We start from the raw sequence: 57,671 nt of genomic DNA on the forward strand, positions 1-57,671 counted from the left end.
ATTAAAAAAATCAGTAAGTGGACACTAACCGATGAGAAAAGGGCTGACTTGAATGGGGAAAATTACGTTTTTCAGATCGGTTCATAAATAACCGCATGTAAAAATATTTTCCTTGATCTTTGACAGTTTTTGTTTGTTAAAAATAGATTGGTCAAAATGGAATCTAGAGCACTTTTTTCTACAGAAATTGACAAAAAAAGCGGCGCTCATGTGCTACCGCTTTCCCATAAATTTCATATCGAGTTTTGCTCAATCACGAACAACTCCGCGATCCAAAAAATCAATATTTAGTAGTGTGAACGATGTAGTTTACATCCACATTACGACCGAGCTTGTAGCTGTCGTTAAGAGGGTTGTAGTGCAAACCTGTGATGCCCATTTCGGTTAGGTCAGTTTGATCAATCATCTTCATCATTTCTGCTGGTTTGATGAACTTCTCATGATCGTGTGTGCCTTCCGGAACGATTCTCAGCAGTTTCTCTGCGCCGACAATAGCAAACAGGTAAGATTTCATGTTGCGGTTTAAAGTTGAGAAGAAGACATGGCCGCCTGGTTTCACGAGCGCTGCACAAGAGCGAATCACAGACAGTGGGTCAGGAACGTGCTCTAGCATCTCCATACAAGTCACTACATCATAAGTACCTGCATTTTCTGCTGCGTGGTCTTCGATAGTGCTTTGGATATAAGTCAGCTTAGTGCCTGTCTCGAGAGCATGAAGACGTGCCACTTCTAATGGCTCTTTGCCCATATCAAGACCGGTAACGATGGCGCCTTCTTTTGCCATGCTTTCCGCAAGGATGCCACCACCACAGCCAACATCGAGCACTTTTTTGCCAAATAGGCCGTCAGCTTTCTCTAGGACATAGTTCAAGCGAAGCGGGTTAATTTGATGAAGTGGTTTGAACTCGCCTTCTAAATCCCACCAACGAGAAGCCATCTCTTCGAATTTCTTAATTTCACTTGGGTCGACGTTTTGTGCTTTTGTCATGATAGTTATATCGCTTCGCTAATAGTCCTTTGGAAGGCGTGATTATACTCCAATGGTACGATACGTTAAAACTGCTTCTTTTCTCACAATCGCTACAGGAGAGATTTTTGAGCGGTGTTGGTGGAAATATAGTCAGTTTTCATAAAGATATGGGATGAATGTGCAAATTCTCTTCATTTAACTCATAACGAAGCTCACAACCTGATAAAACGAGTGGGAAAGTGATGCCCCGTTGATGAATTGTGTGTTATATTTTTGCACCTTACACGTATCGTAATTACGATCAGATAATAGAGGGATAATGGCTCTATGAGCGATTTAGCTAAAGAGATCACGCCCGTAAACATTGAAGATGAGCTTAGAGGTTCATACCTAGACTACGCGATGTCAGTAATCGTGGGTCGTGCTCTTCCAGATGTGCGTGATGGCCTAAAACCAGTACACCGCCGCGTTTTATTCGCGATGAACGTACTAGGCAACGATTGGAACAAACCATATAAAAAATCAGCCCGTGTTGTCGGCGACGTAATCGGTAAATATCACCCACACGGTGATAGTGCTGTGTACGACACAATCGTACGTATGGCTCAGCCGTTCTCACTTCGTTACATGCTGGTCGATGGTCAAGGTAACTTTGGCTCGATCGATGGCGACTCTGCTGCGGCAATGCGTTATACCGAAGTACGTATGGCGAAAATTGCCCACGAACTTCTGGCTGACCTAGATAAAGAAACCGTGGACTACGTACCTAACTACGATGGTACGGAGCAAATCCCAGCGGTTCTTCCAACTAAAATTCCTAACCTATTGGTAAACGGTGCTTCTGGTATCGCGGTAGGTATGGCAACCAACATCCCACCGCACAACCTTGGCGAAGTGATCGATGGCTGTCTTGCATTCATCAATAATGAAGAAATCACGATTGATGAACTAATGGATTACATTCCTGGTCCTGATTTCCCAACGGCAGCGCTAATCAGCGGTCGTAAAGGCATCGTAGACGCGTACAAAACTGGTCGCGGCAAGATCTACATGCGTTCAAAAGCGGAAATCGAAGTGGAGAAGAATGGTAAAGAAACCATCATCGTCACTGAAATCCCTTACCAGGTAAACAAAGCTCGCTTGATCGAAAAGATCGCTGAGCTAGTTAAAGATAAGAAAGTAGAAGGCATCAGTGCGCTACGTGACGAGTCTGATAAAGACGGTATGCGTATCGTAATTGAATGTAAGCGCGACGCTGTGGGTGAAGTGGTTCTAAACAACCTTTACGCACAAACTCAGCTTCAAACGACTTTCGGTATCAACATGGTTGCGCTAAACAACGGCCAGCCACAGCTATTCAACCTAAAAGACATGTTGAAGTGCTTCGTTGACCACCGTCGTGAAGTTGTCACTCGTCGTACTATCTTCGAACTACGCAAAGCGCGTGAACGTGCTCATATCCTTGAAGCACTGTCTCTTGCTCTTGCAAACATCGATGAAGTTATCGAGCTAATCAAAAACGCACCAACACCAGCAGAAGCAAAAGTTGGCTTGGTATCGCGTGGTTGGGATCTTGGTAACGTAGCATCAATGCTTGAGCGTGCTGGTACTGATGCAGCTCGTCCTGAATGGCTAGAAGATCAATACGGTATCCGTGATGGTCTGTACTACCTAACTGAGACTCAAGCGCAAGCTATTCTAGAACTTCGTCTACACCGTCTAACCGGTCTAGAGCACGAGAAGATTCTTGATGAATACAAAGCACTTCTAGATGAAATCGCAGAGCTAATGCACATCCTTGCAAGCACTGAGCGTCTAATGGAAGTGATCCGCGAAGAGCTTGAAGCAGTTCGCGATGGTTACGGAGATGCTCGTCGTACCGAAATCACAGCAGCTACCCATGACATCGACATGGAAGAGCTGATTGCTCGTGAAGACGTAGTAGTAACTCTGTCTCACGAAGGTTACGTTAAGTACCAAATTCTAAGCGACTACGAAGCTCAGCGCCGTGGTGGTAAAGGTAAGAGTGCAACGAAGATGAAAGATGAAGACTTCATCGAACGTCTACTTGTTGCAAATACTCACGATAACATTCTGTGTTTCTCTACTCGTGGTAAGACTTACCGTCTGAAAGTTTACCAATTGCCTCATGCAACTCGTACTGCACGTGGTAAGCCAATCGTAAACATCCTTCCTCTAGAGGAAGGTGAGCGTATCACTGCAATTCTTCCTGTTGATGAGTTCTCACCAGAGAAATTTATCTTCATGGCGACAGGTGATGGTACGGTTAAGAAGACCCCACTGAACCAGTTTGCAAACGTACGTTCAAACGGCCTAATCGCTGTGAACCTACGTGATGATGACTCACTAATTGGTGTTGATATCACAAACGGCGATAGCGACATCATGCTGTTCTCTAAAGCAGGTAAAGTGGTTCGCTTCAGCGAAGACAAAGTACGTGCAATGGGTCGTACAGCGGCAGGTGTTCGCGGCATGAAACTCGCAGACGAAGACCAAGTTGTTTCTCTAATCGTTCCGTCTAACGAAGGCGATATCCTAACGGTTACACAAAACGGCTACGGTAAGCGTACTGAACTAGCGGAATACCCAACGAAAGGTCGTGCAACTCAGGGCGTTGTGTCTATCAAGGTTTCTGAGCGTAACGGTCCAGTTGTTGGCGCGGTACAAGTAGAAGAAGGCGACGAGATGATGATGATCACCGACGCTGGTACTCTAGTACGTACACGTGTAGCGGAAGTGAGCCAAGTTGGTCGTAACACCCAAGGTGTGACACTTATCCGTACAGCTGAAGACGAATCAGTAGTTGGTCTACAACGCATCGACGAAGTTGAAGAAGTTGAATTGCCAGAAGGCGAAGAAGCAGAAGCAACAGAGGCGAACGCAGAAGGTCAAGCTCCTGAAGCGCCAGCAGCAGACGATACAGCTGAAGGTTCAGAAAAAGAGTAAGCTTCTTCCTAATCGCTAAATTTGAAAGCCGAGCATAACGCTCGGCTTTTTTGTATCTGTATCAACGCAATGAAAGTCGGAAACCAGTACACTGGCGTTATCTTTATTCATAGGTTGCTTTATGTCTGTTTGGTTTTTCGTTGCCATCTCCTTGATGGGCTTGTTCATCGTCCTCTTATCACTGAGTGCATCAAAAGTTAAACCTGCCCAATGGTTTGGCTTTTGTCTATTAGTGCTTGTTATAACCAGTGCGAGTTTCTTATTGCTGCGTCAAACTCCGCCTCAACCGATGCAAGCAGAAATGTCACGTATGATGACTGCTCGTGACATCATGCAAGAGATTCAAGACCAGTTGCGAGAGGACCCAAACAACGCTGAATTGTGGTTCCAACTCGGGCAGGGCTACCTATTAGAGCGTGAATTTGACGGTGCGTTGATTTGTTTTGACTACGCGATCCAACTGACTGAACCTGTTAGTGCCACGCAACTTGCCGCAAAGGCGACCACTTTATACTACATCCATCAACAATCTATGACGCAAGAAGTCAGCCTGCTTCTGGAACAAGCTCTACAGATAGAACCGCATAATGAAGCAGCTTTGTCTTTGATCGCAAATGACCATTTTCTGTCATTCCGCTTTCAGGAAGCCATTGATACTTGGGTACTATTATTAGATTCTAATGATCCAAATTTAGATAGAGTGCAAATCATTAACTCTATCAACAAAGCAAAAGAGCTGTTGTAAGCGTACAATTTAATAAGCAGTAGAGGGAAAGGTGGGCAACGAATGAAAAATAAGGCACTAAGCATATTGGTTTTGCTGTGCGGCTCTGTATTAGCGGGTTGTAGCTCTTCCGATCATTCTGGTTCTTCCTCTTCGGTTTATTATTCTTCGGGTTATTACGATCCGTGGTGGTACGATCATGACGACTACTGGATTTATTACTATCCGGGTTGTTGCGACAACGATGACGAATACAAAGAGAAACTGGAAGAGTGGTGGAATGGTTTAGATGAAGACCAACAGCAATCCATCAAAGACAAAGTCGAGGATTGGAAGGACGATGATATGTCCGCCAATATCGATAACATGAAACGCCAACTTGATGATCATTGGCAATCACTGCCTGAAGAGCAAAAGCAAGAGATTCAAACTAAGTGGGAGAATCGTCCAGAACGTATTGAGCCAGCGGCTTTACAAGACAAAGCGGTGAAAGAAAAGCTGCAACAAAGAAAAGCACTGCCTGAGACTCAAATCCAACGTCCTGCTGCAAGACCTAATGTGCAAATGCCTAAAACGCGGCCAAATATTCAGCCTAGACCGAGGCTGCCTCGTCGCTAGTTTATTTTTCTCTATCTCTTTATTAAAAGAAAAGGGCGCCTTCTGCGCCCTTTGTTTTATCTGTGTAACCTTAATGCAATCGATACTGATCAGTATGTAGCTTCACGTTCGGCCGCGGCTTTATCCCAGTCAGGAACGACAGTCTCTAGGAAGTGTTTCTTATCTGTGTTCATTTTTTCCATATCCATACCAAGTGCTTCTTGTGCTTTCGCTTTGGTCGAGATATCTGGAATTTGTACTGGTTCAGTAATGCCTTTGGTTGCCAGTAAACGAACCAACTTGGTACGAGCGTCAGCGGCGCGATCAACTGCAGTACCTAGTACTTCAAGCGCTACCTCAGGAGCATGCATGTGGACACCGTGAGAAGCAATTGCGTAGTCCCAACGCCATTGTGCGTGGCGAATATCTTTTAGGATAGGTTCCATCTCTGCTTCTGTAGCGCCCGCTTTCCACGCTGCGCCTGCTTCAAAATGCGCTGCTACGATTTGCTTCTCGGCGGTTAGCTTCATGTTCAGTACTTGCGCTTTGCGAGTCGACACGATGCTTTGTAGCTGCTCTTTAGTTTGGGTATGGCATTGTGCACAAGTGTCTTCGAAGCGGTCAAATGGGTTACCCACTTTGTGGTCTGTGTACACCGTGCCGTCTTCTTTGGTCACTTTAGGCATATGACAGTCCACACACACCACTTTGTTTTTACCATGGATGCCATCACGCCACGTTTCGTAACCTGGGTGTTGTGCTTTGAGCATCGGAGCTTTAGATACTGCATGCGTCCAATCTTTGAAATTCAACGCGTCGTAATATTTCTCCATGTCATTGACGGTGGTGCCCATATCCCATGGGAATTTGACCGCTTTAGTCGGGCCGGTGAAGTAGTATTCAACGTGACATTGAGCGCAGACCGATGCTTGCTTATCTAGGCGAGATTGTTCATCAAAGTTTTTACCAATAGTATCAAAAGCACGCTCGACATAAGGGCGAGTTACCGCTAGTGCAGGTTCACCATTCTTAAATTCTTCTGAGCGTGTGTCGTGACAGTCGGAGCAACCGATAGGGTTGACGATTTCTGACCCCAAGCGTGCCCATTTACCTTCGAAATAACCGTCTTCACCACGTTCATCAATTACGCGAGCAACGTCAGGGCTTTTGCAGCTCCAACATGCCATTGGCATAGGGCCAGATTTTTCATCAGTCGGTGCGCCAGTGCGTAAGGTTTGGCGAACATCGTCAAGTGCGTAAAAGTGACCGCGCGCTTTGTTATAGTCTTTAGCAAAGCCGTAGCCTGCCCACAAGATCACCATGTTTGGATCTTCACTTAGGGCATCTTCAATGTGTTCGCTTTCAGAGGTTGCTTTCCAAGAGTGGTATTGATCAGGGTGGTTCTGTTCAAAGACGTCATTTCGAGGGTCGACGAGGCCTTTATCTTCTGCTGCCAACGGAGCGCCGACCAAAAATAATTGGCTGGCGAATAAGGTCGCAACCGCGATTGGTGCGCTCATCCAGTGTTTTATGCTCACGGTGTTATCTCCATATTCGTTTTTATTAGCAGCGTTGTGAGGAGCTATTCCAAATAAGAACTGGAGATCTGTATTTAATATTATTGTTTATTCCAATGGATGAAATAGTGAGCAGAACTTGTCTTGTTTTAGATCAATTTACACCAGTGATCTCAATCATGTTTAAGTTTTTATACCTCTAAAGGGGTAGTGGTTAATGTCTTTGATAGCAAGATGTTAGGATTTAACCATTTCAAAAATAGGGTGATTTAGTTCGCTTTTTAAGCAGTTGTTTCTACCTCTTATGAATAATAGAGGTATTATAAATATAGGTTTAGCGTTGTGGCTTTCCGAAATAAGAATTGATGTCATTTGAAGATTTGGAAAAATATCTTCAGAGGAAATTAATTGTCGCTCAAATAAATAATTGAGAATAGTTATCAATTATTGTCGAGCTAAGGAAAGAAAAATATGGGCAATATAAAATTGACCATAGAGACAATGCTGAAATTTCTCTTCGTCTTTACCATCTATGGTTTCTCCATCGCCGCCCATGCGACTTCTTCAGAGCCGATTGAAGGTGCTCAAGCTGAGCGTCATCAAGTCGAGTTAATCCGAGACAGAGACTACAAATGTCTCCAATGTCATAAGGATGCCAAAGAGACTCTGAACCTTTCGCATGATCCGCAAGCGTTACTCAGCAAAGGTAAGCAGCTTAATTGCACCAACTGCCACAGTAACATCGGTCCTGATCACCGTGAAGGTGCACCGGATGTGATTAAGTTTTCTGCCGCGCAATCGAAAGAGGTACACGACAAAGTGTTCCTTGATCCAAGCATGATTCTTAAAGCCAACAGCCAGTGTGTGGATTGCCATGCCCCTGCCAAGCTCAGAGAAAAACACTGGACGCATGATGTTCATGCAAAGAATCTTACTTGCTCAAATTGTCATGATGTTCATGCTGCAAAAACCAAAGCCCTCTCTTACGACAGAAAACAGTTGATCAAGCAGTGTGTAGATTGTCACTCTGAGTTTGCCATCGAACCTGAACTTGCAAAAGAAGAGGAGAGATAGCATGAAATGTTCTAGAAGAAACTTCCTCGCCGGCAGCGGCGCGTTGATATTGACCACAGGCGTTGCAAGCACTTCCGTTGTTAGCTCCTCTCTTTATGCCAGTGATAATGAGCAAGTGAAGCGTATGGGAATGGTTCACGATGAGAACGCCTGCATTGGCTGTACTGCTTGTACCGATGCTTGCCGTGAAGTGAATAACGTTCCTGAAGGCGTTACCCGTCTTAAAATTCATCGTAGTGAACCGATTGGCGAATTCCCAGATGTGGAATACCAGTTTACTCGCGAATCCTGTCAGCACTGTGACAACCCACCATGTGTGTACGTTTGCCCAACAGGTGCAGCATACAAAGATGAAGCGACAGGCATCGTCGATGTACACAAAGAGAAATGTGTCGGATGTGGTTATTGCTTAGCTGCTTGCCCTTACCAAGTGCGTTTCTTTAATCCGGTCGATCACTCTGCGGATAAATGTAACTTCTGCCTTGATACAAACCTAGCGCAAGGTAAGCAGCCAGCTTGCGTCGAATCTTGCCCAACAAAAGCACTCATCTTTGGTGATTTAAATGACCCAACTAGCGAGGTGAGCAAAGCTATCGAAAGTCATGTTGTCTATCGCGATAAATCGCATTTAGGTACGCAACCTAAACTGTACAAAATTCCGCATAGCAAAGGGGAGGTGTCATCATGAACAGCTTCGAAAGTGCATTCCACTTTGACTCGTTAGTCTGGGATTGGATCATCGCGATTTACTTATTCCTTGCTGGGATGTCAGCAGGTGCGGTGATGATTTCTATCTATCTAAAACGCAAAGTGATTGAAGGTGATCCTGCAAACAACGGCATCATGAAAGCGATGGCTTGGCTCGCACCATTTGGCATCATTGCTGGGTTGGTAATTTTGATTTTCCATTTAACCAAGCCTTTGGAGTTTTGGAAGATCATGATCTACTACAACCCAACGTCGGTAATGTCGATGGGCGTGATCTTGTTCCAAGTGTACATGCTAGTGCTGTTTGTTTGGATCGGCGTTATCTTCCGCCATCAAATCATCAGCTTCTGTGAAGGGAAGTTACCAAGCAAGCTGCTGGATTTTGCCGATGGTATTTTGATTAAGGCGGGAAAAGCCAACAACGCCATTGAATTGTTTTTGGGCTTCTTAGCCATCGTGCTTGCGGCATACACTGGCTTTCTATTGTCTGCGTTGAAGACTTACCCAATGCTAAACAATCCAGTACTGCCAATCTTGTTCCTGTTCTCTAGTTTGTCCTCGGGCGCAGCAGCATGCTTGATGTTTGGCATATTGGTGTTTAAAGAGTCGACCAGCAGCCCAAGTGTGTATTGGGTGCACGGATTTGAACGCCCAGTAGTGTTGTTTGAGCTGTTTGTCTTAGTGACATTCTTTACTGGACTGATCTTCAGCGGTGGTCAGAACGAAGTCGCGGCTTGGAATGCTATTTCGAGTGGGTTCTGGGCTCAATGGTTCTGGGTTGGAGTAGTGTTCATCGGCATGATTACGCCTTTGACTCTCAATTGGTTAACGCCTTCAGAAGTGCGCCACAAAGGCAGTTACGTTTTTGTGGTCACGACGTTGAGCTTGGTTGGCGTACTTATGCTGCGTACTTTCATTCTCTATGCCGGTCAAATGACCATAGTGTAAGGGGGAAAAATGGAGGCTGAGCTAGGGTTCTTCTTACTGATATTAGTGGCTGTAACATCGACTTGTGCATCGCTGCTGCATTGGATACGTCGTGCTATAGGTAAGAAGGCAACGTTGCTGCATCAAGTCGCGATGTCCCACATCATTAGCTTAGCTTCCATCATTTGTTTAACACTTTTGATCGTCTGCTTCGTGCAAGACAACTTCGCGTTGGAATATGTTGTTACGCATTCCAACAGTCAACTTCCCGTGGCGTTCAAAATTGCGGCCGCTTGGGGTGGGCACCAAGGCTCCATGTTGTTTTGGGTCGTCACCCTGAGTTTATGGGCTTCGTTTATTGCATTTAAGTCACCGCTCAACGCCCAATATACTTGTGACTGTTTAGGAATCATGAACGTTCTGATTGGGACGTTTGCATGGTTCACGTTAATGACCTCTAACCCGTTCGAATATGCCCAAGTATTGGCGTCGGAAGGGCGAGATCTAAACCCAATGCTGCAAGATGTTGGGCTTATCATTCATCCACCATTGCTTTACCTAGGTTATGTCGGTTACGCAGCAATATTAGCTTTTGCATTAGCGGCGCTATTGGGTAAACAACCGATGAGCGATTGGTATGTGGTTGCTCGTAGCGCAGCGTTTTTTGCATGGGGAACGCTCACGTTGGGTATCTTGGTCGGATCATGGTGGGCGTACAATGAGCTAGGGTGGGGCGGCTGGTGGTTTTGGGATCCTGTCGAGAACGCTTCTCTACTCCCTTGGCTTACTGGTACTGCTTTGTTGCACAGCGGTGTTGTCGCAACACGCAACAGAGGCGCAATTTGGAGCACTTATGCTCTGGCGTTTGCTACGTTCAGCCTAAGCATTTTAGGGACATTTGTGGTGCGCTCAGGCGTGTTGACTTCGGTACATGCTTTTGCGGTGGACCCAACTAAAGGTTTGGTACTGCTTGGTGTATTGAGCTTGCTTGTCATCATCACTTTTGGCGTATTGATTTTGCGAGGAGAGCAACTCCCTCGCTTCAAACTTCAATCTCTAGCGAGCAGAGCTTACACTGCTTACATCGCCAAAGGGCTGCTGGTTATTGCGACTGCCATCGTTTTTCTTGGCACTTTTTATCCGATGGTTTATCAATTGCTCGGCTTAGGGAACATTTCGGTTGGCGCGCCTTATTTTAATAGTCTGGTCTTCCCATTAAGCATACTGGCTCTGATTGCCTTAGCTTTCATGCCGGTGCTGAAATGGACAAAAGGCACAGTTCCGAGTGTAAGCGCTGATATCGCGATCAGTATTGCGTTATCTCTAGTCTCTGGGATCGGGTTTATGTTCTCAGTGAATGCACTGCATTTCGAAGTATTGCTAACCATGACATTGGCTATCTGGGTGATTGTGGCACATCTGGTTATGCTGTTTCGCTGCTCCAATAAGCGTAAACTCATGCCAATCGTGATGGCACATATCGGTTTTGCACTGGCGGTGAGTGGGGCTGTATTCAACAGTCACTACTCCTATGAATACAATTTACGTGTCGAACCCGGCAGTTCCCAACAAAGGGCGGGGATCACTATCGATTATCATGGTATCGAATGGCTAGTGGGGCCAAACTACACCGCGGAACAAGGACAGATCACCTTGCGCTTGGAAGATGGCCGCATGCTCAATTTCAGCCCGCAAAAGCGTCATTACCCTGTGCGAGTGATGAATATGACCGAGCCCGCGATTCGTTCACTATGGCATGGCGATTATTACGTAACATTGGGTGACAAAGTCGACACTCATGCTTATGCGATTAAAGTTCAGTACCGAGCAGGTATTTGGTGGATATGGTCTGGTGGGTTATTAGCAGTGTTTGGTGCGCTATTAACAGGCCTAAAGAAAAGGAGAGAGGTTATCAATGCGGTCGAGAAATACGCTTAAACTCGCAGGTCTCGTTATGGCTGTTGCCGTGTTTGCAGTAGTTACCGCGGTGGCTTTGTCTGAGCGACCACATGTTGAATTGTCCCCACAACGAAATTTAGAGACACCTAATTTTCGCTCTACTTCTCTGATCTCTGATGACATGGTTTCTGAGCAGTTGTTCAAAAGCAACGGATATAAATTATTGAATGTTTGGGCATCTTGGTGTGGGGTATGCAAGCGAGAGCACGAAGAGTTATTGCAGTTAGCAGAACTCGGTGTGCCTATTATTGGGCTGAATTATAGAGATCAAAAACAAGCTGCTCGTGAATGTTTGAGCTCTAAACGAAATCCATATATTGAAGTAATTAGTGACCCTAATGGAAAGCTCGCTGTGGAGCTAGGTGTTATAGGAACGCCGGAAACTTACTTGATTGATCAAAATGGTCGTATATTGATCAAATATCGTGGAGAGCTAACGGCAGATAAATGGAACGATATATTTTCAGGATATTTGAATGTTTCGATTTAATAGTCTTCTTCTCACATTAATCTTATTTACACTATTTTCTTCTTTCACGAGAAGTGCGGGTTTAGAACAGAATGTTGATCTGTTTGAGTTTCATTCTGTTGAAGTGCAACAGCGCGCAACCGCATTAGCCAAGACATTACGCTGTCCGCAATGCCAAAACCAAAACCTTGTAGAGTCCAATGCACAAGCGGCCAAAGACCTTAGATTGAAGGTGTACACCATGGCCAATCAAGGCAGTTCAAATCAAGAAATAAAAGACTACCTAGTCGCTCGTTATGGGAATATTGTTCTGTATCGACCGCCATTTAATTATACCACCGCGTTATTGTGGATCTTTCCTGCTCTATTTTTGATCCTTTTTGTCTTATATTCGATCCGAATGGTTAAGCGCAATTAATGTGACCATTATTCCACTATTAAAAATAAATTGTGCACATAACAAGCAGAGTGTTATCATTTTCTCGAATTTATGAAGGCTCCAGTGAATAGCAGACCATAAAAATTGAGCTGGAGGAGTAATAAAAGATTGAATAGGTGTACGCAGTGGATTCAGTTATATCGCAATTAAAAAAGGACTTTTATTCGCAGATTCGTGCATTGCAGTCACCGAAGCTGCCACAAGTCACTTCTACACTCGCCGTTTTAACCGACGAAGAGATTCAAGAACTTGAAGCGGTTTGGATTGAGCTCGCCGTATGGAAGCGCAGCCAAACGCACTAAAATCAATTGTTCAACTAATGCTTTCGAAACCCCAGGCAAATTTGTCTGGGGTTTTTTTATTGTAGTTAATCATAAATGTTATATTATAACATTTGTAAAGTCGGCTAGCGGGAAGTGTCCGAACAGGATTTCCCAGCTTGTCATGAATAAGAATAGGGTTCTTTGTGATCTCAACATTGAAAAATGCGGTATCAATCCCCATAGTTGAAGAGCAAATGAGAGCAATCCCATGAATGCGATAACGAAAATGCATCAAGCAATAAATCGAGTGAGTGTAGATATGGCGGAAGTACGTGCCAGAGTAGATTTTAAAGTCGGGGCTAAAAGTAACATTGATGCCGAAATCCTGTCTTTCCATGGTCTGAAGACAGATAAAGAGCATGTTGCGATTATCTTCAAACAAGCAGACCAAACTCAGGACATGCCATTAGTTCGCATGCATTCTGAGTGTTTGACTGGCGATGTGTTCCACTCTTCACGCTGTGACTGTGGTGAGCAACTAGAAGAGACCATTAATCGTATGGGCGAATCAGGTGGCATCATCCTTTACCTTCGCCAAGAAGGGCGTGGTATTGGTCTATACAACAAGATTGATGCTTACCGCTTGCAAAGCCAAGGCATGAACACCTACGAAGCGAATAATCATTTGGGTTTCGATGATGACCTGCGTGACTTCACAGAAGCAGCACAAATGCTAGAAGCATTGGGTGTTAGTAAGATTCGTTTGGTAACGAATAATCCTAAGAAGATCCGTGAGTTATCGGAATACGGAATCGAAATTTCAGAAGTTGTCAACACTTCTGCACACATCAAAGATGGCAATGAAAATTACCTGAAGGCGAAAGTTTCTCACGGGAAACATCACCTAAAGGTTTAATCCTAAAGATAAAACTGACAATAAAACATTCTAACGGCCTCGTTTTTATGAGGCTTTTTTTGTATCTGGAGTTGCAAATAAATTGTAAATTTGTATTATCTCGGGATTAGAAGTGCAAATAAGAATAATTAGCACTACCAATACGATAATTAAAATGCTCAACAAGGATGCTTCAGATGAATGCAAAAACAGTTTTAGTCCAATCTATTGCTGCATCACTCCTCATTGCCAGTGGTTCTACCGTTGCTGCTACAGTAACTAAACAACAAGTTGTCGAACATTACGCGGACGTTGCCCATGCTGTGTTTGCTGATTCAGTAACAACAGCGAAAGCGCTGGATGTAAAAATCGACGAATTCCTAAAAGCACCATCAGCGAAAAAGCTTGAAGAAGTAAAACAAGCTTGGCTCGATTCTCGCGTTCCTTACCAACAGTCTGAAGTTTTCCGTTTTGGTAACGCGATTGTTGACGATTGGGAAGGTCAGTTAAACGCGTGGCCACTTGATGAAGGTCTGATCGACTACGTAGCGGCGGATTACCAATACGAACTGGGTAACGAAGGTGCGGCTGCAAACATCATCGCAAACACTAGCCTACAGATTGGTGCTTCTAAACTGGACGTTTCAAAAATCACACCAGAATTGCTAGCAGACCTAAACGAAGTAGGCGGCTCTGAGGCAAACGTTGCATCAGGTTACCACGCGATTGAATTCTTGCTTTGGGGCCAAGACCTAAACGGCACTAACGCGGGTGCAGGTCAACGTGCTTACACTGATTTCGTTGTCGGTTCTGAGTGTACGAATGGTCATTGCGATCGTCGTGGTGAGTACCTAAAAGCGGCCGCTGATCTACTGGTTCAAGACCTAGAGTGGATGGAAAAGCAGTGGTCTGCAGAAGTGAAAGGCAACTACCGTGAAGAGCTACTGAACGAATCTGCTGATAATGGTATTCGTAAGATGCTGTTCGGCATGGGTTCTCTTTCTCTAGGTGAGCTAGCGGGTGAGCGTATGAAGGTGGCACTAGAAGCGAACTCGACTGAAGACGAGCACGATTGTTTCTCAGATAACACGCACAACTCTCACTACTACAATGAGCAAGGCATCTACAACGTTTACACAGGTACATACAAAGGTGTAAACGGCAAAGAGCTATCTGGTCCAAGTATTGCTGATCTTGTTGCTCAAAAAGACAAGAAAGCCGCGACCGAAATTCAAAAGCAGTTTGATACAACACGTAGCCAAGTTGGTGAGCTAGTGACTTCTGCAGAGAAGAACAACCTGCACTTTGACCAACTAATTGCGGCGGGTAACGCACAAGGCAACGCGCTAGTTAACGACACCATCATGTCGTTGGTAGCACAAACCAGTGCGATTGAGCGAGCGGCAAACATTGTCGGCATCGACAGCCTAAGCCCTGATACCGCTGACCACGAGTTTTAATAAGAAAACCATAATAAATAAGGGCTCTTTGTGAGCCCTTTTGCCGTTTGAGCTCGTTGTTATCACCCTTGTTGTATATGTAGAGCAATGATATGAAGCCATACCTAATTTCTGCGCTAGCCGCGATCCTTTCTTCTTCTGCCATGGCTTACGATGTTAAGTCTGGTGGCAAAACCAGTGTTAAAAAAGATGGCGCGAATGCCTATTCTCTTCCGGCTGCCAACCTGCCGATGAGTAAACGCCTCGACTTTAGCGTAGGTAACAGCTTTTTCCGTAACCCTTGGGTACAAGCGCCAGCGTCAACGGACGCCCGTGATGGCCTAGGACCGCTTTTCAACACTAATGGTTGTCAGAACTGTCACATCAAAGACGGTCGTGGTCATCCACCAGAGAAAGATGATTTACATGCTGTGTCTATGTTAGTGCGCTTGAGCATTCCTGCGATGACGCCAGAACAAAAGAAAGCCTACATCAAAGACGGTGGCATACCTGAACCGACTTATGGTGGCCAACTTCAAGATTTCGCCCTGCAAGATCAAACGCCAGAAGGCAAAATCGAAATCACTTACACCGATGTACCAGTGAAATTTAAAGACGGTACGACGATGACACTAAGAAAACCTCATTTAAACATTACCGATCTGGGTTATGGCGATATGCACCCAGATACCGAGTTCTCAGCACGCGTGGCACCGCCAATGATCGGTCTTGGTTTGTTGGAGAGTATTCCCGACGAAACGCTACTCGCTTGGGCTGATGAACAAGATGCCAACAAAGATGGTATCTCAGGCAAAGTAAACAAGGTGTGGGATATTGAGAAGGACGATTTCTCGATTGGTCGTTTTGGCTGGAAAGCCGGACAACCGACGCTAATGCAGCAAAATGCGGCGGCATTCAATGGTGATGTGGGTCTGACGAGCCATTTATTCCCGAACGAGAACTGCACCTCGAAACAAAGCAATTGTGACGACATGCCAAATGGCGGCAAGCCGGAAGTGAGTAAGAACATTCTCGACTTCGTGGAGTTTTACAGCCAGCACTTAGCCGTACCTATTCGCCGTAACGTCAATGACCCTAGCGTGAAACTTGGTCAGCAAATCTTTGCTGCGTCCGGCTGTGAAAGCTGCCATAAGACTAGTGTCAAAACGGCCAAGCGACCAGATTTACCAGCGCTTTCTGAGCAGCTTATCCACCCATATACAGACATGCTTCTGCACGACATGGGTGAAGGCTTAGCCGATAACCGTCCGGAATACTTAGCAAACGGCCGTGAATGGCGAACGGCACCTCTGTGGGGTATTGGTTATACCGAAGAAGTAAACGGACACACTTACTTCTTACATGATGGCCGCGCTCGTAACCTGATGGAAGCGGTGTTGTGGCACGGCGGCGAAGCTGAAACGGCGAAACAAAACGTCTTAGCACTGAACAAAAAAGAACGTGACGCATTGATTGCGTTTCTGAATTCTCTATAAGGAAGCAACCGTGAAAAAAACACTGTTAGTGAGTGCGATTGCCGCAACGTTAAGTTTGGTTGGTTGCCAATCGACCATCGGTTCGAACTCTGCCAAGCCTGAGAGTACAAGTCATATTTCTCAAAGCGTGTACGAGGTCGAGTTTCAATCAGCTCAGACGTTTTTAGCGCAAACCACAGAGCTTGAACAACACTTCGCAGATTACTGCGCATCGTCGAAAGATGATGCACAAGTAAAACAGCAATGGCATCAAACTATGCTTGCGTGGATGGCATTACAAGGTCAAGAACGTGGCCCTGCTACGGCATTGGAGCAAAGCTGGAATGTTCAGTTTTGGCCAGATAAAAAGAACACCACTGGTCGTAAAATGTCTGTATTGACGAAATCTGATCAAGCTTGGAGTGCAGAAGATATCTCAACCCAAAGCGTCACCGTGCAAGGTTTAGGGGCATTGGAATGGCTGCTTTACGATAAAGCGTCGACCTTATCTAGCAACAGTAATACCTGTGCGACAGGCGTTTCGATTGCAGAAAACCTTGATAATAAAGCGCAGATCATCGCGGATTCTTGGGCAGAGAATCCTTGGAAATCGCTGGAGATGACGGAATGGGAATCTGAGTACATTTCACTGCTCTCTAATCAGCTTGAATACAGCATGAAGAAGTTGAGCCGACCGCTAGCGAAGATTGGTAAGCCTCGCCCGTATTTTTCAGAATCGTGGCGTTCAGAGACCTCGCTTTCAAACTTAAAAGCCAACCTTCAAGGGATGGAAGCGTTGTACTTTGCTAACGGGAATGGTCTAGATGCGCTACTTAGAGAGCAAGGCCATGCAGATCTCGCAGACCGTGTTGTTCATCAGTTCGAAATGGCGTTAGAAACTTGGCCAGAAGATAAGAGCTTGTTTGCTGCACTACAAACAAAAGAAGGCTATCGCATGGTGCTCGCTCAATACAATAAGCTAGAGCAATTGAAGTACCTGATTCACGAAGAAGTAGCGATCGAGCTGGGCGTGGTTATAGGATTTAATGCAACCGATGGTGACTGATCAAACCCGCCGAAAATTACTGAAAGCCGCTCTATTTGGGGCGGCTACACCTATGATGCCATTTGGTTGTGCTTCAACAAGCTCACGTGAGCCTGCGTTGATCGGCTGCTCTATCATTGGCAGAGATAAATATGCAGCGGTGGTAGCGGATGAGCATGGTATGCCGCTATCTTCATTACCGATTCCTGAGCGTGGACATGGTGTAGCAACAAACCAACAAGGCCACGCCGTAGTTTTTGGTCGTCGGCCAGGTACTTTCTTCATGGTGTTTGATTATCGCTCAGAGCAGATGATCAAACTGCAACTAGCAAAGCCAAATCGCCATTTCTATGGGCATGGGGTTTACTCCCATGATGGCACGTTGCTATTTGCCACAGAAGGTGAGAGGGGGACAAGTCTTGGGATCATTGGTGTTTATGATGTGCAGAAGCAATATCAAAAGATCGATGAGTTAACGGGTTTTGGCCTTGGCCCTCATGAAGTGATCATGATGCCCGATGGCGCACTAGCGATTGGCGTCGGTGGCGTACACACTAACGGGCGTGAACCTCTCAATCTTGATAGCATGAGACCTAGCCTTAGTTACCTTTCCCAGGAAGGTAAGTTACTGGATCAAGTGTCTTTACCGGATCATAAGTTGAGTATTCGCCACTTAGCCCATGATGGTGCGGAAACCGTGCTTTGTGGTCAGCAATATCGTGGTGAGCCGGACGAGTATCCAGCCTTGATCGCCTTGCACATGCGTGGTGGTGAAATGCAAGCTCTTCAAGCTGAGCCTGAAGAGTGGGCGCGTTTCAATCACTACGTTGCGAGTATTGCAGCAACCGATGAATGGATCTTAGCCACTTCGCCTCCGGGCAGTTGCTATGGTATATGGTCTAAATCTACTGGCAAATTGGTAGAGCTAAGTGCGTTACCAGACGCCTCTGGTGTTGTGATCTACGGCGATGAATTTCGAGTAAGTTCTGGGGCGGGAAAAGTGGTAGAGCAAAGGCCTGAAGAGTCAAAAAATACCTTCGCAAGTGGTGTGCAATGGGATAACCATTGGTCGAGAATTATCTAGAAAGATCATTGAGTAGGCACTTATTGAGAATTTTGTTGTCGTTTTCGTCTTCAGATTCTTAATTTTAAAGCTGCAACCCGTGAGATATTTGCCATACTTTTTTTATGGCATGTAACGGAAGGATCGTTTTAGTGATTGCTAGATTCCTAATGATAACGGCACTTTTGGTGCCGTTTTGCAGCTTTTCAACAGTAGTTTCTCTCGATGCTTCTGCACAAACAGAGCAAGAGGGGGCAGTTGAACAGCTGTCTGTTGAAAAAATGATCCATTACCCAGATGTAATTGATCAACTGTATCAAAGCACTAATTATCGCTTGAACTGGGAAAACGAAAGCGATGTAGAACAACTCCTTTTTCAGCTTAAGCTCGTTGCATTAGCAGATGTGACTCAAGAGGTTGACAACCAACTGCGCCGCATAGAACAAGTGCGTGAACAAGGCGACAAGCTTGATTTTGATCTTGTAATGAGTGACTCATTGCTCATGTATCTTTCGTACCTAGAGCAGGTTCCAGAAGAGGGCATCCATTGGTTATTTGCGAACAAAGGTAATGTTAGCTTCCCTGCGCCGAGTATTGAGACGCTCTCGTTACTGAGCAATGAAATCACAGTCGGAAAGTTAGACGAGTTCCTTAATGAGTTGCGCTCACCTTTACAAATGGACGAATCGTTCAATACCGCGTATGCATCTTTGTCCACTTACGCCAAGTTTGAGTTCCCTCTTTATCAACAAGATCAACGCTTAGCCCGAGTTGGCGATGAGTTGTTTGATAAAGCCAGCATGATTGCTCGGATGCAGATTGTGGGTGTTGATGTGGGACATTTGGATACGGAAACCACACTCTATGATGAAAACCTAGAGCTCGCGGTGATGGAGTTTCAACGCATTCATGGCTTGAAACAAGATGGCATCATCGGTCCCAATACGATTCGCTGGATTAACTTCTCACCACAGCAACGTTTGCACTCATTAGCCTTGAACGCCGAGCGTTCTCGTATTTGGGCAAAAGAGCGAGACAACGTGGTATTCGTGAACGTTCCCGGATATGAAGTGACTTACTGGCATGATGGACAGCCGCTGTTTGAATCTAAAGTCGTTGTAGGAAAAGCATCACGTAAAACGCCAATCATGACAGGTACATTGGACTCAGTGATCTTAAACCCTACTTGGAATGTGCCGTGGAAGATCATGGTGAAAGACATCATTCCAAAGGTGAAACGCAATCCGATGTATCTGATGCAACACAACATCCAGATTATTCGCTCTTGGACATCACGGGAGATCATTGATCCAACAACCATCAACTGGGCTACCGTGAACCCAAAAACTTTCCCATATCGTATGAGACAGTCATCTGGTTCACACAATGCTTTGGGCCTGTATAAATTCAATATGCCGAACCCACAAGCGATCTACTTGCACGACACACCAAGTAAAAACCTGTTCAATCAGGATCGTCGAGCGTTCAGTTCTGGTTGCGTTCGTGTCGAACATGCTGACCAATTGGCAGAGTTACTCTTCAAGACACAGGGTCTGGAAGAAAGGCTAGCTAAGAAGCGTCAAAATGGTCGTCGCTCTAACACCTCAGTACCGCTTAGTGAACGAATTCAAGTGCATATCATCTATCAAACCGCATGGTTGGAAGAGGGCACCTTGTACTACCGTGATGACATTTATCAATACGATGATCAAGGGTGAGATTCGTTCTCAATTTAAAAAAATTTACAATTCATAAAATCTGTTTTCTGTTCAATAAGTAAACAGAAAAACCAGCCTAAAAACGACAAGCCGGACCGATTTATGCAATTGACGCGTTAAATTGGTTTCGGTAATGTCCGCTGCTCGTACAGTAATTGAGCAGTATTTTCATGGTAAGTCGTAATTTTTCCCGTCGTGATTTTCTTAAAATGAGCGCTGGTGGTGTCGTTGTTGCTTCAGCAATGCCAACCATGTCTTGGGCATCTCTGCCGGATAAACCTCGCGTACTCGCGATGAATAATCTCAATACTGGTGAGCTGTTAGAGTCGTGCTATTTCAATGGAACAAATTATGTCGACGAAGAGCTCAAGCGTCTTGATCAGTTTTGTCGTGATCATCGCCGTAATGAAGTTCATCCAATGGACCGACGTCTGTTCGATCAAATCAGCCAAATCCAAAAGTTGATTGGTACGGAAGCTGAGGTGATTGTGATCTCTGGCTACCGCTCTCCATTGACTAACGCATCATTGCGTAACGGTTCTTCAGGTGTGGCGAAAAAGAGCATGCACATGGAAGGAAAGGCCATTGATTTCCGTTTAGATGGCGTGAAGCTTTCAACAGTTCGAGATGCGGCATTAAGCCTAAAAGCTGGTGGTGTGGGTTATTATCCACGCAGTAACTTTGTTCATATCGATACGGGTGCTGTTCGTTCTTGGTAGTGCCAAGTTGAGACAGGGTTCCTCGTCTCAGAACGTCGCCTATTACCCATGGTACAAAGCTTGAAGTCACTAGGGCTTAGTGTCATAGTTGCGGCAGTTTTCATGCAAATTTATTCGGTATAGGTTATCTATGGCTCTGAAATACCAAGTTGTTCCAGTAACATCTTTCTCTCAAAACTGTTCTATCGTCTGGTGTGACGAAACCATGAAGGGCATTGTGGTTGATCCAGGTGGTGATGAAAAGCAACTCGCAATGCTGATCAAAGAACTGGGTGTTGAAGTAGTAAACCTAGTGCTAACACACGGCCACTTAGACCACGTTGGTGGTACAGAGCCACTGTCTGCACTGTTAGGTGGTACTGAGATTGTTGGCCCTCACAAGGCAGATAACTTCTGGTTGCAAGGTTTAGAAGGCCAAAGCCAAATGTTTGGTTTCCCACTGACTGAAGCATTTGAACCGCATCAATGGCTAAATGAAGGTGACAAGGTCACTTTTGGTAATCAAACCCTGAACGTGATTCACACTCCGGGTCATACGCCAGGTCACGTAGTGCTTTACAGCGAAGAAGCACGCTTGGCGTTTGTCGGCGACGTTCTGTTTAACGGTAGCGTTGGTCGTACAGATTTCCCACAAGGTGATTTCAACACGCTTATTAGCTCGATCAAAGAGAAGTTATGGCCTCTCGGCAACGATGTTACTTTCGTACCAGGTCATGGTCCACAGTCGACATTTGGTCACGAGCGCAAAACTAACCCGTTTGTTGCTGACGAAATGCCGCTTTACTAAGGCGTTTCTGAATTAAGCATCTGGCTCGGCGGCCGCTAGGTAACGTCGAGCCAACCCCACAAACTCTTCCGCTTCTCTATCCAAATCACTGGCTGAGATAAACACGTCGTAGCCATAAAATCGCCTTTGATATTTCATTCTATTCGCTAGCATCGCTTGTAGACCCTCATAGTGCATCCCTTCTTTATTGATGTAAGGCGCGGGGTCTAACACCATGTCTTCAAACTTTGTTTCGCAATTATTTTGTTTTGCTCCTAAATAAAGCAGCGCTCTTTGCCCAAGCAAGATTTCTGTCGCGATACGTGGACAAATCGCGTTGAGATAAGGGGAGTAATGCTTCAACCGAATCCCGATCCACGGAAGCGGTTGGTGCCAGCCTTCTTGTTCGTATGTGCAAATGCCGATGGAGTCGATGTCTTTCCAACGTACCACCCAGCCGCCCTTAAAGAGGTGTTGTTGAAAGTGGGAGGCGGTAAGGGTGAAGGAGACTTGGCTCTTTTTTATCATGATGATGGCAAAGCCAACGATGATGGCCATCAGTACGACCGACAACATCGCTTGCTTCCATCCCGGTGCAATCAAAACCAGAAACATGGTGATGGTGACGACCATAAACATGATCAGTTTGTTGATAGGGGAGTCGGATTTGAAATGTGAGTTACTTAGATGCAGCGTTTCCATGCTTTCAACCTCAATGAACAATGGTGTTGAGACACATGTTTCTCGATATTCACTTGTTTGCCTATCAAGAACAAAGAACCTCTGTTTTTATACCCAGTATTCAATAAATCCGTTCACAATTTATCTGATTAAATAGTAGACGTTCTATGCAGTGAGCGCATTTTTCATCGCGTTTCGCCGCTAAAACCTACAAATCGCTGATGAATTTTGGTATAAAACGCGCTTCAAATTTTCATCCCTGCTGAGATGCAGTGAACTGGAGAAATATTCAATGAGACTTGCTCATAAGCGTAAAGTGCAGATGAAACTGCAAAAACGCATTAAAGCGACAGTAGCAAACGTAGCTGCGGCACCAAAAGCGGCAAAACCTGTTGCTGAGAAAGCAGTAGCTGAGAAGAAAGTAGCTGCAGCGAAAACTGTTGAGGTTGCACTAACTCCTAAGCAACAACAAGTTCTAGATATCGTTGTAGCAAATGCTGAAGGTATCAACCCTAAAGGTATTGGTCTAGCTGCAGGTCAAGAAGACACTAAAGCGGCATCATGGGCTACTGGCGCACTGAAGAAGCTTCTTGAAGAAAACCTAGTTCAAAAAGAGCAGTTAGCAGGTAACAAAGTTATCTATAAAGCAGTTTAATTACCGCTGTAATTCTGTTTCTTAATTGAATACCTCGACTCCAGTCGGGGTATTTTTTTGCCCAAAAAACGCTTTTCGCTCATTTTTAACTGAGTATTCTAACTATACAATTCCGTCATTTGTCACATTTTATTAAATACTGTGTAAATTCTTTCGCAGTCAACTACGTACGTGCTTTATCAGATTTTGATGAGACGAATAGTCTATTAACTATCTGAATAATAAAAATTCTTGCGATTTGATATTAAAAAGACTACGTATAACCACGTAATACTAATGGCTAAGGCTCGCGTCTAAGCCATTTTTGTTGCGTGTTCATGCCCATTTCTTACTTCCATGTAATGTCCCATCTTCTATAGCGAATCCTTATGTAATGGATGACAACAATAACCTTGGTGACAAAGGACGTGAACGATGAGTCTTATCCAAAAATCTCTGAAACGAGTGCTCAAGGCGACAGCAATGGTCGTGACGATGGCATTCGTAGCAACTTCTGCTCATGCTGCTGATGACAAAGTATACCGCCTCAAACTAGCGGAGACGTGGGGGCCAAACTTCCCTATCTTTGGTGACGCAACAAAGAACATGGCAAAAATGGCAGAAGAAATGTCAAACGGACGCTTACAAATCCGCATTGACTCTGCGAACAAACACAAAGCACCACTTGGTGTGTTTGATATGGTGAAATCCGGTCAATACGACATGGGGCACTCGGCTTCTTACTACTGGAAAGGCAAAGTACCAAACACCCTTTACTTTACCTCTATGCCTTTCGGTATGTTGCCAACAGAACAATACGCATGGTTCTACTACGGTGGCGGTATGGAGTTGATGGAAAAGGTTTACTCCCCGCACAATCTATTATCTTTCCCTGGTGGTAACACGGATACCCAAATGGGTGGCTGGTTCCAGAAAGAAATCAAATCAGTCGATGACCTACAAGGTCTGAAAATGCGTATCCCGGGCTTCGCAGGTGAAATCCTTGCTGAGCTAGGTGCGAAGCCAACCAACATCGCACCGGGCGAGCTATACACTTCGCTTGAGCGTCGTACGATCGATGCGTTGGAATGGGTAGGTCCATCTCTGGATTTGCGTATGGGCTTCCACAAAATTGCACCTTACTACTACACAGGTTGGCATGAGCCAGGCACTGAGCTGCAATTCCTAGTCAACAAGCGTACTTGGGAGCGTCTACCGGATGATCTGAAAGCGATTCTTCAAGTGGCGATGAAAGCAGCAGCGTACGACATGTACACGCAATCTAAGCATGAGAGTGGTAAAAACTGGGCGTCTATCCAATCAGAGTACCCAGACGTTCAAGTGAAAGACTTCCCACCAGAGGTGATTGCTGCACTGCGTGAAGCGAACGTTCGTCTCCTAAAACAGCATGCAGAAAAAGATGCTTTAGCGAAAGAGATTCAAGAATCTCAAGCAAGCTACATCGAACAAGTGCGTCCTTGGTCTGATATCTCACACCGAGCTTACCTAAACAGCCAAGCTCAGCAATAACTTCGACATGCTGGCTAGTTCGAACGATTTAGCCAGCAAAAGAAGCCCAAGAAAAACTTCTCTTAGAGAAGGCTATAACAAGTGCTCCGCGAACCAGCGGAGCCAATCCCACACGTTCCATGGAGTTCGGAATGAGAAGCCTTATTTATATTGAGCGAATCTTTAACCGCTTCGGTGATTTTCTGGGGTGGTTATCCAGCATCCTATTTATTTTGTTATTAGCGAACGTGGTGTACGACGTTGTTATGCGCTACGTGTTTAATGACGTATCCATCGCCTTCCAAGAAATGGAGTGGCATCTATTTTCCGCTGTATTTTTATTGGGCGTGCCATACGCGATTAAATCCGGTGGTCACGTTCGAGTAGACATTTTCTATGAGCGCTTATCTTATAAAGCACAATCCATCATCGATATCTTAGGCACGTTACTTTTTCTTTTCCCATTCTGCCTATTGGTTGCTTGGTTCGGTATCGATTTTGCCAAAGAGAGCTACGCTCTCGGAGAAACGTCCGGTGACCCGGGTGGCCTGCCTTATCGATGGATCATTAAAGGCATGATCCCATTGTCATTCTTATTTATGGCGGTCAGCGGTGTTGGTTTACTGCTTCATTCCATCAATAAAATTGTTAACCCTCATCTTATCTATGCCGGTAACAACGGTAAGTCGTAAAAGGAAGTCAGTATGATCGGTATAGTGATGTTTTTTGTAGCTCTGTTTGCGCTACTGCTTGGTTTTCCTGTTGCCTTTACCTTTGGTGGCATTGCATTAATTTTCGGCGTATGGGCAGAAGGCATTGAGATGTTTGCATTCATGCCATATCGTATTCAATCCATCATGGAGAACACGGTGCTGATGGCAGTACCGCTGTTTGTATTCATGGGGCTGGTATTACAAAAGACCCGGTTGGCTGAGCAACTGCTTGAGTCGATGGGACGTTTGTTTGGTGGTATTCGTGGCGGTATCGCTATCTCAACAGTTTTGGTTGGTGCGTTGCTTGCCGCTTCGACGGGCGTAGTTGGTGCATCAGTAGTGGCAATGGGGTTGATCTCTTTGCCAGTGATGCTTAAGTACAACTACGACAAAGGTTTGGCATGCGGCACCATTTGTGCGTCAGGCACGCTTGGGCAAATTATTCCGCCTTCTATTGTTCTAATTCTTCTTGGTGATGTGCTGGGGGTTCCAGTCGGAGACCTTTTCCAAGCCGCGGTTTGGCCGGGTTTAATGCTGGTTGGTGCGTACGTTATCTACATTTTGATTTACGCCAAGCTCAACCCAGAGGCAGCTCAACCTATCGAACGTGATGAATCCATCAGCCGTAAGGAAGAGGTAATTACCGCGCTCAAAGCCGTTTTGCCACCTTTAGCGCTGATCATTGTGGTTTTGGGTTCTATTTTTGCTGGTATTGCTACTCCTACAGAATCAGCGGCGCTAGGCGGTGCTGGTGCAATTGTCCTTTCACTACTTTACAAACAGTTCAGCTGGTCAATGGTGTATGAAGCCTCAAAAGAGACGGTCAAAGTCACAGCGATGGTTTTCGCGATTCTACTGGGTGCAACGGCCTTCTCGATGGCATTTACGTACACGGGCGGCGACTATTTGGTAGAAGAGTGGATGCTAGAGCTTCCGGGTGAGAAGTGGGGCTTTTTGATCATTACCATGTTGGTGATTCTTATTCTCGGTTTCTTTATCGACTTTGTAGAAATCTGTTTCATCATCGTGCCGATTATTGCGCCTGTAGCCGAGTTAATGGGCATCAACATGACGTGGTTTGCGATTCTTATTGCCATGAACCTTCAAACCTCATTCCTCACGCCACCATTTGGATTTAGCTTGTTCTATTTGAAAGGTGTAGCACCAACGGGTGTGGCAACTCGTGATATCTATCGAGGCGTTATGCCATTTATCGCGATTCAAATCGTGGTTCTGGCTTCCTTGTTGTTCTTCCCAGGCTTTTACGGCATGTCATAAAAGCCATGATGTCATCGGGGAACGAGGTTTTTGTGACCTGAGAGTTTCTACCTTTTGAGACAAGTTGTTAAGCTGATTAGTTATTAAGCTAATCAGCGTTTCATTGGAGGAAAGGGATGCCTCTCAAAGCCAAATTAATCTTGCTGGCATTGATCCCAGTGGTTTTGGTGTCAGCAAGCATCAGTTGGATTTCCATCTACCAAGCAAAAACGCTGGGTCAACGCGAAGTGGAGATCTTTCACCAAAGTCTGATTCAATCAAAAGAAGTGGCATTGAAAGATACCGTTGATCTGGCTTTCGATGCGATTTCTCACATCTATAACGACTCTACTATCGACGAACATGTTGCCAAAGAACGTGTTAAAGCCATTCTGAACCGCCTTCGATATGGCTCAGATGGTTACTTCTTCGCTTACGATAAACACGGTACCAATTTAGTCCATCCGATACTGCCGGAACTCGTGGGGCAGAACTTACTTCACATTCAAGATGAAAACGGCGATCACCTGATTGAGGCGTTACTTTATCAAGCCCAACTTGGCGGTGGTTTCCATCAATACCTTTGGCAGAAGCCCTCCACAGGTGAAGTCGTGCCTAAGTTAAGCTACGCCGCATGGCTTGATAAGTGGGATTGGATGATTGGAACGGGGTTGTACATAGAGGATGTGAGCCGTGAAGTTGCCAACATGCGCGCTGCGGTGAATCAGAACATCGAAACGACGTTCTTTACCGTAGTTGTGATTTTGGTTGTGACTGTCGCCGTGATTATTGTTTTAACCCTCGCTATCAACCTCCATGAGCATCGCTTAGCGGATAAAAACCTTAAAGAACTGGCCCACAAAACGGTGATGTTCCAAGAGGATGAGAAAAAGCACCTAGCCAGAGAGTTGCATGATGGTATCAATCAATTATTGGTTTCAAGCAAATGCCACCTTGATTTGATGGGAGATCGTATTGAAGATGAAAAGCTCAAATCCCACCTCGACAAATCTCAACGCTCGTTGATCACCGCAATTAATGAAGTACGACATATCTCGCACCAGCTTCGTCCAAGTGCCTTGGATGACATCGGCCTAGAAGCGGCGCTTTCGACGTTGCTGCAAGACTTTCATTCTCACTCAGGTATGGATATCGATAGCCATTTTGATACGGCACAGCTCAAGCTGAAATCGGAAGTGGCGACCACGTTGTACCGTGTGGCTCAGGAGTCTTTGAATAATATCGAGAAACACGCCAAGGCAAAAAAGGTCACGGTAATTTTGCAAAAGATGGGCAATATGCTGCAATTGATCATACGTGACGATGGCATTGGCTTTATGGTCAATCAATCTGTACACCGCCAAGGCATCGGTTTGCGTAACATGCGTGAGCGTGTGGAGTTTATTGGTGGTGAGTTTGAATTGATGAGTGAACCGGGGCTAGGGACAGAAATCACCGTATTGTTAGATTTGGATGGATTAGTTTATGGATAAACCAATTAGTGTGGTGATAGTGGATGATCATCAGGTCGTGCTCGATGGGTTTATGGCGCGTCTAGAGCTGGAGCCTGATATTGATGTTATTGGTACCGCGAGCAATGGCCTTGAGGCGATTGAAGTATCCAAATTGCTCAACCCCGATGTGATTCTTATGGACATCAGTATGCCCATCATGAATGGCATCGAAGCCACGGGTGTGATTAAGGAAGAGCGTCCAGAGAGCAAAATTTTGATGTTAACCATGCATGATAACCGTGAGTACATCATGAAGGTGATGCAAGCTGGCGCTGTGGGCTACATGCTGAAAGAAATCTCAGCCGAGAAGATGGTGCAAGCAATCAAAACCGTTAATCAAGGTTCGACTTATTTTTGTGAATCGGTCACTCAAACCTTGTTTACGCAAGATGTGGTACCTGCGGCACAAAAGCCCAACCCACTGAGCCGTCGTGAAGAAGCAGTATTAAAATTGGTCGCGCAAGGGCATAGCAGTAAAAAGATTGCTACGCTTTTGGATATCAGTTATCGAACGGTAGAGACGCATCGTCATAACATCAAACACAAATTGGATTTGCACTCGACAGCTGAGTTGGCGAAATACGCGTTTGAAACGGGATTAACGGAGTAGGGAAGGGATAACAAAGCGCTCATCGGGGAAAGAGTGATAAGCGCTAAAGAAGAAGCTTATTCTGGTTTAGTTATGCTACCTAGTTCAAGCATTGGCGCAACATCGATGTCTTCTGCGTTCATCATGGTAGAGATGCGCTGAACAGAAGATAGCAGCAAGCTTTGCTCCCACTCTTCAAGCTTTTGGAAGCGACTGATGAAGTGTTCTTGCAATGGCGTCGGAGCTTGTTTAAGTGCTTCTTGGCCTTTTTCCGTCAAGACAGCATGAACTTTACGTTTGTCTTCTACGCTGCGGCGTCGTTCGACAAGTTGATTGCGCTCTAAACGGTCAAGAATAGTCGTAGCCGTTGCCTGACTCATGTTGGTATGGCTAGACAATTGCTTGATAGTGACATTATCAAGTTCACTGATAGCACGCATTAGAATCAACTGAGGAGCCGTCAAACCAGACTCTTTGCTCAACTTCTTTGAATGTAAATCAATAGCGCGGATGATCTGACGAATCGAGACCAAGACTTCTTCGTACTTTTCCAATTTCGTAATCCAGTCATTAAGGGATCATGTAACGAGGCGACACTAACTCAAAAGCGTTGTTATTAAAAGGGCTTAGTTAGGTATCGCGACACCAATTTTCAATTATTTGCCTTGGCTCTCCTTATTGTTTCTAAGGGCATTCGGTGGATAAAAAAGTAACGGCTAGAATTATTATAGTAAGAAATGTTTGTGGTCTAATTATTGTCGTGGTGGTTTTCGCTTTTTTTGGTGGATTTTTCTGATTGAAAAGTAAGTTATTGGATTTTTTATCAGCAAAAGATAGACAAAAACGCCTCAAATGGTAGGATCTTCAACTTTCATGGAAAATAAAATGTATCGTGTTCAAATGATTTTTAATGCCTTGTTAAAAATATTGAATGCAAAAGAGAGGAACAATGACAAAAGGTATAGATAAGTACAGTATCGACAGTACCGACTATACGGTTGGTCAAGACAACGTGCAAAAATGGGGGTTTGACGTACATAATCCTGTTTTTGGTATTAGTGCGGGCTTCATTGCGCTATTTCTAATTGCTGCACTTGTGCTGGATGCACACACCGCGAAAGCGGCACTGGATGGTCTTAAGTGGAAGATCATCGGTTCTTTCGACTGGCTATTCATCATTTCTGGTAACATCTTCGTTATCTTCTGTTTGGTACTGATCGTATCGCCAATGGGTAAAATTCGCCTTGGTGGTAAAGACGCGGTTGCCGATTACTCATTCGTATCTTGGTTGGCGATGTTGTTCGCAGCAGGTATGGGTATCGGTCTGATGTTCTGGAGTGTGGCAGAGCCAGTGGCTTACTTCACTGGTTGGTATGAAACCCCGCTAGGTGTAGAGGCAAACACGCCGGAAGCGGCTAAGCTTGCACTGGGCGCGACGATGTTCCACTGGGGTCTACACCCATGGGCAATCTACGGTGTCGTAGCACTTTCCCTTGCTTTCTTCACATACAACAAAGGCCTTCCGCTTTCTATGCGTTCGATCTTCTACCCATTGTTGGGCGATCGCGCGTGGGGTTGGGCTGGTCATATTGTTGATATTCTTGCAGTACTAGCAACGCTATTTGGTCTTGCAACGTCGCTAGGTCTTGGTGCGCAACAAGCAGCGAGTGGTATTCACCACGTGTTTGGTGTGGAGCCGGGTCTAGGCTTACAGATCGTCGTTATTACGATTGTGACGTTACTTGCGGTTGTTTCGGTAATCCGTGGTATCGATGGCGGTGTAAAGGTCATCAGTAACATCAACATGGTTATTGCCTTCCTACTGCTTATCCTTGTGGGTTTGATTGGTTGGGCTGTGAGCTTAGGTTCAATTCCTACCACCTTTATGGCGTACATAGAAAACTTGGTTCCACTGAGCAACCCGTTTGGTCGTACTGACGAAGCTTGGTTCCAAGGTTGGACAGTATTCTACTGGGCTTGGTGGATTTCATGGTCACCATTCGTGGGTATGTTCATCGCTCGCGTATCTCGCGGTCGTACGGTTCGTGAATTCATCACAGCGGTACTGATTGTTCCAACAGCGGTAACACTAATTTGGATGTCAGTATTCGGTGGTCTAGCTATCGATCAAGTGATCAACAATGTGGGTGAGCTAGGTGCAAACGGTCTAACGGACGTATCACTAGCGATGTTCCAAATGTTTGATGTTCTGCCATTCGGTAACATGCTGTCTATCATTGCTGTTGTGTTGGTATTGGTATTCTTCATCACTTCATCGGACTCTGGCTCACTGGTTATCGACAGCATTACCGCTGGTGGTAAAGTGGATGCACCAGTTCTACAACGTGTATTCTGGGCGTTTATGGAAGGTGCGATTGCGGTTGCACTGCTGTGGATTGGTGGTTCAGAAGCGGTTCAAGCGCTGCAAGCTGGTGCTATCTCTACCGCGTTACCATTCACATTCGTATTGCTTGCAATGTGTGTCAGCCTATTGATGGGTATGAGAACAGAACGTCAATAATTGATATGATTTATAAATATCGTTAGATATTAATGAGTTAAAAAGCCAGCGAAATGCTGGCTTTTTTTGTGCGATTTTTCTGACGCTTGCCAAAAAAATGACGAAGTAAATTCTTTATTTTACAACAGGTTATTGTCTTAATTTTGTGAATAATCTTCGTGATTACTTTGTCAGAAATGTGTAATATTCAGCCACCTTAACTGTTCTCCCAACCTCTTATAATAATTATGAAATTATCATTAAAACAAAAGCTAATTGGCGCAAGCCTATCTGCTGTTGTAGTGATGGCAACAGCACTGACTTGGCTGTCGGCTGGTCAATTGTTTGATCAGACGCGTTCAGGTGTCTATTCACGAGCACAAAGCCTAAGTAACGCAGCATCAGAAGGTATTTCTGACTGGGTTGCGATTCGCAAAGACATTGCGACGGCTTTCAACGGCTACTCAACAGAGCAAGACGTGGTGCCTTTCTTACAACAAGCGCGCAAAGCGGGGGGCTTTGACGATATCTTCCTAGGTACTCCGGAGGGAGGTATGTACCGTTCTCATCCAGAACGTAACCGTGCAGACTATGACCCTCGTACTCGCCCTTGGTACAAAGATGCAAATGCAGCAGGTAAGCAGATCATCACCGAAGCTTACCAAGATGCGATCACAAATGCATTACTGGTGACTATCGCAGAACCTGTGATGAAAAACGGTAAGTTCATTGGTGTGGTTGGTGCGGACGTACTGATCGATCAGCTAATTGACGACGTTATCAGTCTAGATGCGGGTGAAAACGCACATGCAATGCTGATCGACATGAACGATGGTACTTTCCTTGCGCATCCAAACAAAAGTTTAACGCTTAAGCCAATCACTGACCTTACTCAAGAGTTTTCGAAAGGCTCTATTGAGCGTGCTGCAAATTCTGGAACCATTGAAACAGCAACGATCAAAGGTCAAGAGAAGCTTTTTTACTTTAGCAAAGTACCGGGCACAAACTGGATGTTCGCAATCGAGATGGATCGCGCAACGGAAGAAGCAAGCCACGCGCAACTTCTGCGTGAGATGGTTATTACCGCGGTATTGATCACTATTGTGGTGATTGTTGCAGTATCTTGGTTGGTAGGCTTCTTGTTTCGCGATCTAGGCCGAGTATCACAAGCACTGGAAGAAATTGCCTCAGGTGAGGGTGACTTGACGCAGCGTCTGGAACCTCGCAGTGATGATGAAGTGGGCAAACTTGCCGATAACTTCAACCGCTTTGTTGGCAACATGCACACCATGGTGACCAAACTGAGTCATGTCTCTTCAGCCTTGTCAGAACAAGCGCGTACAACGGCACAACAAGCTGAAGAGCGTAGTCAGCGCATCTCTTACCAGCAAGATGAAATCAACATGGTTGCGACTGCCGTTAATGAGATGGCTGCAGCGACGCAAGAGATTGCAGGAAACGCAGATAACACAGCATCAAGCTCTGAAGAAGCAGTACAAGCCTGTGTGCATGGCTCTGGCCAAGTAACGCAAACTCAAGGCTCTATCCAAAACCTAGCGCAAGAAGTGCAAGTTGCGACCAATGTTATCCAAGAGCTGGAAGCACACGGTAACGCGATCAACACCATTCTTTCGACCATCCAAGGCATTGCAGAGCAAACTAACCTGTTGGCACTGAACGCGGCGATTGAGGCAGCACGTGCAGGTGAACAAGGTCGTGGTTTTGCTGTCGTGGCGGATGAGGTTCGTGTATTGAGCCAACGTACTCACGCATCAACGCAAGAGATCCAAGAGACAATCGAAATGCTACAAGGCACAACGGCGAAAGCGGTGGGTATCATGGATGACAGTCGTCGTCTTGCTGACACCAGTGTCGATGATGCAAACTCAGCAGCGGTAAGCTTGACTCAAATCCACTCTGCGGTTGAGCGCATCAGCGACATGGCAACGCAAATTGCGTCTGCGGCGGAAGAGCAAGCCTCTGTGACAACAGAAATTACTCGTAACACCGAAGGCATTCGTGATGTGTCTGACGAGCTTTCTGTTGAAGCGCACCAAGCAGCAGAGCAAGCGGCGCATTTGTCTGAGCTTTCTCACGAACTAGAGCAAGAGATCAAACGCTTCAAGCTGTAAGCTTTGAGTGTTAGTTAAGCGCTGTTTTTCGCGTTTAACGAAAATAGGAAAGGAGCCAATTGGCTCCTTTTTGTTTATCTAGAGATAATATTTTCGCTTCTAGCTTCTCGCTACAGCCACAAGCTACTGATGGGTTGCTCTTCATTGTAGTGGTGGGCAATTTGCGCCTGCAGCAACTCGGCGGTAGCAATCGCATCGGTTAACGCGTGATGCGGCGTATAATCTGGCAGTCCATAACGTCGACGAGATTGAGCCAAACGCAACGATTTCGGCTTATTGCCTTTGAGTTTATTCCACAAACCGCCAGAAGTTCTTTGTTGGATGTCTTCTTCAATCTGCAGTGTATCTAACACTGGAAACTCAATACCTTCCCCAAGACGCGTACGAAGTGCCTGATCAAGAAACTCTCGTTCTATGCGGCGGTAATGCACCACGACAATCTTACCCGCTAAGCTCTCCAATAATGGGCCAAGGATCTCGCCCAAATCGGGCGCATCAATCAGTTCATTATGGGTAATGCCGTGAATGATGACGGAGTCTTCATCGAGTTTTTCTTGAGGGCGAACTTTCCAGTGTTTCGCTTGACGTAAGAAAATACGATTGAGATTAAACGGCACCAAACCAATGGTAATAATGCCGTTTTTTTGCGGATTTAAGCCCGTCGTTTCGAAATCTAACGCGACAAATTCCACCTGAGAGAGTGGGGTCTCCGGAACAGGTAACTCCTTACCGTAAAAGGCGACCAAGCGCTCGTCAGTGGCACGTTCCAACTTTTGCTGGAACTTCATTGGCCACTGGATACTGGGCTTTTGAAACAACTTTTTGATCATTCCACGCCTCACTTAAATTTGTTGCTGGCCTGATAACGGAACTTCAAGAAGTTCTGACCATTGCTGAGGATTTGGAACGCATCTTTTAGGTTTCGGCGTTCGAAATCCGACAGGTTTTCAGGCTCAATGTTGTTATCCGGCTCAATTCCTAACTCAACATCGATTGCTTGGTGGCGGATACGTACCATAGAGATGAACTCCATCGCATCCTTCAAGTCTTGCGCACGGCCTTTTGGCAAAATACCGGCGTCGATGATGTCATCAAGGCGTTCAAATGAGTTTTGAGCACGAGAGCCGACCGCAAGCGAGTGAACGCGAATCAAGTCCACCAGAGGTGCTGTGCCTCGGCGTTTTAGGTTGATCGAGTTCTTATGCTGGCCATCTTTCTCCATCACGAAGTCTTTAAAGAAGCCGAGCGGCGGAGTTCGGTTCAACGCGTTGCGTGCTAAACATGCCAAGAATCGGTTGTTCTTACGAGCGCGACGCACGATGAAGCTGGTCAACTGTTCTGCCCATTTCAAACGTCCATAGACACCATCTAAATCGAAGAAGATAGAGGCGTTGAGTAGCGCTTTCGGGTTTGGATCATCAATCCAATCGGCGAAGCACTCCTCCCACTGTGAACGTGTCATCCGCCACATTGGATTGGTTGCCATAATGTCGCCAGTACAGTACTTATAGCCACACACGTTCAAGCCATCGCTGACGTATTGTGCGAGCGCTTCAAAGTACTTACCATGCTTTTTTTCTTTATAGGTGTCATCAAGAATGATGGCGTTATCTTGGTCGGTAACCAGAAGCTGTTCGTCACGTCCCATGGAGCCAAGAGCAAGAAAGCAGTAGGGAATAGGTGGTGGCCCTAATTCTTCTTCTGCCATTTCGAGTAGACGTTGTTTGAAGCTTCGGCCAATCACCGACATGGCACTGCCGACCATGTGCGAGTTGGCGTCTTCGTTCACCAAACGCACGAAGCTGCTTTTCACTTCTTCTGCAACAATGGCTAAGTCTTCGATGGTTTGTTGCTGGAAGATGCTACTCACCAGTAACAAGGAGTTCTGCGACTCGTAACGAACGATATCCGTTGCTTCTATGATGCCAATCGGCATTTGCTCTTTCACTACTGGCAAGTGGTGCACGTTGTAACGAAGCATGGTTAGCATGGCTTCATACACGTATGCGTTGTGGTCCAGTGAGATAACTTCGGTCGTCATCACAGTTGATACTTCATCAAGCGGTGAGAGACCTTCTGCTAAGACGCGAGTACATAAATCACGGTCAGTGATAATACCGACGACTGGCGATTGTGGATCTTCTTCATCCAGCACAAAATCTGGGTCTACAATCAATAGCGAAGAAACGTTGTCTTGCGCCATCAGTTGTGCTGCTTCTTGGATTGTCTGGCCGCGCTCAATGGTAGGCGCTTCGCGGGTAAGGAGCGTTTTGACTTTAGAAGTGGTTAAGTCATTTGCATCGTTGTTTTCGGATACCGTTTGGCGAAGACGTGCGCTGTTTTCTACTTCGACAAAATCAGCGAATGAGTCGAAGTTATCGTAAAGCTCTTGGAAGATATCTTGCGGAATACAGTAAAGTAAGGAGTCTTCAATCGCTTTTACAGGGAAGCGAACTTTGTTGTTGGTAAGAAGACCCATTTGACCAAAAAGGTCGCCCTCGTCGAGTCGGTTATACAGCTCACCTTTACGTCGGTAGACTTCAACCACGCCGCTGCGAACCATGTATAGGTCATTGATCTGGTCGCCGAAGTGAATGATAGGAGTATCTTGACGGTAGTAAGAGATTTCGATGTTCTCTGTCACTTTGGTGAGCGTTTCTTCCGGAAGCTCGTTGAATGGGGGATACTTGGCGAGAAAGTTATATATCTCGAGAAGTTCTGCTTCCATTAAGGTGCCTTTTGGTTTGCAAGTGATAGGGTAATCTTAACTTAGTTTTAAAACAGAGTCTTATCGGATAACTGTTTTTCGTGCGCAATGATAAGATTCAGACAAGTCGCACGGCAATTCGTTATTATTTCGGCTACGCTGTCATCAAGATGCCGAATTAAATCAATACAATGGGCGTATAAAGAAGAGTTTTGGATGACACTCATGGAAGGAAGTAGAATGGTAAGACTATTATTAGCTGCACCTCTTGTAGCATTACCAATAATGAGCGTTGCCTCAGAGTCAGAACAAGTCGATAAATTTGGCTACGAGCACATCAATCTAGACATCGGTGCTGGCACCACAAATGAAGAATGGCTAGATAACTCCAACGCGACGACGTTGGGCTTGGGTGGTAACTATATGTTCACCGACAACTGGCTGTTTAATGTCGATTACTCCGCGCAGTTTTTCCACCCAGACGATTTCACTTTGCGTATAGACCGTTTGATGTTTGGTGGTGGCTATCGCTACGGTATTAATGAACAGTTTGATGTGTATGGTCTCTATGGGCTTGGTGCGATTAAATCCAAAGCGACCGACGACAATACCGACCGAACGCTTTCATCGGATAGTGAATTTATTCAAGGTGTGACGATTGGTGCTAATTACTTATTCAGTGAAAAGCTGATGGCAACGGCAGAAGTTCACTTAAATCGCAGTGATATTGTGGATGAGAACAACTACAAGATCGCGTTTAACTACCAATGGCACCATGTGATTGGCTCTGGGCTTTACTACCAGTTCCGTGACACTGATTATCAAAGCCGAGAATCTGATCACATTAACGAAGTGGGCATCAGCTTTAAGTTCGTTTATTGAGCCTTGTGAATCCTCGTTGTTTGAATTAGAACCGCCCGAATTAAAACAAATGTACGAAAAAGGTCAGCAATTGCTGACCTTTTTATTCCGACTTGTTTAAGCAAGAAGGGCGATTATAGAACCGCCGCAATGCCTTTACATAGAGGACCCATGTTTGACTTCGTCATGCCCGCTACACTGATGCGGCCAGAGCCAACAATGTAGATTGCGAACTCTTCTTGCAGACGGTTTACTTGTTCTTTAGACAGACCAGAGAACGAGAACATGCCGTTTTGACGCTCGATGAAGCTAAAGTCTGCGTCGACACCTTCTGCTTTCAGAGTTGCTACAAACAGTTCGCGCATCTCTTGGATACGGTCACGCATTTCTGCTACTTCTGCTTCCCATTCTGCACGCAGTGCTGCGTCACCAAGAATATGAGTTACAACTGCACTGCCGTGAGCTGGTGGGTTAGAGTAAATAGAACGGATGATTGCTTTCACTTGCGAAAATGCTGTTGTTGCCACTTCTTCTGATTCTGCAACTAAAGTGAATGCACCAACACGCTCGTTGTAAAGGCCAAAGTTCTTAGAGAAAGAGCTCGCTACTAGGATCTCTTTGTTGTATTTAGCGAAAGTACGTAGACCTGCTGCATCTTCTTCTACACCTTTCGCGAAACCTTGGTACGCAAAGTCGAATAGAGGAAGTAGTTTTTTATCAGCAACCAGTTTAGCCAGTGTTTCCCACTCTTCTGCAGTTGGGTCGATACCTGTTGGGTTGTGGCAGCAGCCGTGCAGTAGAACCACGTCGCCTTCTGAAGCAGACTGAAGGTCAGTCAGCATTGCGTCTAAGTCTTTGTCTTTGGTTTCTGCGTTGTAGTAGCTGTATTGTGCTGTCTCAATACCTGCGGCAGTGAATACGCCATTGTGGTTAGCCCAAGTTGGGTTACTGATCCACACTTTAACGTTACCAAGTTGGCGCTTAATAAATTCACCTGCAACGCGTAATGCACCAGTACCACCTGGAGCTTGTGCTGTTTTAGCGCGTTTGTCTGCGACGATTTCAGCATCAGCACCGAAAAGCAGTTTTTGCACGGCAAGGCCGTATTCTGCAGTACCTTCGATGGTCAGGTAAGATTTGGTTTTTTCAGTTTCAATCAGTGCGGCTTCGGCTTTTTTAACAGTCGCAAGAACAGGGGTTTCACCTTGTTCGTTCTTGTAAATACCAACGCCTAGGTTGATTTTTTCAGCGCGAGTATCTTTTTTAAACTCTTCAGTTAGTCCAAGAATAGGGTCAGCCGGAGCGGCAACTACTTTTTCAAACATAATCTTCATCCATGTTAATCGAAGGGGTCTGCAGACATTTATACCTTTCAGCAATATTCGTTACAACAGTTAGTGAACAGAAAACTTAAAATAATTTTGATTTGAAACAGAAATCTAACATAACGAAGGCTTTTGATATAAAAAACCCTCTTAACAAGCGTTTTAAGAGGGGGATAATTGGCTAAGCGGCGATGTTTTGTTCATCTTGATATTGATGAGCGATACGTTGGAATTCTGCTTCGACCGCAAGAAATACAGCAACAATTTGTGATTCGAAATGCTTGCCTTTGCCTTCCAGAATGATGGCTTTCGCCTTGTCATGACTGAACGCTGGCTTGTAAACGCGTTTAGAAATCAGCGCGTCATACACATCCGCTAGCGCCATTAGTCGGCCGGAGAGCGGAATTGCTTCACCAGAAAGTTGGTTTGGATAACCACTTCCATCCCACTTTTCATGGTGTGTTAGCGCAATCTCTTTTGCAACTCGTAAAAAGGAACTAATTCCTAGCTGTTTTTCTGCAATTGACAGTGCTTCGGCACCAATTTCAGCATGACCCTTCACGATCTCAAACTCATCGTCGGTCAGCTTTCCTGGTTTGAGTAACACGTTGTCAGGTACATCGACCTTGCCTACATCATGTAATGGGGCAGATTTGTAGAGTAATTCGATGTGATCTTGTTATGTATTAGGCGGAATTTACAAATTAGCCCCGACTGTGCGGGGCTTTGGGTCAATCATAGTAGATGAAACTCGTACTGAGCTTACTTCTTCAGGTTCATCTCTGATTCAACGGCGTTGGTTTCGATATCTGGGTTAGAAGACAGTTTACCCGTCGCCCAATCATTCACATGCTTTAAGATTGCTTTTAGTGCGTGTTTTTCAGTCGGTGCTTCAGAAGATTCTACTTCTAGTTTTTGCTTAGGGTGTGAACCCGTCGCATCTTCAGCAACGTGCAGCCAATCTGGGTGCCAGTAATAAGGTTGGCCTGATGGTGTGCTCCATGCGTGAACACCATTAGTTTCGCCTTTGTATTGGATATCGTTTTCGTTGTACTTAGTCATTATTATCGTCTCTCATAGTCATGAGTTGAGGTGTGCGTCACCATTACTCTATAAATGTAACAGATGTTATCGGAATTAATGTGATTGCTATCTATTTATCTTGTTGATAAATAATCCATTCCGTTGCACAGCTCTCATTCAGATAGATTTATTGGCACTTCGCTACAATAACCATCTGATAAATAGGTATTAAACGCGCCTTATTGTTCATTTAGGTGCTTGATAATCGCCGCTTTCGCGTGCTCTTCTGTGGCAGTTTCCCCATCAGGTACTTCAAGCTCAGCTTTTGGGTGAACGCCTAATGCGTCTTCAGCAATATGAAGCCAATCAGGATGCCAGTAATAAGGGTTATTGCCCTCTGGGTGATCCCAGCTGTGAACTCCTTGGTGTACACCTCGGTAGGAGAGGTCATCCATCGTAAACATTTTCATCATTTTCTCCCGCAAGAAATTTCATGCCTTTGAAAGTATGGAACATAAATTCTCATTTCGTAACGGCAATTGATATCACTAAGATTGATTAATTACGTTTCGAGTTTGATAGGTGTGATGTCGTTATAAAGGCGCGAAGTATGCTAATGTGCGCTCGATAGTCAGGAATGAGGGAAGCATGAACCGATATCGCCAACTGGCTGAGTTGTTTAAATCTCAGATCCAACAAAATACGTGGAGAGCAGGAGAAAAACTGCCATCTGTTCGTGTAACGAGTCGCAGCCATTCAGTCAGTACTGGGACAGTATTGCAAGCTTATCAATTGCTAGAATCTCAAGGTTGGGTGACGGCAAAACCGCAATCAGGGTACTTTGTTACCGCTGATCTCGAACGATTGGAAGTTTCAACGTCAGAAAGCCATCCGCTGCGAGTGTCGGTTAATGATGAGCTTTATGATTTTTTGAAGCATCAAGGATCACCAGAGTCGATTAAGCTTGGTTCGGCTTTTCCGGATCCAGCCTTGTTTCCTTTGGAAGCGTTAAACCGTAACCTCGCCAGTTCTGGGCGAAAAATGGGGCCAGATACGCTGTTAGATAATCTTCCTCCAGGCAGTGAATCGCTACGCCGCTTGATTGCGCAGCGTTACATTCAGCAAGGTCTTAACTTAACCCATGACGATATCGTGATTACTTCGGGCGCGTTAGAGGCACTGAACCTTAGCTTACAAGCAGTGACTCGTCCTGGAGATACGGTTGTGATTGAATCACCGGCCTTCTATGGGGCGCGACAAGCGATTGAGCGGCTTGGTTTGAACGTAATCGAGATCACTGTTGATGCGCAGCATGGCCACTCGATAGAGCAACTAGAGTGGGCGTTTACCAATAGCGATGTGCGCGCTTGCTGGTTAATGACGAACTTTCATAATCCAACTGGTACATCGCTTTCTGAACAAAACAAGCAGCGTATCGTCGAGCTTGCGAGCCAGTATGATGTGTATCTGATCGAGGATGATGTCTACGCTGAGCTCTATTTCGCTGATAAAAAGCCAGCATCACTGAAAAGCTTCGACACTCAAGAGCGAGTGCTCCACTGTGGTTCACTATCAAAAAGCCTTTGTCCCGGTTATCGATTGGGGTGGGTGGTTAACAAACGCTTTAATGAACCGATTCAAAAACTGCAGTTAATGTCGACGCTTTCTGGCAGTGCGCCTATCCAACAGGGCGTGGCGCATTATCTTCAAAACGACAGTTACGATAATCACCTGAGAAAGTTACGTAGAACGTTGCAACAGCGACAAGAACGCTTCGTTGCCCTCATCAAAACGCACCTTCCTCAAACAGTGAACTTTCACCTGCCTTTGGGTGGGTATTTCTTATGGCTAGAACTGCCCCAAGAGGTGGATAGTAAACAACTTTATCAAACACTCTTGAAGGAGCAAGTGACCGTCGCTTATGGGAAATTGTTTTCTGTCGACGAGAAGTTTGAGCACTATTTGAGGTTGAATACCTCTTTTGCCGATAGCGAGCATTTAGAGAGTGCGATCAAAAATTTAGGTAGTCTTGTGCGCGAAGCAACTGTTTAGTGTTTTTTTGGTCAAACTGTATCAGCGCTTTTCCAACCAGCTGTGCTTCAATCATCACTAGAAACCTCTATACAAGGAGTGATGATGAAAAAGCAGTTGGTAAAACATGAGTTACGATTGATCGCAGTAGCGGTTTTTAGCGCTTTCTTGTTGGTGTTTGCTCACCTTATTTTAGCGAAATCTTTTTCTCATATGGCGTGGACGGAGTACACAGCCGCCGTTATTCCCTTTATTATGTTTGGCTTGTGCGTGTTAGGTGTGAAGTACGCAGCTAACGCCGATAAAGATGATGAGAGTGAGCCTTAACGACTCATTACAAAGAATAGGGAAGAGCGGAATGAAGAGAGTGTTATCACTTGCGCTGTGCCTTGCGGCATTTGGTGCTTCAGCGAGCGAAAATAGTGAGCCCAAGTCAGTCACGTTGAACTATGACCAAACCCAGCTTGTTGCTGAGATTCAACCAGACAACCACTTTGAAGCACGAATTGACAATGAACAAGAGCGCATCGACTTTTCTGGTTCTGTCGATAAGCTCCATCCAGATTACACGCTGGAAGTGTCGGTTAAACAAGCAAGTAAGCTTCAACGCTCTACCGCTCAGGTCAATACGAAAGTACTGATAAAGCAAGGTGAAAGACAATCGCCTTTGACCATCGGCAGTGTCAACGGCAAGAAAGTGAGTGTGTCACTTAACTGAGCTAATTTCGCTGCTGAGAAAACAGCATTGAAAAGTACAGCAGTTGACTTTTGCTAAAGACAAAATAAAAGACCTCCACATGGGAGGTCTTTTTAATTCTGTATCACTCTAGGTGATTAGAAGTTCGCAGAGCGAGGAGTACGTGGGAATGGGATCACGTCACGAACGTTGCCCATACCAGTTACGTAAGATACTAGACGCTCGAAGCCTAGACCGAAGCCTGCGTGTGGCACTGTGCCGTAACGACGTAGGTCGCGGTACCAGCTCATGTGTTCAGGGTCGATGCCCACTTCACGCATACGTGCATCTAGGATGTCTAGACGCTCTTCACGTTGAGAACCACCGATGATTTCGCCGATGCCTGGTGCTAGTACATCCATTGCAGCAACGGTTTTACCGTCATCGTTAGCACGCATGTAGAATGCTTTGATGTCTTTCGGGTAGTTCTTAACGATTACAGGCGCTTTGAAGTGTTCTTCAGCAAGGAAACGCTCGTGCTCAGAAGACATATCGATACCCCATTCAACTGGGAATTCGAACTCACGACCTGAATCAAGAAGGATCTGGATTGCGTCAGTGTAGTCAACTTGCGCGAAGTCAGAAGAAACGAACTGCTCTAGGCGAGTGATCGCTTCTTTGTCGATGCGTTGAGCAAAGAACTCAAGGTCATCACGACACTCTGCAAGTACTGCTTTGAACACGAACTTCAGCATGTCTTCAGCCAGTTTAGCAACGTCGTCTAGTTCTGCGAACGCAACTTCAGGCTCAACCATCCAGAATTCCGCTAGGTGGCGGCTCGTGTTTGAGTTTTCAGCACGGAAAGTAGGACCGAACGTGTAAACTTTGCTTAGCGCACAAGCGTAAGCTTCTGCGTTTAGCTGACCAGATACCGTTAGGAACGTCTCTTTACCAAAGAAATCTTCGTTGTAATCTACTTTGCCTTCTTCAGTGCGAGGTAGGTTTTCCATGTCTAGCGTAGATACGCGGAACATTTCACCAGCACCTTCAGCATCTGAAGCAGTGATCAGTGGCGCAGATACCCAGAAGTAACCTTGCTCGTGGTAGAAGCGGTGGATCGCTTGAGCTAGACAGTTACGTACACGTGCTACTGCACCGATTACGTTTGTGCGCGGACGTAGGTGCGCTACTTCACGTAGGTACTCGATAGAGTGACGAGTTTTTGCCATTGGGTAAGTGTCAGCATCTTCAACCCAGCCTACAACTTTAACGTCAGTTGCTGCTAGTTCGAAGTCTTGACCTTTCGCAGGAGAGGCAACAATCTTACCAGTTACTTCAACAGAACAGCCAGTAGTTAGCTTTAGTACTTCGTTGTCGTAATTATTGAGATTATTAGGGACCACGGCCTGAATCGGGTCGAAACAAGAGCCGTCATAAATGGCAAGGAAAGAGATTCCAGCTTTGGAATCACGACGTGAACGGATCCAGCCACGAACAGTTACTTCACTGTCTACTGCTAGCTGACCTTTCAAAACGTCTGATACAGGCGCGTAAGTCATGTTTTCAATATTCTCCATTGAGGTAAAAATTCAACTCAACACTTAAAAGTGTCTGTCTCATAACAAAATTGTTTAAAAAACAAGCGAAGCGTTGAGTTGGATAGAATTTTTTAGATTCATCGAAACATATTACCTGTCAAATCGTCAGCTTCAACCTTTATATTCATTTTGGAGGGGAGAATTTTCCTATTTATTCTTCCTTTGTTCCTCCGACAGGGTAAATTGGTTAAGTAATGACTCCAAACGCTCAGAAAGGTGCTCTAAATCGACGCTGATCTCGCGAGTATGCGATGCGGATTGAGAAGTCTCGTTTGCGTGCAAGGTAATCGTATCGACTTTGGCTTGAATGTGTTTACTCACCCCGGAAGTGGTTTGAGTTTGCTGCTGAATATTTTCGGCATGCTTCAACACTTGATGCATTTCATCCACCACGTTTCTCATTGTTGCCGACAACGCTTCGACATCGACAGAGCGTTGATGGGCAAACTCACACACACTATCGGCCGAACTGAGAGACTCTTCACTGCCTTGTTGGAATTGCGAAATGATGGTTTCAATATTGCTGGTGGCTTCCGCTGTACGGGAGGCAAGATTACGTACTTCATCAGCGACGACAGCAAAACCTCGACCTTGGTCGCCTGCGCGAGCTGCTTCTATTGCTGCGTTTAAGGCGAGTAAGTTTGTTTGTTCAGCAATGCCTTTGATCACGCCAAGAATAGAAGACACTTCTTCCGTTTGTTGATTTAACGTTGTTATCTTTTCACGCACTTTGTCGATGTCGGTGACTAAGCTCTTAATGTCTTCGCTAACATGATGCGCTTGGCCAGCACTGCTTGTTGCGACATCGACGGTGTGATTGACTAACGTGGTGGCATCAATGGTCGCTTGCTCGACAACCCCTTGTTGGTCAAGCATTCCAGTAATGTTGGTCTGGACTTCGTTGGTTTCGACTTGTTGATTATCGGCGGCTTCATCAGTGGATTGAGCAACATCGGTGAGCCTATTTGCTGAACCTGCAAGGGAATGTGAGGTCTCACGAACCTGTTCGAGGCTTTCACAGACCGTATCCATAAAGGAGTTGATAGAATCGGACAGTTGTCCAACTTCATCCTTTTGACTGTGTTCTAAACGCTTAGAGAGATCTTTGCTGGCACTCACATTAGACATAAATCGCGAGGTTCTCTGAATAGGACGAACAATGATCTTGCGAATCAGCCCCATGGTGATCAAGAAACCGACAAAAGCGATCACCGACATGATGCCCATTGCAAACATGGCTTGTTTGTTAATCAGCGAAGTAACGTGGTTCATATTGTACTCAAGACGAATCGCTCCGAGTACTTCACCCTCAGGAGCGATATGGCAAGAAACACAGTTTGTGCCTCGGTAGTTTTCGCTCGACTTCATCGGCAATGCAACAACCAGACCTTTTCCCCAATCTGCACTGATTGGCTCAATCACTAACTCTCCGCTAAGTGCGCGTTGGTCTATATCATCAACAGGCTTTTGATTGGCATCCCCAGGCCCATAAAATTTGGAGACGGTATCAGCACGTAAGACGCGCACCTGCTCTATGCCTTCTTGAGCTAGGGCTTTTTGACGCAATGTTTCTTTCTGCGACATGGTGCCGGTTAGCATCATCATATTTAGGCTATCGAAGTAGTTGCTTGCCTTATCGTGGAGCTGTTCACTAAGGACATCATTGATAAGCATTTTTTGTTGATAGTACTGGTAGCCCGTCGATACCGCGAGAACACAAGTGAACACCGCAATAAGAGCCAGTAGGAGCTTAAAGGTTATAGTTGAGCGCATATTTTTTATAAGTGTATTTGGAACGAACTCCACAATATTAAGGGGTTAGCGAAATTTGAGCGATGAATCGCCCGAATGAATGTGACCCTAAACAGAGTAGGGTTATGTAAATGTGATGTAAGTAGTGTGTAATCAATTGTTTGGCGTGGTGCCAAAAATGCGACAGTGAAAAAAAGGGGCTCAAATAGGGTCAGTAATTTGCGTCTTTAACCCATCGTTAACCAGAGATAGGTTAGGGTAGCGTCCGTTTTCACACGTTTATTTCAAACGCGCGTGTGAGGGCAGGGGTAATCTAACCAACGGCCCTGCGTTAGATTCCTAAACCATAACTTTTCTGGCATTTTCCAGACTTTGGCAATTATCTCCTCATAGGTGATTGCCTTTTTTATATTTGAGTATTTTGTGTGATGATATCTTCACTGACCGACTTTAACGATTGCGCTTGTAAGCTTTGTGGCAGCTATTGATAAAGGTTGTCATTAAAGGGTGAATTCCTTAGTATTGCGTGTCTTTTTAAAGCCTGAGAATCAAGATGAAAACAGAATTATACAAAGAGTTTATGTTCGAAGCGGCACACCACTTGCCACACGTACCAGAAGGTCACAAGTGTGGACGCTTACACGGGCACTCTTTCCTTGTTCGTCTTTATGTAGAAGGTGAAGTAGATCCGCATACAGGTTGGGTTGTTGATTTCGCAGAAATTAAAGCGGCATTCAAGCCAATTTACAACCGCCTAGACCACTACTACTTGAATGATATTGAAGGTCTAGAAAACCCGACTAGTGAAGTACTAGCAAAGTGGATTTGGCAACAACTTAAGCCAAGCCTGCCTCTACTGAGCAAAGTAGAGATCAAAGAAACCTGTACTGCAGGTTGTATCTACAAGGGTGAGTAAGTTCCCTTTGCACTCCTATTAGAAAGGCAAGTCACGCGGCTTGCCTTTTCTTTATCTGATTATCTGGATTTGCTCTTTTTAGCGAGGCCAAATAGTTAAACAAAACCAAATGCCGGCAGAGTAGAGGGCGCTAGTAACCTATGCCGTTGCGAAGCGCGAACTGTACTAAATCCGCATGGCTATCGAGTTCTAACATATCCAACAGTCGATACTTGTGCGATTCGATGGTTCGAGGGCTGAGGTTCAATTCGGTGGCAATCTCTTTTGCCGATAAGCCTTTCGCCAACAAACCCAGCACATCACATTGACGATGGCTCAAGCGCAACATGCGGCGATTTTCATTGTCCGTCTTCATGTCTGGTCTGTGCAAACTGCGGTGAAGCTTTGAGTGTTGCCAAAAGGATAACCACATATGGGAAATGAACGTCACTTGCTCCAATTGCGTTTCGGTTAATCCACAGCGGCCGCTACCGAACAAAGTAAAAGACAATCCACCCCAACGTTGACCAAATTGAGTTAGCGGAATCGTATAGTGACAACATGCGCCTTGGGCAGAAAGCATACGCAAAACGACAACATCGCTAGTGGCGAGCTTGTTTTTGTCGAAGATTTGAATCTCTTCCGAGTTGCCAATCAGGCGCAGGTAGCGCTCACCGTCTTCCACGCCGACTTGTTCAGCAGTCAGGATCTTGTGAGGAGCCCGCGCAACGGAAAGGGTCTTCCCTTGATTGAAGAAAAGCATGGAGTTTGGGAACATCGTCATGCGATCGATCTCAAACCAATCCATTGCTTCAAGCATGAATTGTTCGAGTTGGTTTTGACATTCATCTGCGTGAGAAGTCGTCAAACTCTTCGCTTGACGTATCATGAGTGCTTCAAAACTGGTTCCTGTCGTTTTACCTATATCGCTGCCCATAAAAACTGGCTCATCTTATCGTTTTTTATAAATGCAGTAATTTTACTCTACATCCTGTTCATATCATTCTGCAGAATGGCTCTCGCATTATTTCGAAGTTTTTCGAATAACATACACTATATCCGTTTTATCTCAAGGAGAGAGTTCACGCACGTATGAGCAAAGAGCTCCAACTGCATGGATATCGTGGCTTTTTTAAAATTATAGTTATTGGTGAATGGCGAGCAAGTCTCCGCCGCTTAATCATAGTCCGGAGAGGTTTTAATGAAAATGGTAAAACTGCGTTACCGCACAGGCTCATACTGTAGGTGGGTTGAAGTGGTGGTATCAACGTTTGTTGCTGAAAAATTAGCAAAAGAATACACAGGTTACGGCTGGCAAGCGGAAGTAATGGCAGTATGACTTAGTAAATAGGCAGGCTCGTAAAGAACCTGCCTATTTTGATTTAGGGGGTAAATCAGCTTAATGCGTGGCGCAAGATCAGTGCTTTTCCACTCTCTTCGTAAATCGTTTTCTGGGTGTTTTCAAAACCCGCCGATTCAAACAGTTTAATACCGACTTTATTTTGGTTTGCGACCGTTGCGCACACCGAACTGCTCTCCGCATCAATCGCGTAGCCATACATCATCAACTTTTGCAGTGTCGACGTACCAATGCCTTGTTGTTGGAATCGTTTGTCGATCATGATGTAACTCAGGCCCAATTCATGACGCTTCGCAAAAGGGGCGTGTTGAGCAAACGCTTTGTCAATCACCAAATACCCGACAGTTAAGTAGTCGTGGAAGATGGTGTAAAAAACTTCTGATTTCGTCCTATTTTGGTAAGCCTGTTCAAATGGCTTAAAAAATCCTTTTTGATTTTCATGCACTTCCAATTGCATCAAGCTAGCAAAATCCTTTAGCTTGGCAGGTTTAATGGCGATCATGTTCTGAATCTATTCAGAGGCGGTAAACACAATACCGCCATTATAGTTGTGGATATTAAAAGTACGCAATCTGGTTATGTACAGATTTTGTCAATAAATTGAGGGAACTAGCGGCAAAGTGGATAGTAGAAGCCTTGATGGATGTGAGCGCCCAATGTGGTGAGGAGATGCGCACATTCTGCAGTTTCAACCCCTTCTACGATAACCGTGCAGTGATAGGTATGACCCATGGCAATTAGCTGGCGCAGAGTTTCAACTTTTTTGTCGTCTTGCTTCAAGTTCATCACAAACAAACGGTCAATCTTAAGGTAGTTGGGCGTGATGTGGCTGATAAGCTCAACGTTGTTATTCCCAGTACCAAAATCGTCAATACTGATCTTGCAACCCATCTCTTTGAGCTTGCTGATGTTGTCGAAGATTTCTCGGGTGTAATACATCGAGGCGTTCTCGGTGATTTCAATGGTCAGCAGTGAGCAATCGAGTTGGTTAAGCTGTCGATACAAACGAGTAAAGTTATGGCCTTCAAGCAGAGAAGGGCACACATTAATGCTCAATGGCGCAAGCAGCGATTTCGAGTCACCGAAGACGGTTTTGATCACCAGTAGCGTGTGGTTTATCAGCAATCCGTTCGCTATCAAACTCTCTATAAAACGTTGAGTGTTTTTAACTTTAAAACGGGACAACACCTCGTAATGGATGTTCTGCCGGTTAGACGTATTGTGGATTGGCTCTAGCTTGAGATTAAATTCGCGGATTGCCCACAAGTAAGTCAGCAGGGAACGCAGCTTTTTATGCCTGATAGCGAACATTAGTATGAAGCTCAAAATCAAGATGCTCGTAATAGGGCCAGAGACGTAATAGATCTCCTTATAGCCATTGTCGTTGACGTTATAGAGGAAGGACTGCCCACGAGTATCACCGATTTCTAACGCTGTGCCGGTGTTAGTACACACTTTCATCCCGGATAAGAACATGCGAGACATGTGGCTCTCAATGTTATTCGACAAATTGATGTTTTTCACTCGAACAAGAACTTGAGCTCCATCGAAAACAAAAGAGTGCGTGGTGTAACTGTCGTTGTTTAACCAAGTCTCACGGTCTCTTTCGTTGACCGGAACCACAGCTTCTGGCGTGACTAAGCAGCGAATATTGTGCTTGTCTGTCATTAAAGCGGACTCAACCAATTGCACGTTATCGAATAAACCACGAAGCTGGTCTTCATGTTCAAAACAGCTGCGCTGAGCAAGGTCGTGGGCAAAATCCATCGCGCCATCGAAATAGTTTTGTCTGACGATGGTACTGATAGTGTAAAAACACACGGCGACATAAAGCAGCATGGTAAACGTGATAAAAAACAGCAGATTGAAGTAAAGCGCTCGGCTTCGCAAACAAATGCCTATCGCCACTCTAACGCTGTGCAGTGCGTGTTTGTGGATTCTTGATTGTTGCAGTAGTCCATCTTTTTGCGCGTGTTGGCTGTTGTAAGGCACAAAATATCCCTTTCGGTGGATGTTTTCGATAAGAGACTTTTGCGTCTCGACGTGGTTCTTCGTCAGTTGTCTGAACTTCTTTCGTATCGACGCAACAGCGTTCTTAAATCCATTTTCCGGCAACATCAAGTGATGTTGCGATGACAACTTCTTTTCGATTTTCCTCTGACTGATAGGCGCGTTTAAGCTACCAAAAGCGGCAATGGTGCTGAGGATTAAATATTCAATTCTGTTGACGGGGATAGCGGAGTGAATGGAGTTATTGAGCTGTAATGAAAGTTCTTTTTCGGACAAGCAAACGCAGATTTGGTTTCCAAGTTCAAACCTAATCATGTGTTAAAGCGCTCCAGGATTATTTTTTGAATACGTTATCAATATTGGGTTAGCAGGTATGTGACCTTCTACGGGCATATCCTAAACTTCTGGATATAGTCGTAATTTTAGATTTTTTTATAAAGCTCAATCTAGAGGGAATTTTTCTTAGGCGAGGTTTTTAAGGAAAAAAGCAAATTAAAAAAAGCCCGAGCACATGGCTCGGGCTTTTCAATTCAGAGAGGAGGGGATTAGCAAATCACTTTGATTGCTAGACCGCCTTGAGATGTCTCACGGTATTTCGCGTTCATGTCTTTACCTGTCTCTAGCATGGTTTCGATAACCTTATCTAGAGAAACCGTAGGAGCAGAAGAGCGACGTAGAGCCATGCGAGTCGAGTTGATTGCTTTCACCGCAGCAATACCGTTACGCTCGATACATGGAACCTGAACCTGACCTGCAACTGGGTCACAGGTTAGACCTAGGTTGTGCTCCATTGCGATTTCTGCCGCCATACATACTTGCTCAGGGCTACCACCCATAAGCTCAGCAAGGCCTGCTGCCGCCATAGAACATGCCACGCCAACTTCACCCTGACAGCCAACCTCTGCACCAGAGATAGACGCGTTGCGCTTGTAAAGACCACCGATTGCGCCAGAAGCAGCAAAGTAACGGATGTAATCTTTTTCAGTCACAGTTTGGATGAACTTATCGTAGTAAGCCAGTACCGCAGGGATGATGCCACACGCACCGTTAGTTGGTGCTGTAACAACGCGACCACCTGCTGCGTTCTCTTCGTTTACTGCGAAAGCAAACATGTTTACCCAATCAACAACCGACATTGGATCGTTCGTTGTTTTTTCAGAAGTAAGCAGTTGCTGACGAAGTGCTGCTGCACGACGAGGAACACGTAGTGGACCAGGCAGAATACCTTCTTCGTTCATACCGCGATCCATACACTCGCGCATTGTGCGCCAGATGTTTGCGAAGTATGTACGAGTCTCTTCATCAGAGTGCAGAGAGTGTTCGTTCTTCATTACCAATGCGCTAATAGAAAGACCGCTTTCTTTACACTGGTGAACAAGCTCTTCTGCTGTTGTGTATTCGTAAGGAACCTTGATTGGGTTCTCTACTTCTTTACCGAAGTTCTCTTCATCAACGATGAAACCACCGCCGATAGAGTAGTAAGTCTTTGAGTACACTTTTTCGTCTTCGATCCACGCGTGGATCTGCATGCCGTTTTCGTGAAGCTCAAGGTTAGTAGTATGGAAGTTCATACCACCATCTTTCGGGAACGATACTGTATGACAGTGCATGCCAACAGGTAGGCGCTCAGTTTCTTCTACGCGAGCGATAAAGCCCGGAATAGAGTCGATATCTACTTTCTCAGGGGAGTTGCCTGCAAGACCCATGATGATCGCGATATCCGTGTGGTGACCTTTCCCTGTCAGTGATAGTGAACCATAAACGTCAACGGTGATTTTAGTGATGTCGCGCAATTTTCCCATTGAGCGTAAATCATCAATAAATTCTTTACCCGCTTTCATTGGACCTACAGTGTGTGAGCTTGAAGGACCAACGCCGATCTTATAGATGTCAAAAACACTAATCATATCGATTACCTCAGAACAAAGCCTCCCAAGGGGAGTTGGGAGGCTTTTTATTATCGTTATATTCTTGAATTAATCACGCTTTTATAGAGAGCGGTGATTAAAGAGCGCCGTAGATTACAGAACTAATTGCTGCAAGACCACAGATTGCTGTGAAAATCTGTACAGGTGCTGAAGTTTTGTACTTCGCCATTGCAGGAACTTTGTTCATAGCGAATACAGGCATCAAGAATAGGATAGCTGCAATCATTGGTGCACCCATCGTTTCAATCATGCCTAGGATGCTTGGGTTAACGATAGCAACGATCCAAGTAGTCACAACGATGAAGATTAGAGATGCTTTTTCGATCTTGCTCTTAGGAGTTTCAGAGCGAGATTTGATTAGACCAACTAGACCTTCGTGTGCGCCTAAGAAGTGGCCGAAGTAGCTTGAAGTGATTGCTGCGAACGCCACTAGAGGACCCATGTAAGAGATAAGTGGAGACTCGTGAACGTTAGCTAGGTAAGACAGTACTGAGATGTTTTGTTCTTGCGCAGATGCTAGTTGCTCTGGAGATAGAGAAAGTACTACAGAGAATACGAAGAACATTACAAAACCCATTAGCATCATCGCTGCACCGCCAGTGATCGCGTCAGTTTTCTTAACTGCGTCATCACCGTATACACGACGTTGTTCTTTAGAGAACTGAGAGATGATTGGGCTGTGGTTGAATGAGAATACGATGATTGGAATTGCTAGCCAAACGATTGAAGGCATTTCGCCCCAGTTTGGAGACACTTCCATCATTGACGTATTCCAGTCAGGAATTAGGTAGAAAGAAAGCGCTAGTAGGATGAATACTAGAGGGTAAACCATTGCTGATGTTGCTTTCAGCATTAGCTCTTTACCGAATACTACACCCGCAGTCATAGCAGCGATTAACGCGCCAGATAGTAGCCAGCGAGGGATAGATTCCATACCCATTTGGTTCACTAGGAAAGAGTCAACCGTGTTTGTGATACCAACACCGTAGATTAGTACGATTGGGTAGATAGCGAAGAAGTAAGCGAAAGTAATAAGGTTTGCGCCAGTTTTACCGAAGTGCTCTTCTACTGTGTCAGTGATATCAGCTTCAGGGTTTTTCGCAGAAAGTACGAAACGAGCTAGAGATTTGTGTGCGAACCAAGTCATTGGTGCCGCGATTAGAGCTAGGATAACTAATGGCCAGAAACCGCCAGCACCTGCTTTAATTGGAAGGAAAAGTACACCTGCACCTACTGCTGTACCAAATAGGGACAAACACCAGGTGAAGTCTTTGTAAGAAAACTTACTAGACGATTGTGCGGTTGAAGCCGCAGAAGTAGTTGTATTCATTTTTGAGTTACTCATTTTGGGAACAGGAAATAAGTCGGGGCCAATTTTGCAAGATTTTGCACTAGGAAAATTAGATCTAAATCATGTATTGCTCGAGCTTATTGAATGATATGTCAAAAACCTGCTTTTTATCACGAAAACGGCGTGCTACACGTGATTATTGCTAATGAGTGAAATTAGAAAAACTTATCTGAAGCGGTTGGTGTATAAATTTTTCTCACCGCAAGCGTTTGCCTTATAAAAATCAAATTAAACTAATGTGAATTGATGTTTGAAAAATAACTTTTTATTAATATAGATGCACATGATGTTTGGCTTGGTGGGTGAGTTACCATTGATAAGGCAGTTAGTTAGAAATGATGTGTTTTTGCATCGATTCGATAATTTGTGCTGTCATTCCCCAGATAAAATGACGCTGGTAGGGGATTGCAAACACGCGGTGACTTGTCTTTCTTAGGTTGAATTTTGTACTGTAAAGCTTCTCTGGGTTCAAAATATGGTTGGCTGGCACTTCAAAAACTTCCGCGACTTCATTTTGGTCGATGCGAGTTGTGTAGTCTGGTGAAACGAAGGCCAAAAATGGTGTCACATTAAACTGGCTAATAGTAGGTAGCTTAGGTAACTGACCAAAAACCTGTATATGACTTTGGTGAATACCAATTTCTTCTTCTGCCTCTCTAAGAGCGGTATTGACCAAGGTGTGATCGTCATTCTCATATTTTCCTCCAGGGAAGCTGATTTGCCCCGGATGATGTCTCAGATGCTCGGCGCGCTTGGTCAAAATGACTTGAAGACCTTCTTCACGTTCAACAAATCCAATCAAGACAGCGGCATCTCTTAAGGTATTTTCTTTGAGGTGAGCTAAGCGCCCTAAAGACTCGCGGTGATAGCCCGTCGGCAGTTGTAGTTGGAAGTTTTGTAACAGTGTTGATTTATCGATGACCAAAGTGAAATCCTTATCCCCAAGTTGAGTGTGCTTTTGATGGCGTTGTGCGCATATTAATTTGAAACATATAGAGTTATACACCATTCTTTATTTTAAGACGTCACTATAAGGTTAGTTGAAGACGATGAAAGGGATAATTTTCACAGAGTTCATGGAGTTAGTGGAGGACAAGTTTGGTCTGGAAGTGCTTGACCAAGTCTTGGACCTGTCTAATGATGAAGGCATTTACACCTCGGTAGGCAGTTATGACCATCGAGACCTTGTTAAGTTGATCGTTAACCTCAGCAAAGTGTCTGACATTCCGCCAGAAAAATTACAAGAAGTGTTTGGTGAGTGCGTATTTCAAAATCTACTTAAGTCCATTCCAAACCATGCCAGTCTTCAACAGTGCACCACCACGTTCCAATTTGTGCGCCATGTAGAAGACTTTATTCATGTCGAAGTGAAAAAGCTTTACCCAGACGCCAATCCACCGCAATTTGATTTTATCAATGAAACAGAATCAGAAATGGTGTTTGATTATCGAAGCGCACGTTGCATGGCGCATGTTTGTGTCGGCCTGATACAAGGTTGTGCGAACCACTTCAATGAGAGTGTCGTTGTTAAACATCAAAACCAATCGGATGACGGAAGCCAAGTACGTTTTTGGCTGGAGGCTCAATAACTCAATATGACGGGAAGTTCCTCACTAGAAAGGAAACTCAAACGAGAAGTCGCGTCACGAAAAGCGGCAGAAACACTGTTAGAGCAAAAGAGCATAGAGCTGTATGAGTCCAATCAGCAACTGAGTGTCGCATTGAAAAAACTCGAGATGAAATCTGAGAACGACTTACGTAAGTTCGAGTTTGAAGAACAAATCGATGCAACTCTGATCAAGTTTGGACGAACGTTCCTTTCTAGCACCTTTGACGAGACCATGATTGCCAGTTTCTTGGAGCAACTGACATCAAACTCGGTGGTTTCCGGTGCCTACTTATCTTTGAGCCAAGAGCATCTCTCATCGTTGCGTCGCCATCAGTTTGGGCATCTCGTGCTCGCTCATGAAAACTCGATACAAACCAAGCCTCATTGGATCGAGAATCGCCTCTATTTACCGATCATTATTGACTCAGCGATCTTGGGTGAGCTGATCTTTTCTGTCGCTCTTGATCAAGTCGATCAAGAGTTCACTTCAAAACAAATGGTGTTGGTTTCCGATCTGGTGCACGGGGTTATCAGCCGACACTTGAGTTTAGAGCGAGAGGTTGAGTTGCGTAAACGGGCAGAAGCGTCTGAGAAAGCAACCAAAGAATTTGTCGCGATGATCAACCACGAGCTTCGTACTCCGTTAAACGGCGTATTGGGCAGTGCAGAGTTGCTGAGCAAAACCGAGCTGGGGGATGAACAGCAACAATACCTTGGTAACTTGATCCAATCCGGTGATTTACTTCGTGTCATCATTAATGACTTGCTCGATTTCAGTAAAATGAATGCGGGTATGATGGAAATCATCGATAAAGTTTTTGCTTGGAAAGATTTAGAGAACGCATTAACCGGTGTGTTTGCTGCGAAAGCGGCGGAAAAGCGCATTCATTTTTCGATCGACAAAAAGCTCGGCATTCCAGAATTTCTTGTGGGTGACTTCGAACGCATCACCCAGATTTTAGTTAACCTAATCGGTAACGCGATTAAGTTCACTCATCTCGGTGGCGTGGTTCTACGCGTCGAGTGGGTCGATGGTTATGCGCATTTCGAAGTGGAAGACACAGGCATTGGTATTCCTTTAGAGGCGCAGAAAGCGCTGTTTGACCCTTTTGTACAAGCTGACCGTTCCACCAAGCGAAGCTTTGAAGGCTCTGGTTTAGGTTTAGCAATCTGCAAGAACTTAGTCGACTTGATGGATGGTGAAATTAGTTTCGTCAGTGAGCCACGCAAAGGCACTACCTTTAAAGTCGTTGTGCCGCTCAAACAAGGCGAAGCACAGGGAAGGGCTGCTGGTGACGTGTCTGTCGGTAAATACATCGAACTGGCAGGACGCTCGGTGTTGGTGGTAGACGACATTCGTATGAACCAAGTGATTGTCACTCAAATGCTCAAAAAGCTCGATATCAAACCAGATTTAAAAAACAACGGACTAGAAGCGCTCGATGCGGTAAAAGAGAAAGACTACGAGCTAATATTTATGGATTGTCGTATGCCAGAAATGGACGGTTATGAAGCGACGGTACATTTGCGCGAAGACGGCTTCACTAAGCCAATCATTGCGCTGACTGCAGGGACAACCCTAGAAGAGAGAAAAAAGTGCATTGAATCTGGCATGGATGACATTCTCACCAAGCCTTATACCGCTGCTGATATAGAACAAATCATGTGTAAGTGGCTCGACGAATGATGCACAAGTTCCCTTGAGCAGCAACAAGCAGTGATCAGCCAAAAACAATGATTAACAAAAACTAGGGATAAACAAAAACGGCTCTGTTATTACTGCAGAGCCGTATTTCTGAGTACTTAAAAGCGCTTTAAGTTACTTCAGCGCCGGTAAGATCTTGGACAGTTTGTCTAGCGTCTCTTGATATTCTGCTGCGCAATCACTGTCTGCCACGACGCCGCCGCCGGCCCAAGCGTAGAGCTTGTTATCTTCTGCAACCAGAGTACGGATCGTGATGCTGGTATCCATACGACCATGGCGTGAGATATAACCGATACTGCCACAATATGCGCTGCGACGATGCGGTTCTAACTCTTCGATGATTTGCATTGCTCGCACTTTTGGCGCACCAGTAATTGAACCACCAGGGAAGCAAGCTCGAAGCAGATCGGCTGCGCTGTATTGTGTATCCAAATTGGCGCGGATGGTGCTGACTAAGTGGTGCACCGCAGGGAAGCTTTCAATATCAAATAGCTTTGGCACATGAACGCTGCCCGGTGACGCGACGCGGCCAATGTCATTACGCAGCAAGTCGACGATCATTAAGTTCTCGGCTTGGTCTTTCTCTGCGGTTTGCAGATCGTGCGCATTGGCTTGGTCAAGCTCAGCATTTTGGCTACGTGGACGTGTACCTTTGATTGGCTTGGTTTCAATGACGTTGTCTTTAAGCTCCAAAAAGCGCTCCGGTGACACGCTTACGATCGCCGAATGAGGCATGCGAATAAATGCAGAGAAAGGGGCTTGGTTCGCCGCTTCTAGTTTTGTGTAAGCTTGCCACTCGCTTCCTTGATAAGAAGCATTAAAGCGCTGTGCCAAGTTGATTTGGTAACAGTCGCCACTCAACAAGTATTCTTGAACACGGTCAAAACGTGAAGCGTAAGACGCTTGCGTCATGTTCGATTGCCAATCGCCAATCAGCTTGAAGTCTTCAACATCATCTAGAGATTGTGAATTAAGCCATTGCCACGCTTGCTCAGTGTTTTGACCTACAACACAAGCTTTTTCTAGTTTGTGGTCTACCACCAGTGCCCATTCATATAACCCAACAGCCATATCTGGCGTTTGAAGGTCTTTGGTTGCCAGTTCTGGCATAGACTCGACACGGCGGCCTAGATCGTAACTGAAATAACCCAGCGCACCGCCGACAAACGGCAGATCCCACTCTGCGCCTAACTCAAGGTTTGGCAAAAGCTGTTGTTGAAGCTCGTCTAACAGCGAGAACGGGTCATCTTGAGAGACGAATTTTTGCGTGTCGGTTTTGATTTGCGTCTCGCCAGCGATGATCTCCAGCGTTGCGATTGGATTGGCAACCAATACATCAAATCGGCTGTCGATGTGCGTCTCAGAAGCGGAGCGTAAAAGCATCGCCCAAGGCTGCTGTTCGATACGAGAAAATAGGGAAATAGCGAGGTCGTTGGCATAATCCAATGCCTTAAAATCAAGCAATTGCGTATCCATGTTGTTCATTTGTTTAAATTGTGACAAAGAGTTCGTTCACTGCATGGCATGTCATGGGCAGCAAGAGTATCATATTCATCTGTATAGCCAAACTACCTCTA

Annotated in this window: 52 protein-coding genes and 1 pseudogene; 34 read left to right on the forward strand and 19 right to left on the reverse strand. The window is 45.2% G+C overall.

Annotation, left to right across the window (positions count from 1 at the left end; translation table 11 throughout):
* Nucleotides 1–280: 280 nt before the first annotated feature.
* The gene (ubiG, locus tag QTO06_RS01295; RefSeq protein ID WP_045369207.1) at nt 281–988 is read right to left on the reverse strand and encodes a bifunctional 2-polyprenyl-6-hydroxyphenol methylase/3-demethylubiquinol 3-O-methyltransferase UbiG; all 708 of its coding nucleotides are present in this window, start codon (nt 986–988) and stop codon (nt 281–283) included.
* A 309-nt stretch (nt 989–1,297) separates the two neighbouring features.
* Between ubiG and gyrA the strand changes: the two genes are divergently transcribed.
* The 3 genes from gyrA (at nt 1,298) to QTO06_RS01310 (ending at nt 5,279) form a co-directional block, all read left to right on the forward strand.
* On the forward strand, nt 1,298–3,937 hold the full coding sequence (gene gyrA, locus QTO06_RS01300) for a DNA gyrase subunit A (protein WP_331406613.1): 2,640 nt from the start codon (nt 1,298–1,300) through the stop codon (nt 3,935–3,937).
* Nucleotides 3,938–4,058: 121 nt separating this feature from the next.
* Entirely contained in the window at nt 4,059–4,682 is a 624-nt protein-coding gene (locus QTO06_RS01305; RefSeq protein WP_331406614.1) for a TPR domain-containing protein, read from the forward strand.
* A 42-nt stretch (nt 4,683–4,724) separates the two neighbouring features.
* Entirely contained in the window at nt 4,725–5,279 is a 555-nt protein-coding gene (locus tag QTO06_RS01310) for a hypothetical protein (RefSeq protein WP_103410799.1), read from the forward strand.
* A gap of 89 nt (nt 5,280–5,368) precedes the next feature.
* Here QTO06_RS01310 and nrfA read toward each other — a convergent pair whose 3' ends face one another.
* A complete protein-coding gene (gene nrfA, locus QTO06_RS01315) occupies nt 5,369–6,796 on the reverse strand; it encodes an ammonia-forming nitrite reductase cytochrome c552 subunit (RefSeq protein ID WP_331406616.1) in 1,428 nt (475 codons plus the stop codon).
* 450 nt (nt 6,797–7,246) lie between these two features.
* Between nrfA and nrfB the strand changes: the two genes are divergently transcribed.
* The 15 genes from nrfB (at nt 7,247) to QTO06_RS01390 (ending at nt 21,755) form a co-directional block, all read left to right on the forward strand.
* On the forward strand, nt 7,247–7,849 hold the full coding sequence (gene nrfB, locus QTO06_RS01320) for a cytochrome c nitrite reductase pentaheme subunit (RefSeq protein WP_331406618.1): 603 nt from the start codon (nt 7,247–7,249) through the stop codon (nt 7,847–7,849).
* Nucleotide 7,850: 1 nt separating this feature from the next.
* Entirely contained in the window at nt 7,851–8,537 is a 687-nt protein-coding gene (gene nrfC, locus QTO06_RS01325) for a cytochrome c nitrite reductase Fe-S protein (RefSeq protein ID WP_331406619.1), read from the forward strand.
* Nucleotides 8,534–9,505 (forward strand): cytochrome c nitrite reductase subunit NrfD, encoded by a 972-nt coding sequence (gene nrfD / locus QTO06_RS01330; protein ID WP_331406620.1) that lies wholly within the window; start codon nt 8,534–8,536, stop codon nt 9,503–9,505. Before nrfC ends, nrfD begins: the two co-directional genes overlap by 4 nt.
* Before the next feature lie 9 nt (nt 9,506–9,514).
* Nucleotides 9,515–11,422 (forward strand): heme lyase CcmF/NrfE family subunit, encoded by a 1,908-nt coding sequence (locus QTO06_RS01335; protein WP_331406621.1) that lies wholly within the window; start codon nt 9,515–9,517, stop codon nt 11,420–11,422.
* Entirely contained in the window at nt 11,400–11,933 is a 534-nt protein-coding gene (locus tag QTO06_RS01340) for a DsbE family thiol:disulfide interchange protein (RefSeq protein WP_331406623.1), read from the forward strand. The genes QTO06_RS01335 and QTO06_RS01340 overlap by 23 nt, the downstream gene beginning before the upstream one ends.
* The gene (gene nrfF / locus QTO06_RS01345; protein ID WP_331406624.1) at nt 11,920–12,330 is read left to right on the forward strand and encodes a heme lyase NrfEFG subunit NrfF; all 411 of its coding nucleotides are present in this window, start codon (nt 11,920–11,922) and stop codon (nt 12,328–12,330) included. The genes QTO06_RS01340 and nrfF overlap by 14 nt, the downstream gene beginning before the upstream one ends.
* A gap of 146 nt (nt 12,331–12,476) precedes the next feature.
* Entirely contained in the window at nt 12,477–12,653 is a 177-nt protein-coding gene (locus QTO06_RS01350) for a hypothetical protein (RefSeq protein ID WP_009706892.1), read from the forward strand.
* A 229-nt stretch (nt 12,654–12,882) separates the two neighbouring features.
* Entirely contained in the window at nt 12,883–13,530 is a 648-nt protein-coding gene (locus tag QTO06_RS01355) for a GTP cyclohydrolase II (protein ID WP_331406625.1), read from the forward strand.
* A gap of 176 nt (nt 13,531–13,706) precedes the next feature.
* Nucleotides 13,707–14,969, forward strand: a complete 1,263-nt coding sequence (locus QTO06_RS01360; protein ID WP_331406626.1) for an imelysin family protein — start codon at nt 13,707–13,709, stop codon at nt 14,967–14,969.
* A gap of 92 nt (nt 14,970–15,061) precedes the next feature.
* Nucleotides 15,062–16,444 (forward strand): di-heme oxidoreductase family protein, encoded by a 1,383-nt coding sequence (locus tag QTO06_RS01365; RefSeq protein WP_331406627.1) that lies wholly within the window; start codon nt 15,062–15,064, stop codon nt 16,442–16,444.
* Between the two features lie 10 nt (nt 16,445–16,454).
* Complete coding sequence (locus QTO06_RS01370; protein WP_331406628.1) at nt 16,455–17,489, forward strand: imelysin family protein; 1,035 nt, start codon at nt 16,455–16,457, stop codon at nt 17,487–17,489.
* Nucleotides 17,470–18,552 (forward strand): DUF1513 domain-containing protein, encoded by a 1,083-nt coding sequence (locus tag QTO06_RS01375; RefSeq protein WP_331406630.1) that lies wholly within the window; start codon nt 17,470–17,472, stop codon nt 18,550–18,552. Before QTO06_RS01370 ends, QTO06_RS01375 begins: the two co-directional genes overlap by 20 nt.
* Nucleotides 18,553–18,656: 104 nt before the next feature.
* A complete protein-coding gene (locus QTO06_RS01380; RefSeq protein WP_331406631.1) occupies nt 18,657–20,249 on the forward strand; it encodes a L,D-transpeptidase family protein in 1,593 nt (530 codons plus the stop codon).
* A 170-nt stretch (nt 20,250–20,419) separates the two neighbouring features.
* Entirely contained in the window at nt 20,420–20,968 is a 549-nt protein-coding gene (locus QTO06_RS01385; protein WP_331406632.1) for a DUF882 domain-containing protein, read from the forward strand.
* A 130-nt stretch (nt 20,969–21,098) separates the two neighbouring features.
* Nucleotides 21,099–21,755 carry an MBL fold metallo-hydrolase gene (locus QTO06_RS01390; RefSeq protein ID WP_005430620.1) on the forward strand — a complete coding sequence of 219 codons (657 nt, stop codon included), beginning with the start codon at nt 21,099–21,101 and terminating at the stop codon, nt 21,753–21,755.
* 12 nt (nt 21,756–21,767) lie between these two features.
* Here the strand turns inward: QTO06_RS01390 and QTO06_RS01395 are convergent, their stop codons facing one another.
* Nucleotides 21,768–22,436 carry a DUF2982 domain-containing protein gene (locus tag QTO06_RS01395; protein ID WP_331406634.1) on the reverse strand — a complete coding sequence of 223 codons (669 nt, stop codon included), beginning with the start codon at nt 22,434–22,436 and terminating at the stop codon, nt 21,768–21,770.
* Between the two features lie 271 nt (nt 22,437–22,707).
* Here QTO06_RS01395 and QTO06_RS01400 point away from each other — a divergent pair, with 271 nt between their 5' ends.
* The 6 genes from QTO06_RS01400 to QTO06_RS01425 all read left to right on the forward strand — a co-directional run bounded on the left by QTO06_RS01400 (nt 22,708) and on the right by QTO06_RS01425 (nt 28,652).
* Nucleotides 22,708–23,070 carry a hypothetical protein gene (locus tag QTO06_RS01400; RefSeq protein WP_005438876.1) on the forward strand — a complete coding sequence of 121 codons (363 nt, stop codon included), beginning with the start codon at nt 22,708–22,710 and terminating at the stop codon, nt 23,068–23,070.
* A 414-nt stretch (nt 23,071–23,484) separates the two neighbouring features.
* Nucleotides 23,485–24,579 (forward strand): TRAP transporter substrate-binding protein, encoded by a 1,095-nt coding sequence (locus tag QTO06_RS01405; RefSeq protein ID WP_331406635.1) that lies wholly within the window; start codon nt 23,485–23,487, stop codon nt 24,577–24,579.
* Nucleotides 24,580–24,710: 131 nt separating this feature from the next.
* Entirely contained in the window at nt 24,711–25,250 is a 540-nt protein-coding gene (locus QTO06_RS01410; protein ID WP_010447628.1) for a TRAP transporter small permease subunit, read from the forward strand.
* Nucleotides 25,251–25,262: 12 nt separating this feature from the next.
* The gene (locus QTO06_RS01415; protein ID WP_331406636.1) at nt 25,263–26,549 is read left to right on the forward strand and encodes a TRAP transporter large permease; all 1,287 of its coding nucleotides are present in this window, start codon (nt 25,263–25,265) and stop codon (nt 26,547–26,549) included.
* 116 nt (nt 26,550–26,665) lie between these two features.
* Nucleotides 26,666–28,021 (forward strand): cache domain-containing protein, encoded by a 1,356-nt coding sequence (locus QTO06_RS01420; RefSeq protein ID WP_331406637.1) that lies wholly within the window; start codon nt 26,666–26,668, stop codon nt 28,019–28,021.
* The gene (locus tag QTO06_RS01425) at nt 28,014–28,652 is read left to right on the forward strand and encodes a response regulator (protein ID WP_038889999.1); all 639 of its coding nucleotides are present in this window, start codon (nt 28,014–28,016) and stop codon (nt 28,650–28,652) included. The genes QTO06_RS01420 and QTO06_RS01425 overlap by 8 nt, the downstream gene beginning before the upstream one ends.
* 56 nt (nt 28,653–28,708) lie before the next feature.
* Here QTO06_RS01425 and cosR read toward each other — a convergent pair whose 3' ends face one another.
* Nucleotides 28,709–29,185 (reverse strand): MarR family transcriptional regulator CosR, encoded by a 477-nt coding sequence (gene cosR / locus QTO06_RS01430; RefSeq protein WP_005438864.1) that lies wholly within the window; start codon nt 29,183–29,185, stop codon nt 28,709–28,711.
* A gap of 395 nt (nt 29,186–29,580) precedes the next feature.
* On the opposite strand from cosR, the gene QTO06_RS01435 reads away from it, so the two are divergent.
* Complete coding sequence (locus tag QTO06_RS01435) at nt 29,581–31,152, forward strand: BCCT family transporter (protein ID WP_331406638.1); 1,572 nt, start codon at nt 29,581–29,583, stop codon at nt 31,150–31,152.
* 227 nt (nt 31,153–31,379) lie between these two features.
* Complete coding sequence (locus QTO06_RS01440) at nt 31,380–33,263, forward strand: methyl-accepting chemotaxis protein (protein ID WP_331406639.1); 1,884 nt, start codon at nt 31,380–31,382, stop codon at nt 33,261–33,263.
* Nucleotides 33,264–33,373: 110 nt separating this feature from the next.
* On the opposite strand, the gene QTO06_RS01445 is transcribed toward QTO06_RS01440, so the two are convergent.
* On the reverse strand, nt 33,374–34,093 hold the full coding sequence (locus QTO06_RS01445) for a 3'-5' exonuclease (protein WP_331406640.1): 720 nt from the start codon (nt 34,091–34,093) through the stop codon (nt 33,374–33,376).
* 8 nt (nt 34,094–34,101) lie between these two features.
* Nucleotides 34,102–35,991 carry a DUF294 nucleotidyltransferase-like domain-containing protein gene (locus QTO06_RS01450; protein WP_331406641.1) on the reverse strand — a complete coding sequence of 630 codons (1,890 nt, stop codon included), beginning with the start codon at nt 35,989–35,991 and terminating at the stop codon, nt 34,102–34,104.
* 219 nt (nt 35,992–36,210) lie between these two features.
* Here QTO06_RS01450 and QTO06_RS01455 point away from each other — a divergent pair, with 219 nt between their 5' ends.
* Nucleotides 36,211–36,852: an outer membrane beta-barrel protein gene (locus tag QTO06_RS01455; protein WP_331406642.1), complete on the forward strand. Its 642-nt coding sequence runs from the start codon at nt 36,211–36,213 to the stop codon at nt 36,850–36,852.
* Between the two features lie 113 nt (nt 36,853–36,965).
* Here QTO06_RS01455 and QTO06_RS01460 read toward each other — a convergent pair whose 3' ends face one another.
* From QTO06_RS01460 to QTO06_RS01475, 4 genes and pseudogenes are all read right to left on the reverse strand, one after another.
* A complete protein-coding gene (locus QTO06_RS01460; RefSeq protein ID WP_331406643.1) occupies nt 36,966–38,156 on the reverse strand; it encodes an amino acid aminotransferase in 1,191 nt (396 codons plus the stop codon).
* Between the two features lie 181 nt (nt 38,157–38,337).
* A pseudogene (locus QTO06_RS01465) lies at nt 38,338–38,832 on the reverse strand (HD-GYP domain-containing protein); the annotation flags it as partial.
* Between the two features lie 86 nt (nt 38,833–38,918).
* Nucleotides 38,919–39,218 (reverse strand): hypothetical protein, encoded by a 300-nt coding sequence (locus QTO06_RS01470; RefSeq protein ID WP_005429731.1) that lies wholly within the window; start codon nt 39,216–39,218, stop codon nt 38,919–38,921.
* Between the two features lie 200 nt (nt 39,219–39,418).
* On the reverse strand, nt 39,419–39,649 hold the full coding sequence (locus QTO06_RS01475; RefSeq protein ID WP_005429733.1) for a hypothetical protein: 231 nt from the start codon (nt 39,647–39,649) through the stop codon (nt 39,419–39,421).
* Nucleotides 39,650–39,827: 178 nt separating this feature from the next.
* Between QTO06_RS01475 and QTO06_RS01480 the strand changes: the two genes are divergently transcribed.
* The 3 genes from QTO06_RS01480 (at nt 39,828) to QTO06_RS01490 (ending at nt 41,928) form a co-directional block, all read left to right on the forward strand.
* Nucleotides 39,828–41,231 carry an aminotransferase-like domain-containing protein gene (locus QTO06_RS01480; protein WP_331406644.1) on the forward strand — a complete coding sequence of 468 codons (1,404 nt, stop codon included), beginning with the start codon at nt 39,828–39,830 and terminating at the stop codon, nt 41,229–41,231.
* 84 nt (nt 41,232–41,315) lie between these two features.
* Nucleotides 41,316–41,537, forward strand: coding sequence for a hypothetical protein (locus QTO06_RS01485; protein ID WP_009706870.1), 222 nt, complete (start codon nt 41,316–41,318; stop codon nt 41,535–41,537).
* 31 nt (nt 41,538–41,568) lie between these two features.
* Complete coding sequence (locus tag QTO06_RS01490; protein ID WP_331406645.1) at nt 41,569–41,928, forward strand: hypothetical protein; 360 nt, start codon at nt 41,569–41,571, stop codon at nt 41,926–41,928.
* Nucleotides 41,929–42,044: 116 nt separating this feature from the next.
* Here the strand turns inward: QTO06_RS01490 and asnS are convergent, their stop codons facing one another.
* Both asnS and QTO06_RS01500 read right to left on the reverse strand, forming a co-directional pair.
* Nucleotides 42,045–43,445: an asparagine--tRNA ligase gene (gene asnS / locus QTO06_RS01495; protein ID WP_331406661.1), complete on the reverse strand. Its 1,401-nt coding sequence runs from the start codon at nt 43,443–43,445 to the stop codon at nt 42,045–42,047.
* Nucleotides 43,446–43,631: 186 nt separating this feature from the next.
* Nucleotides 43,632–45,257: a methyl-accepting chemotaxis protein gene (locus QTO06_RS01500; protein WP_331406646.1), complete on the reverse strand. Its 1,626-nt coding sequence runs from the start codon at nt 45,255–45,257 to the stop codon at nt 43,632–43,634.
* A gap of 532 nt (nt 45,258–45,789) precedes the next feature.
* Between QTO06_RS01500 and queD the strand changes: the two genes are divergently transcribed.
* Nucleotides 45,790–46,152: a 6-carboxytetrahydropterin synthase QueD gene (queD, locus tag QTO06_RS01505; RefSeq protein WP_005376896.1), complete on the forward strand. Its 363-nt coding sequence runs from the start codon at nt 45,790–45,792 to the stop codon at nt 46,150–46,152.
* A 130-nt stretch (nt 46,153–46,282) separates the two neighbouring features.
* Here queD and QTO06_RS01510 read toward each other — a convergent pair whose 3' ends face one another.
* Entirely contained in the window at nt 46,283–47,068 is a 786-nt protein-coding gene (locus tag QTO06_RS01510; protein WP_331406647.1) for a response regulator transcription factor, read from the reverse strand.
* Between the two features lie 264 nt (nt 47,069–47,332).
* On the opposite strand from QTO06_RS01510, the gene QTO06_RS01515 reads away from it, so the two are divergent.
* A complete protein-coding gene (locus QTO06_RS01515; RefSeq protein WP_173399923.1) occupies nt 47,333–47,470 on the forward strand; it encodes a hypothetical protein in 138 nt (45 codons plus the stop codon).
* 55 nt (nt 47,471–47,525) lie between these two features.
* Here the strand turns inward: QTO06_RS01515 and QTO06_RS01520 are convergent, their stop codons facing one another.
* The 5 genes from QTO06_RS01520 to QTO06_RS01540 all read right to left on the reverse strand — a co-directional run bounded on the left by QTO06_RS01520 (nt 47,526) and on the right by QTO06_RS01540 (nt 53,705).
* Nucleotides 47,526–47,993 carry a GNAT family N-acetyltransferase gene (locus tag QTO06_RS01520; RefSeq protein WP_039988359.1) on the reverse strand — a complete coding sequence of 156 codons (468 nt, stop codon included), beginning with the start codon at nt 47,991–47,993 and terminating at the stop codon, nt 47,526–47,528.
* 107 nt (nt 47,994–48,100) lie between these two features.
* On the reverse strand, nt 48,101–49,816 hold the full coding sequence (tpdA, locus tag QTO06_RS01525) for a cyclic di-GMP phosphodiesterase TpdA (RefSeq protein WP_331406648.1): 1,716 nt from the start codon (nt 49,814–49,816) through the stop codon (nt 48,101–48,103).
* Nucleotides 49,817–50,046: 230 nt separating this feature from the next.
* The gene (locus QTO06_RS01530) at nt 50,047–51,408 is read right to left on the reverse strand and encodes an L-serine ammonia-lyase (protein WP_005438813.1); all 1,362 of its coding nucleotides are present in this window, start codon (nt 51,406–51,408) and stop codon (nt 50,047–50,049) included.
* 97 nt (nt 51,409–51,505) lie between these two features.
* Nucleotides 51,506–52,759: an aromatic amino acid transport family protein gene (locus tag QTO06_RS01535; protein ID WP_009706862.1), complete on the reverse strand. Its 1,254-nt coding sequence runs from the start codon at nt 52,757–52,759 to the stop codon at nt 51,506–51,508.
* 346 nt (nt 52,760–53,105) lie between these two features.
* Nucleotides 53,106–53,705, reverse strand: coding sequence for a CoA pyrophosphatase (locus tag QTO06_RS01540; protein WP_331406649.1), 600 nt, complete (start codon nt 53,703–53,705; stop codon nt 53,106–53,108).
* A gap of 124 nt (nt 53,706–53,829) precedes the next feature.
* Here QTO06_RS01540 and QTO06_RS01545 point away from each other — a divergent pair, with 124 nt between their 5' ends.
* Both QTO06_RS01545 and QTO06_RS01550 read left to right on the forward strand, forming a co-directional pair.
* The gene (locus QTO06_RS01545; protein WP_009706860.1) at nt 53,830–54,369 is read left to right on the forward strand and encodes a heme NO-binding domain-containing protein; all 540 of its coding nucleotides are present in this window, start codon (nt 53,830–53,832) and stop codon (nt 54,367–54,369) included.
* Between the two features lie 6 nt (nt 54,370–54,375).
* Nucleotides 54,376–56,076: an ATP-binding protein gene (locus tag QTO06_RS01550; RefSeq protein WP_331406650.1), complete on the forward strand. Its 1,701-nt coding sequence runs from the start codon at nt 54,376–54,378 to the stop codon at nt 56,074–56,076.
* 132 nt (nt 56,077–56,208) lie between these two features.
* Here the strand turns inward: QTO06_RS01550 and pabB are convergent, their stop codons facing one another.
* Nucleotides 56,209–57,579 carry an aminodeoxychorismate synthase component I gene (gene pabB, locus QTO06_RS01555; protein ID WP_331406662.1) on the reverse strand — a complete coding sequence of 457 codons (1,371 nt, stop codon included), beginning with the start codon at nt 57,577–57,579 and terminating at the stop codon, nt 56,209–56,211.
* Between the last annotated feature and the right edge of the window lie 92 nt (nt 57,580–57,671).

The organism is Vibrio sp. M260121, from assembly GCF_036533715.1.
Lineage (GTDB): Bacteria > Pseudomonadota > Gammaproteobacteria > Enterobacterales > Vibrionaceae > Vibrio.

Bases quoted from the DNA above. Each gene is read 5' to 3' on its own strand.
- queD (WP_005376896.1), top strand. From the start codon at position 45,790: ATGAAAACAGAATTATACAAAGAGTTTATGTTCGAAGCGGCACACCAC.
- QTO06_RS01445 (WP_331406640.1), bottom strand. From the start codon at position 34,093: ATGATCAAAAAGTTGTTTCAAAAGCCCAGTATCCAGTGGCCAATGAAG.
- QTO06_RS01435 (WP_331406638.1), top strand. From the start codon at position 29,581: ATGACAAAAGGTATAGATAAGTACAGTATCGACAGTACCGACTATACG.
- pabB (WP_331406662.1), bottom strand. From the start codon at position 57,579: ATGAACAACATGGATACGCAATTGCTTGATTTTAAGGCATTGGATTAT.
- QTO06_RS01545 (WP_009706860.1), top strand. From the start codon at position 53,830: ATGAAAGGGATAATTTTCACAGAGTTCATGGAGTTAGTGGAGGACAAG.
- QTO06_RS01485 (WP_009706870.1), top strand. From the start codon at position 41,316: ATGAAAAAGCAGTTGGTAAAACATGAGTTACGATTGATCGCAGTAGCG.
- QTO06_RS01360 (WP_331406626.1), top strand. From the start codon at position 13,707: ATGAATGCAAAAACAGTTTTAGTCCAATCTATTGCTGCATCACTCCTC.
- QTO06_RS01410 (WP_010447628.1), top strand. From the start codon at position 24,711: ATGAGAAGCCTTATTTATATTGAGCGAATCTTTAACCGCTTCGGTGAT.
- QTO06_RS01500 (WP_331406646.1), bottom strand. From the start codon at position 45,257: ATGCGCTCAACTATAACCTTTAAGCTCCTACTGGCTCTTATTGCGGTG.
- nrfD (WP_331406620.1), top strand. From the start codon at position 8,534: ATGAACAGCTTCGAAAGTGCATTCCACTTTGACTCGTTAGTCTGGGAT.
- QTO06_RS01310 (WP_103410799.1), top strand. From the start codon at position 4,725: ATGAAAAATAAGGCACTAAGCATATTGGTTTTGCTGTGCGGCTCTGTA.
- nrfF (WP_331406624.1), top strand. From the start codon at position 11,920: ATGTTTCGATTTAATAGTCTTCTTCTCACATTAATCTTATTTACACTA.
- QTO06_RS01415 (WP_331406636.1), top strand. From the start codon at position 25,263: ATGATCGGTATAGTGATGTTTTTTGTAGCTCTGTTTGCGCTACTGCTT.
- ubiG (WP_045369207.1), bottom strand. From the start codon at position 988: ATGACAAAAGCACAAAACGTCGACCCAAGTGAAATTAAGAAATTCGAA.
- QTO06_RS01375 (WP_331406630.1), top strand. From the start codon at position 17,470: ATGCAACCGATGGTGACTGATCAAACCCGCCGAAAATTACTGAAAGCC.
- QTO06_RS01395 (WP_331406634.1), bottom strand. From the start codon at position 22,436: ATGGAAACGCTGCATCTAAGTAACTCACATTTCAAATCCGACTCCCCT.
- QTO06_RS01335 (WP_331406621.1), top strand. From the start codon at position 9,515: ATGGAGGCTGAGCTAGGGTTCTTCTTACTGATATTAGTGGCTGTAACA.
- asnS (WP_331406661.1), bottom strand. From the start codon at position 43,445: ATGACTTACGCGCCTGTATCAGACGTTTTGAAAGGTCAGCTAGCAGTA.
- QTO06_RS01425 (WP_038889999.1), top strand. From the start codon at position 28,014: ATGGATAAACCAATTAGTGTGGTGATAGTGGATGATCATCAGGTCGTG.
- QTO06_RS01390 (WP_005430620.1), top strand. From the start codon at position 21,099: ATGGCTCTGAAATACCAAGTTGTTCCAGTAACATCTTTCTCTCAAAAC.
- nrfB (WP_331406618.1), top strand. From the start codon at position 7,247: ATGGGCAATATAAAATTGACCATAGAGACAATGCTGAAATTTCTCTTC.
- QTO06_RS01520 (WP_039988359.1), bottom strand. From the start codon at position 47,993: ATGATCGCCATTAAACCTGCCAAGCTAAAGGATTTTGCTAGCTTGATG.
- QTO06_RS01305 (WP_331406614.1), top strand. From the start codon at position 4,059: ATGTCTGTTTGGTTTTTCGTTGCCATCTCCTTGATGGGCTTGTTCATC.
- QTO06_RS01475 (WP_005429733.1), bottom strand. From the start codon at position 39,649: ATGAAAATGTTTACGATGGATGACCTCTCCTACCGAGGTGTACACCAA.
- QTO06_RS01470 (WP_005429731.1), bottom strand. From the start codon at position 39,218: ATGACTAAGTACAACGAAAACGATATCCAATACAAAGGCGAAACTAAT.
- QTO06_RS01455 (WP_331406642.1), top strand. From the start codon at position 36,211: ATGGTAAGACTATTATTAGCTGCACCTCTTGTAGCATTACCAATAATG.
- QTO06_RS01510 (WP_331406647.1), bottom strand. From the start codon at position 47,068: ATGGGCAGCGATATAGGTAAAACGACAGGAACCAGTTTTGAAGCACTC.
- gyrA (WP_331406613.1), top strand. From the start codon at position 1,298: ATGAGCGATTTAGCTAAAGAGATCACGCCCGTAAACATTGAAGATGAG.
- QTO06_RS01535 (WP_009706862.1), bottom strand. From the start codon at position 52,759: ATGAATACAACTACTTCTGCGGCTTCAACCGCACAATCGTCTAGTAAG.
- QTO06_RS01420 (WP_331406637.1), top strand. From the start codon at position 26,666: ATGCCTCTCAAAGCCAAATTAATCTTGCTGGCATTGATCCCAGTGGTT.
- QTO06_RS01405 (WP_331406635.1), top strand. From the start codon at position 23,485: ATGAGTCTTATCCAAAAATCTCTGAAACGAGTGCTCAAGGCGACAGCA.
- QTO06_RS01530 (WP_005438813.1), bottom strand. From the start codon at position 51,408: ATGATTAGTGTTTTTGACATCTATAAGATCGGCGTTGGTCCTTCAAGC.
- QTO06_RS01480 (WP_331406644.1), top strand. From the start codon at position 39,828: ATGAACCGATATCGCCAACTGGCTGAGTTGTTTAAATCTCAGATCCAA.
- nrfC (WP_331406619.1), top strand. From the start codon at position 7,851: ATGAAATGTTCTAGAAGAAACTTCCTCGCCGGCAGCGGCGCGTTGATA.
- QTO06_RS01385 (WP_331406632.1), top strand. From the start codon at position 20,420: ATGGTAAGTCGTAATTTTTCCCGTCGTGATTTTCTTAAAATGAGCGCT.
- QTO06_RS01365 (WP_331406627.1), top strand. From the start codon at position 15,062: ATGAAGCCATACCTAATTTCTGCGCTAGCCGCGATCCTTTCTTCTTCT.
- QTO06_RS01355 (WP_331406625.1), top strand. From the start codon at position 12,883: ATGAATGCGATAACGAAAATGCATCAAGCAATAAATCGAGTGAGTGTA.
- QTO06_RS01380 (WP_331406631.1), top strand. From the start codon at position 18,657: ATGGCATGTAACGGAAGGATCGTTTTAGTGATTGCTAGATTCCTAATG.
- QTO06_RS01550 (WP_331406650.1), top strand. From the start codon at position 54,376: ATGACGGGAAGTTCCTCACTAGAAAGGAAACTCAAACGAGAAGTCGCG.
- QTO06_RS01450 (WP_331406641.1), bottom strand. From the start codon at position 35,991: ATGGAAGCAGAACTTCTCGAGATATATAACTTTCTCGCCAAGTATCCC.
- QTO06_RS01460 (WP_331406643.1), bottom strand. From the start codon at position 38,156: ATGTTTGAAAAAGTAGTTGCCGCTCCGGCTGACCCTATTCTTGGACTA.
- QTO06_RS01440 (WP_331406639.1), top strand. From the start codon at position 31,380: ATGAAATTATCATTAAAACAAAAGCTAATTGGCGCAAGCCTATCTGCT.
- QTO06_RS01515 (WP_173399923.1), top strand. From the start codon at position 47,333: ATGAAAATGGTAAAACTGCGTTACCGCACAGGCTCATACTGTAGGTGG.
- QTO06_RS01400 (WP_005438876.1), top strand. From the start codon at position 22,708: ATGAGACTTGCTCATAAGCGTAAAGTGCAGATGAAACTGCAAAAACGC.
- tpdA (WP_331406648.1), bottom strand. From the start codon at position 49,816: ATGATTAGGTTTGAACTTGGAAACCAAATCTGCGTTTGCTTGTCCGAA.
- QTO06_RS01340 (WP_331406623.1), top strand. From the start codon at position 11,400: ATGCGGTCGAGAAATACGCTTAAACTCGCAGGTCTCGTTATGGCTGTT.
- QTO06_RS01490 (WP_331406645.1), top strand. From the start codon at position 41,569: ATGAAGAGAGTGTTATCACTTGCGCTGTGCCTTGCGGCATTTGGTGCT.